Origin of the sequence: Curtobacterium sp. MCPF17_001 (genome assembly GCF_003234615.1) — a bacterium.
Taxonomy (GTDB): Bacteria; Actinomycetota; Actinomycetes; order Actinomycetales; family Microbacteriaceae; genus Curtobacterium.
Genome location: NZ_QKSL01000001.1, coordinates 110,657 through 165,486 on the forward strand (window position 1 = coordinate 110,657; position 54,830 = coordinate 165,486).

Here is a 54,830-nt window from a genome sequence, read left to right on the forward strand (position 1 = left end):
TGGCACCCAGGTGATCGCGACCGTCCCGGCGAACGCGGCCGCCGGGCGGACGTCGCGCTGCACGGCCCAGACCACCCCGGTGACGATGATCGTGACGCCGATCGCCGGGGCGGGGCTGATCACGTGGTAGACCGCGGTGGCGAACGCCCCGAGGGGTCCGGTGTGCAGGGTGTTCAGCGCGTGCGCGAGGCCGAAGTCGACGTCGCCGAGGACGAACCCGACGATCGTGATGACGATCACGGTGCCGAGGGCGATCGCGAGCGTCGCGAGCGGGTACGGCGTGCGCACGAGGATGCCGGTCGACGTGCGCTCCCGGCGGGCGGGCGTCAGGGTGGGCGCGTCGGTCATCCGCTCATCCTCCAGCCGGCGCACTGCTGCCGTGCCGAGAGTCCGGCCCCGGCAGATCAGAGAGCGCTCAGCCCCGCCTCGGCCGCCCCTCTGACGACGAGCCGCCGCACCTGCGCCGCCGCCCCCAGCGCCACGGCGTCCGGCCCGAGCGCCGACTGCTCGACCCGGATCGTCGCGCCGCTGACCGGGGGTTCCGCCGCGAGGGCCGCGGCGACGGCCGGCGCGAGCAGGTCCCACGACCGTGCGACACCGCCGCCGATGACGACCGTCGTCACGTCGAGGATCCCCGCCGTGAGCAGGACGGCGCGGGCGACGCCCCACCCCGCGGTCGTGAAGACGGCCTGCGCGTCCGGGTCCCCGGCACGTGCGGCCTCGGCGACCTGGTGTGTGCCGAGTCGTCGGCCGGTGCTGGCGGCGTAGCGGTCCGCCATCCCGCGGGCACCCGCGACGGTCTCGAGGTGTCCGCGCTGCCCGCAGGTGCAGGGGGTGTCGCCGAAGCCGGGCACGTGGCCGATCTCGCCCGCGGCACCGTGCGGTCCGCCGAACAGCGAGCCGCCCAGGACGAGGGCACCGCCCACGCCGGTCCCGAGCGTCATGCCGAGCACGTCCGACTCCCCCGCGACGGCGCCGGTGGCGACCTCGCCGAGCAGGAACGCGTTGACGTCGTTGTCGAGCGTGGCCGGCACCCCGAGCCGTGCGGTGACGGCGTCGGTGACGCCGTACCCGGCCCAGCCGGTGAACGAGTTCGCGGTGACGAGCACCGTGCCCGTGGTCGGGTCGACGACACCGGCAGCGCCCACCCCGACACCCGCCAGGGAGGCCCGGTGCCGGTCGAGCAGGGACCGCACCGCCGCCTCGGCCGCGTCGAGGATCGCGTCGCCGCCGTCGTGCGCGGGCGTCGGCAGGTCGATGCGGTCGAGGACCTCGAGGTCGGTGGTGGCGAGCAGGACCTTGGTGTTCGTCCCGCCGACGTCGATGCCGGCGACGACCTCCGCGGTCACGGGGTCACCGCGGCGAGGGAGGCCAGGCGCTCGGTCCGACGCTGTCGTTGCACCACCGGGTCCGGGACCGGCACGGCGGCGAGCAGCCGTCGGGTGTAGTCCGTGGTGGGGTGCAGGAGCGTCGAGCCGGTCGGGCCCTGCTCCTCGACCGCGCCGGCGCGCATCACGACGACCCGTTCGGCGAACTGCTGCACGACGGCGAGGTCGTGCGAGACGAACAGGCACGCGAAGCCCAGGTCGGCCTGCAGGTCGGTGAGGACCTCGAGCACGGCCTCCTGCACGCTGACGTCGAGCGCGCTGGTCGGTTCGTCGGCGACGAGCAGCCGCGGGTCGAGCACGAGCGCCCGGGCCAGGCTGACCCGCTGGCGTTGCCCGCCGGAGAGTTCCCGGGGAGCCCGTGTGGCCAGGGTGCGGGGCAGGCGGACGGCGTCCAGGACCTCGTCCACGCGGCGGCGACGGTCGGCGCCCGAGGTCCGCCGCCGGTGGATGGCGAGCGGTTCGGCGATGCACTCGCCGACGGACATCCGTGGGTCGAGGGACGCCACCGGGTCCTGCAGCACCACGCCGATGCCGGAACGGAGCGCCAGGCGGTCCCGTCCACGGGTACGGCGGAGGTCCGAGCCGAAGAGCCGGACGCTGCCGGCGGTGGGGCGGACCAGGCCGAGGGCGACCCGGGCGGCGGTGGACTTCCCCGAGCCGGACTCGCCGACCAGGCCGACGGTCTCCCCGGCGTGCACGGTGACGTCGATGCCGCGCAGGGCGTGCACCGCGCGGGCGCCGCGGCCGAAGGTGACCGAGACGTCGCGCAGGTCGACCACCGGGGGCGCGGCGGGCCTCCCGTCCGCATCGTCGGCGGACGCCGGCCGGTCCGCGATGGCCGGGCGTGCGTCGGCCGAGCCGTCGGCGACCGACGCGGCGGTCTGGAGGCGCGGCACCGCGGCCAGCAGCCGCTCGGTGTACTCGTGCTGGGGCCGGAGCAGGACGTCCTCGACGCCGCCGGTCTCCACGATGGAACCCTGCAGCATCACGGCGACCCGGTCGGCGAAGTCCGCGACGACGCCCATGTTGTGGGTGACGAGCAGTACCCCGGTGCCGGTGTCGACGGCGAGCGCCCGGAGCAGCTCGAGGATCTCGGCCTGCACGGTGACGTCGAGCGCCGTGGTCGGTTCGTCGGCGATGAGGAGCGCCGGCTCGTTGGCGATCGCCATCGCGATGACCACACGCTGCCGCTGACCGCCGGAGAGCTGGAACGGGAAGGCCTTCGCGCGCTCCTCCGGGGACGGGATGCCGACGCGGCGGAGGAGTTCGACGGCCTCGGTCGCGGCGGACGCGGCGGACACCTGCCGGTGGTTCCGGATGACCTCGGCGATCTGCGCCCCGACCCGGGTGAGCGGGTCGAGGGCGGTGGCGGGCTCCTGGAACACCATCGAGACCGTGCGGCCGCGGAGCCGCCGGAGTTCGGGTTCCGGCGCACCGACGACCTGGTGGCCGTCGACGACCGCGCTGCCGGTGACGGTCGCGTTGCCGGAGAGCAGCCCCATCGCGGCCAGCGCGACGGTCGACTTGCCGGAGCCGGACTCGCCGACGAGGGCGAGGGTCTCACCGGGGGCCACGGCCAGGGAGACGCCCTGGACGGCGTGCACGTCGCCGGACTCGGTGCTGAAGTGCACCCCCAGGTCGTCGACGGCGAGGATCGGTTCGGTGGCGGTCATCCGCGGCCCTTCACGTCGAATGCGTCCCGGAGTCCGTCGCCGACGGCGTTGAGCGCGCAGACGACGAGGATCACGGCGAGTCCCGGCGGCACGATCAGCCACCAGCGACCGGAGTAGGCGGCGGTGAGTCCCGCCGAGAGCATGCCGCCCCAGTCCGTGGCCGGCGGCTGCACGCCGAGGCCCAGGTAGGAGACGTAGGCGACCAGGAGGATCGCGTCGGCGACCTGGAACGTCGCGGCCACGACGATGGTCGACACCGAGTTCGGCAGCAGGTGTCGGCCGACGGCACGGGCGTGCGAGCCACCGATGGCGCGGAGGGTGAGCACGAAGTCGCGGTTCTTCAGTGTCAGGGTCTCGGCGCGGATGAGCCGGGAGGGCACGAGCCAGGACACGAAGCCGAGGATCACGATGAGGCCCCAGACGCCCGGGGTGGTGATCGCCGAGATGACGAGCAGGATGAACAGCGCCGGGATCGCGATGCCGGCGTCGACGACGCGCATCATCACGGCGTCGACCCAGCCGCCGACGTACCCGGCGACGGAGCCCCACAGTGTGCCGACGACGGTGGCCAGGATCCCGGCGGCGATGCCGACCATGAGCGAGACCTTGCCGCCGTACATCAGGCGGCCGAGGACGTCGTGGCCGACGGCGTCGGTGCCGAGCAGGTGGGCGCCGCTCGGGCGCTGGTTCGCCTGCTCGAGGAGGGTGTGGGTCTGGTCGGTCGGGTACAGGAAGGGTCCGACGAAGCAGAACAGCACGATGAGGACGAGCACGGCCAGGCCGATCACGGCGAGGGTGTTGTGCCGGAACCGGCGGGCGGCGAGCCGGAAGCCGGTCGCGGCGACCGTGACGGGGGCGCCGGGCGTCTCGGGGGCGAGTTGGACGGTGGTCATGCGCGGCCTGCCTTCACACGGGGGTCGATGAGGGACTGGGCGACGTCCGCGAGCAGCGTGCCGATGACGGTCGCGACGGAGATCACGAGCACGCAGCCGAGCAGCGTCGGGTAGTCCGACGTCTGCGCCGCGTTCCAGAACAGCAGCCCCATGCCGGGGTAGTTGAACAGCTGCTCCGTGACGAGCGCCCCGCCGAAGAGCACCGGCAGGTAGTAGCCGAGCATCGCCACGACCGGCGTCAGCGAGTTCCGGAAGACGTGTCGGCGCAGGATCGTCGCCGTCGACGAACCGCCGGCGCGGGCGGTGCGGACGTAGTCCTCCTGCAGGTTCTCCAACGTCGCCGCCCGCATGTAGCGGCTGAAGACGGCGATCATCGCGAGGGCGCCGGTGAGCACCGGCAGGACGAGGCCGGCCGGCTGCTGGAACACCTCGGCGAGGGTGGTGCCGCTCGGCGCCTGCGACGGCAGCCACGGCAGCTGCTGGCTGAACACGATGATGAGCACGAGGCCGAGGAAGAACGCGGGCGTCGCGTAGAAGACGAACGCCAATGCGGTGGCGGCGTAGTCGATCGCTCCGTTGCGTCGGGCTGCCTGCCACATGCCGACCGGGATCGCGATGACGATCCCGAGCACGGCGGAGAGTCCGGTGAGGACGAGGGTCTTCGGGATGCGCTCCTGGATCAGTTGCGAGACCGGTTCGTTGAGCGTGTACGAGGTGCCGAGGTCACCGGTGAGCAACCGTCCGAGGAACCGGAGGTACTGCACGGGCAGCGACTGGTCGAGGCCCTGCGTCTGGTTGAACGCGGCGATCTGGGCGGGCGTCGCGGAGACGCCGAGCACGCCGCGGGCGGGTCCGCCGGGCAGCGCGTGCAGCAGGCAGAACACCACGACGGTGACGATGAGGATCACCGCGAGCGCCTGCAGGACGCGGCGGGTGAGGTAGAGGGCAGTGGTCATGCTGCTTCCGTTGGTCGGATGCTGACGGGACTCCCGGGAGGCGCGGTGCGGGTCGGACCCGCACCGCGCCTCCGGAAGGGGCTCAGTGGGCTACTTGGTCCACTTCCACTGCGCGGGGTGGAAGTTGGCGAGCGAGTCCTGGTCGAACCCGGTCAGACCGCTCTTCTTGACGGAGATCTGGTAGTCCGGGCTCGGCAGCCAGATCACGGGCAGGTCCTTCGCGACCGCGGCGCTGTAGTCCTGCACGGCGCTCGCGTCGGTGGAGGTGGTCGTCGCGTCGATGAGGGAGTCGACCTGCTTGTTCGAGTAGCTGCCGAAGTTCGCCGAACCGCCGGTGGAGAACAGCGACTCACCGGTCGGGTAGGCCGGGAAGTACCAGCTGCCGGCGGTGCCGAAGAAGGACAGGTCCCAGTCGCAGCTGGGCTCGTCGGCGGTGCAGGTCGGGGTCTGCGACAGGACGCTCGACACCGGGGCCGTCTTGATCGAGAAGCCGATGCCGGTCTTCTCGAGGGACGACTGGATGGCGCTCATCATGTTGTCGGTGACGGTCGAGCCGGACTGCGAGAGCACCTTCATGGCGAACTTCGTGCCCTCGGCGACGCCCTTGCCGCACTGGCTGGACGAGGTGCCCGGGTCGGTGCAGACCATGGTGCCGCCCTGCTTCGTCCAGCCGTGACTCGTCAGCAGTGCCGCGGCCTTCTTCGTGCTGAACGGGTACGGGTTGTCCTTCTGCACGTCCGAGACGTAGTCGGACTCCTGCGCCTGCGGGATCGGCCCGTAGGTCGAGGTGGCGGTGCCGTTGAAGACGACCTTCGACAGGGACTTCTGGTCGATCGACATCTGCACGGCCTGCCGGGCGTACAGCTGCTTGAAGACGGCGCCCATGTCCGGGTTGTTGAAGTTGTACGGCATGTACGTGATCGCCCAGCCGGTCCACGGGTCGACCTCGTAGCCCTTCGACGTGAAGGAGTCCTTCTGGTCGAGGTCGGTGGCGTTGATGTAGCCGTAGTCGACCGCACCGGAGCGCAGCGCGTTCGTCTCGGCGTCCGCGGTGGTGAAGGGCAGCAGGTTGACGGTCTTGATCGATGCCTTCTCGCCCCCGTCGTACTTCGGGTTCGCGGTGAGCTGGACCTTGCCGGCGGTGGTGAACGACGACAGGCCGTAGGGGCCGGAGATCGTCTTCCACAGGTCGTCGGAGTCGTAGTCGGCGATCTTGCCCGCGGCGGTGTTGAGGAACTTCCAGACCTGCTTCGCCCCGGTCGCGGTGCGGTCGGCGTCGGTCACCTCGCCGGAGGCACTGGTCTTGTCCCAGGCGTGCTGGGGCAGCGGGATGATGTAGCTCAGCTGGTTGGCGAGCATCCAGTCCTTGTTGTACGCCTTGTCGAACGTGATCGTGAAGTGCGTGTCGTCGACGGTCGTGAAGGACGTCCAGTTGTCCGGCGCCTTGCCCTCGGAGTACGAGCCCCAGTCCTTCGCGTTCGCCTTGATCAGGTTGAACCAGAACTCCGCGTCGCGGCTCGTGATCGGCTCGCCGTCGGACCAGTGCCGGTCGCCGAGCGTGATCGTGACGCTCTTGCTGTCCGAGGCGAAGTCGGCGGCGGTGGCGACGGACCCGGGCTTGTCCCAGCCGATCTTGCCGGTGGAGCCGTCGTAGGCGATGAGGCGCTCGTACAGCGACTGCGCGATGGAGCCGTTGTTGGTGTTGAGGTGCGCGGCGGTGCCGATCGGCAGGATCCAGTTCGGCGTGAAGTTCGCCGGCAGCGCGTAGTCGATCTCGTCGGACTTCGTGCCGGTGGTGGCGGAACCGCCCCCGGAGCACCCGGCGAGCAGTGCGCTCACCGCGAGCGCGGCTCCGGTGAGGAGGGCCCAGCGACGGGGCTTGGTCATGCGTGTCTCCTTGCGCGAGGACGCCATCGTCGGCGTGGTGGAGGGACGGGAGTGCGACCAGGACCAGGCCCCGGTGGCACGTGCACAGTCAATGGCCGAAGTCGTTGGAAAAACAAACGTTCTCGTGTAAATAGTCTGTTTCTGCGGAACGGCGGAAAGCGCGGACCGACACTTCTGCCCCGTAGGCTCGGTGACGTCGGGCGGTCACCGCGCCCGGTTGACGCCGATTGGAGAAAGTCGTGCCGGACCTCAGCTCGCGCGTGCTCGAACTCATCGCCAGCGGACAGGCGTCGAGCCGCACCGAGATCGCCCAGGTGCTCGGTGCCGCCCCCTCGACCGTGTCCCACGTCGTCGGTCAGCTCCTCACGCACGGCATCCTCGCCGAGGAGGGCACCGACGTCTCCACCGGCGGCCGGCCCCGCAAGGTCCTCCGGATCGGCGGCACCGACGAGTACGCGGTCGCCGCCGACCTCGGTGGCGGTCACGTCCGGATCGGCATCGTCCTGCCGGGAGGCGCGCTCGAGTCCGTCTCGACCGTCCCGTTCGCGCTCGCCGACGGTCCGACCGCCGGCCTGGCGGCTCTCGCGGAGCTCCTCGACGCCCTGGTGACCGAACGCGGACGGGACGGACTGCGCGGAGTCGGGCTGAGCCTCCCGGGCCCGGTCGACGTCGAGGCGGGCGTCGTCGACCTGCCGAGCCGGATGCCCGGATGGAACGGCTTCCCGGTCGCCGCGTGGCTCACCGAGCACTTCGGGGTGCCGGCCGCGATCGACAATGACGCGAACTGCATGGCCGCGGGCGAGCAGACCGTGCAGCCGTCCACCCGACGCCAGGCGATCACGGTGAAGGCCGGGTCGGCGATCGGCGCCGGGATCATCATCGACGGCCACCTCTACCGCGGCTCGACCGGTGCCGCGGGCGACATCACGCACGTGCGCATCGACGCCGCCGGCGACACCCCGTGCTCGTGCGGCAACACCGGTTGCCTCGAGACGGTGGCGTCCGGCGCCGCACTCGTCCGGATCCTCCGTGAAGCCGGCGTGGACGTCAGCTCCACGCAGGACGTGGTCCGGCTGGCGTCGGAGGCGCACCCGGAGACGACCCGCGCGGTCCGCCTGGCCGGGCGGTACCTCGGCGAGGTGCTCGCCGCGAACGTGAACTTCTTCAACCCGGACGCCGTCTCCCTCGGCGGCATCCTCTCCACCCTCGATCCGTTCGTCGCCGCCGTGCGGAGCCAGCTCTACGAGAGCTGCCACCCGCTCGTGACGCAGCACCTCGTCATCGAGCGCGCATCGCTGGGCGCCGACGCCGGACTCGTCGGGGCCGGCCAGTTCGCCCTGCAGCGCGGGCTGGCGGCATCGCTCGAGGAACTGTCCACCCCCGTCCCGCTGCGCACCACCAGGAACAGGAGCACCCGTGTCTGACACCGGAACCACCGCCGACACCCGACGTCCGGTCATCGCGATCGCCGGCCTGGCCATCGAGACGTCGACGTTCACGCCGACCCGCACCCCGGCCGCCGCCTTCCACCCGGACCGTGGCGACGAGGTCGTCGCCCGGTACGACTTCCTCGCACCGCTGTCCGAGCGTGCCGAGTTCCGGGGCGCCCTGATCGGCCACGCGCTGCCCGGCGGGGTCGTGCTCCGCGAGTCCTTCGAGGAACTCAGCGCCGAGATCACCGACCGACTGTCCGCGATCGCCGCCGACACCACCATCGACGGGCTGTGGTTCGACATCCACGGCGCGATGGTGGTCGAGGGGCTCGACGACGCCGAGACCACGCTGCTCGAACGGATCCGCGCGGTGGTCGGCCCGGACGTCGTCGTGTCGGCGTCGATGGACCTGCACGGCAACGTCTCGCGCGGACTCGCCCACCAGTGCGACCTCATCACCTGCTACCGGATGGCCCCGCACGAGGACGCCCTCGAGACGAAGGAGCGCGCGGTCCGCAACCTGGTCGACGTGCTCACCACCCGGCCGGTCGGCGCACAACGGCCGCTGAAGGCCTGGATCCCGGTGCCGGTCCTGCTGCCCGGCGAGAAGACCTCGACCCGCATCGAACCCGCGGCGTCCGTCTACGCACAGGTCTCCGACGTCGAACGAGGCGAGGGCGTGCTCGACGCCGCGATCTGGGTCGGCTACGCCTGGGCCGACCAGCCCCGGAACCGTGCCGTCACCGTCGTCACCGGGTGGGACGAGGACGCCGTGAGCGCCGGGGCCGAACGGCTGGCGCGGGCGTTCTGGGACGCCCGCGAGGACTTCGCCTTCGTCGCACCGACCGGGTCGTTCGACGAGTGCCTGGCCGCCGCGCTCGCCCCCGGGGCCGCCCGCCCGTACTTCGTCTCCGACTCGGGCGACAACCCGACCGCCGGCGGCTCGGGCGACATGACCTGGGGCCTGACGCAGCTGCTCGCCCGCGACGAGTTCCGGAGTGCCGACGGCCCCGTCGTCCTCTACGCCAGCGTCCCCGGCCCCGCCGCGGTCGCCGCCTGCGTCGAGGCCGGCGTCGGGGCGATCGTCACCGTCACCGCCGGTGCCGAGGTCGACGACCTGCACGCCGGACCGCTCACCATGACCGGGCGGGTGCACGCGGTCAAGACCGGCGACCGGGACGCGCGGACCGAGGTCGTGCTGCAGGTCGGCAGCGTCTTCGCGATCCTCACCGAGCTGCGGAAGCCATACCACCACGAGCACGACTTCACCGACCTGGACCTCGACCCGCGGAGTGCCGACCTGGTCGTCGTGAAGATCGGGTACCTCGAGCCGGAGCTGTACGACATGGCCGCCGACTGGATGCTCGCGCTCACCCCCGGCGGTGTCGACCAGGACCTCGAACGCCTCGGCCACCACCGGATCGAACGGCCGGTCTTCCCCTTCGACCGGACCTTCCCCGAGCCGCCCGACCTGACCGCCCGGATCATCCCCGCGTCCGACCGACCGCTCGGAGCCCACGCATGACCGGACGCCCCGCCACCCGCTCGCTCGAGATCGCCGTCACCTCGGCGACCGGGGCCGCGACCGCACTGGCCGGGGGTGCCGACCGGGTGGAACTCTGCAGCGCCCTGGAACTCGGCGGGCTCACCCCGTCGCAGGGGCTCGTCGAGGCCGCCGTCGCCACCGGGATCCCGGTGCACGTCCTGGTCCGCTGCCGTCCGGGCGGCTTCGTGCACGACCCCGACGAGGTCGACCTGATGGAGCGCGAGCTCGTCGCCGTCCTGCGTTCCGGGGCCACCGGCGTCGTGGTCGGCGCGCTCCGCCCGGACCGCACGCTCGACGCCGACACCCTGACGCGCTTCGTGGCCGCCGCACGCACCGAACGCCCCGACGCCGAGGTCACGCTGCACCGGGCGATCGACCACGCCGCCGACCCGGTCGCCGCCGTAGCCGGACTCGCGGGCCTCGGGTTCACGCGGGTCCTCACCTCCGGTGGCGCCCCGACCGCCCTCGCCGGTGCCGACACCATCGCCCGGATGGTCGTGGCCGCGGGTCCCGTCCAGGTGATGACCGGCGCCGGGGTCACCCCGGCGGACGTCCCCGTGCTCCTCGCCACCGGCGCCGCCGCCGTGCACCTCTCGGCCAAACGTCTGGCGGACACCGCGCACGGGGGCGTCCCGATGGGCGCAGGGGACGCGGGGACCGGTCACTTCGAGACCGATGCCGAGGTGGTGCGGGCGGCACGGGCCGCAGTGGACGGACACCGCGGCTGACGCGGGCGATGGGTCGGGCGCGCCCAGGGCCTCCCGGCCGTGCCGTGCGTGCCGCGGCCTGCCGAGCGGTGAGCCGGTCAGTCCTCGGCGTGCACGCCGCCGCGGAGCGTCACGCTCGGCAGCTCCCCGAACCGTTCCCGGTACGCGCCGGAGAACCGGCCGAGGTGGGCGAAGCCCCAGTCCCGGGCGACCTCGGCGACCGCGGCGGTCGACGGGTCCGCTGACCGGAGCGCCTCGTGCACGGCGTCGAGCCGGACGTTCCGCAGGTGCGCGAGCGGGGAGACCCCGACCGAGCGGTTGAAGGACTGCTGGAGGCCGCGGGGGCTCATGCCGGCGGCAGCGGCGATGTCCGCGAGGGTGACGACGCCGTGCGCGTGCTCCTGGATGTACGTCAGGGCATCGCGGAGCCGTTCGCTGCTCGTGGTCGCGGGGACGTCCACCGGGAAGGTGGCGACGACGACGCGGGCGACGCGGAGGTTCAGCTCGGCACGCGCTCGACCCTCGACCTCCGGCGCGGTGATCGCCGTGCCGAGGGTCTGCAGCGCCGACCGGAGCGGCGCCAGGTCGGTGTCCGACTCGACCCGGCGGAACCGCAGCGGGCCGGCCACCTGCACGCCGTCGGCGGCGAGCGCCGAGCGGAGCAGCCGATCGGACAGGTGCAGCATCGACACGCGGCTGGTCGCGGCCTCGAACTCGTACCGGAGCGAGGCGGCGAGCAGGAACGGCTGGCCCGGACGCACCGCGGAGCGGACACCGTCCTCCCCGGTGATGACGGCGCTGCCGTCACCGATCCAGAACACGATGTGCGACGGTCGGGGTTCCATCGTCCCGGTGCGGGGGCCCTCCACGGCGGAACCGCTCAGGGACAGGTCGGCGTCGCCCGCGCCCGTGTAGCGGAACGCGGAGCGCTCGTCGCCGATGCCACCGCCGGTACCGTACTTGTCGTCGAGGACGGCAGGACGGGTCGCACTCGTCCCCGCCAACCGGACGGCGCGGAAGCCGTCGGGGGTCCCCGAGCTCGGGCGCACATGGGTCACGACCTGATGTTCCCATGCCCGTCCGCCGCACGCGAGCACCGCGCCGCCCGTCGTCCGCCGTCGGGGTACGCCGTCATGCGCCGCCTCGGGGTACGCCGATCGATGCCGAGCACAGTCGCCGACCGGTAGAAGGAGTCATGACCTCCTCCACGCGGAACCCGCTCGGCGTCACCCTCGTCGACGGCGGCGCCAACGTCGCCGTCTTCTCCAGCACTGCCGAGCGCATCGAGTTCTGCCGGTTCGACGACGACGGCACCGAGCACCGGACCGAGCTGACGAAGCGCACCGGCTACACCTTCCACGACGTCGTGCCGGACGTCACCGTCGGCACCCGCTACGGCTTCCGCGTCCACGGCGCCTGGGACCCGGCGAACGGCCTGCGCCACAACGCGGCGAAGCTCCTGCTCGACCCGTACGCCACCGCGATCGACGGTGACTACCGATGGGGCCAGGAGCTGTTCGGCCACGACATGAACGAGCCGGAGCAGATGGACGAGTCCGACTCGGCCGACGCCATGCCGCGCTCCGTCGTCGCCGACCGCTCGTTCGACTGGCAGGGCGACACCCGACTCGAGACCCCGCTCGCCGACACCGTCGTGTACGAGGTCCACGTGAAGGGCTTCACCAAGCAGCACCCCGACGTGCCCGAGGAGATCCGCGGCACCTACGCGGGCCTGGCACACCCGGCCGCGATCAAGCACCTCACCGACCTCGGCATCACCGCCGTCGAGCTGCTGCCGATCCACCAGTTCGTGCAGGACTCCACACTCGTGGACAAGGGCCTCCGCAACTACTGGGGCTACAACAGCATCGGCTTCTTCGCCCCCCACAACGAGTACTCCGCCTCGGGCACCGCCGGCCAGCAGGTCACGGAGTTCAAGGAGATGGTCAAGGCCCTGCACGCCGCAGGGCTCGAGGTCATCCTGGACGTCGTCTACAACCACACCGCCGAGGGCAACCACATGGGCCCGACGCTCTCCTTCAAGGGCCTCGACAACCAGTCGTACTACCGCCTGGTCGAGGGCGACGAGGCCAACTACTTCGACACCACCGGCACGGGCAACAGCCTGAATGTGTCGCACCCGAACGCGCTCGGGCTCATCACCGACTCGCTCCGCTACTGGGTCGAGGAGATGCACGTGGACGGCTTCCGCTTCGACCTCGCCACCACGCTGACCCGGCAGGACGGCGAGGCCGAGAAGCACTCCGCGTTCCTCGACATCATCCACCAGGACCCGGTACTCCGCGACGTCAAGATGATCGCCGAGCCGTGGGACACCGCGGGCTACCAGGTCGGCGGCTTCCCGGCCGACTGGTCGGAGTGGAACGGCAAGTACCGCGACGACCTCCGCTCGTTCTGGCGCGGCGACGAGGGCACGCTCGGCGACGCCGTGCAGCGCGTCCTCGGCTCCCCCGACGTCTACGAGGGCTCGCGCCGGTCGCCGCTCTGCTCGGTCGACTTCGTCACCGCGCACGACGGCTTCACGCTGGCCGACCTCACCATGTACGCCGAGAAGCACAACGAGGCGAACGGCGAGGACAACAACGACGGCGAGAGCAACAACACCTCGTTCAACGGCGGCATCGAGGGCCCGAGCGACGACGAGAGCGTCAACGACTACCGCAACCGTCAGCGGCGGAACTTCCTCGGCACGCTGCTGCTCTCGGCCGGTGTGCCGATGATCCTCGGTGGCGACGAGATCGCCCGCTCGCAGGGCGGCAACAACAACGCCTACTGCCAGGACGACGAGATCTCCTGGTTCGACTGGGCCCGCGCCGACCAGGACCTGCTCGCCTTCACGACCGCGGCCATCGCGTTCCGCAAGCAGCACGTCGCGCTCCGTCCGGAGTGGTACCGCACCGCGCCGGGCATCTCCCCCTCGACGGTGTCGGTGCTCCGTGCCGACGCGAACGACTTCGAGGACGGCGACTGGACCGACGGCGGCAACCGGGCCGTGATCCTGGTGCTCGGACAGGGCGACGACAGCATCGCGTTGCTGCTCAACGCCTCGGAGACGACCGTCGAGTTCACCCTGCCGGAGCGTCCGGGCGGCGGCTCGTGGTCCCTCGGCCTGTCGAGCGACCCCGACCAGGCCGTGGACGACGACGCGACGACCCTGCTCGTCCGCGACGCCTCCTTCACGGCCCTGCAGTAGCCCGAGAGGACAGTGAGTCCATGAGCCAGTACGAGAAGCAGGACCCGACCACCCTCTACCCGGTGCCACCGTTCCCGAAGCAGGAGCAGTCGCTGCCCGGGGCCGCGTGGAAGATGGACCCGAAGCCGGACCACGGCGAGGAGAGCTACGTCGGCAAGGGCCGGCTGGAGGGCTTCCGCGGCATCGTCACGGGTGCCGACTCCGGTATCGGCCGCGCCGCCGCGATCGGCCTGGCGCGGGAGGGCGCCGACCTGGTGCTCTCGTACCTGCCCGACGAACAGCAGGACGCGGAGGAGGTCCGCGACCTGCTGCAGGGCGAGGGCCGCACGATCGTGCTCTTCCCCGGGGACATCTCCGACGAGCAGTACTGCAGCGACCTGGTGCAGAAGGGCGTCGACGAGCTCGGCGGCCTGGACACGCTCGTCATGGTCGCCGGCCGGATGGACAGCAACGACGACATCCTGACCCTCGACACGTCGATGTTCGACTCGACCTTCAAGACGAACATCTACTCGCTGTTCTGGCTGACGAAGGCCGCGGTCCCGCACCTGGAGCCCGGCTCGACGATCGTCACGACGGGCTCGATCCAGGCGTCCACCCCGTCGCCGGACAAGATCGACTACGCCGTCTCGAAGGGTGCGATCAAGCTCTTCACCGAGGCGGTCGCCCAGCAGCTCGCGCCGAAGGGCATCCGCGTCAACTCGGTCGCCCCGGGTCCGGTGTGGACACCGCTGCAGCCGGGATCGGACGACGCCGAGACGGTGTCGACGTTCGGGCAGCAGGCGCCCTACGGGCGTCCGGGACAGCCCGCCGAGCTGGCCGCGGCGTACGTCCACCTGGTCAGTCCAGAATCGAGCTACCAGTCCGGTTCGACGATCACGGTCGCGGGCGGCACGCCCGCCTTCTGACCGACGTCCGAGTCCGGCCAGCACTGCGAAGGAGCACACGATGAGCAACGACACCACGTCGCACGACCCCGAGGGCACGCCGAAGCCGGACGGCCTCGGCGACGACGGGACCGTCCCCAACGAGCCCGAGGGCGTGGCCGCCGGGTTCGTCGGAGACGACTCGCACTTCAACCCGGAAGAGGACGCCACCGACGGTGACGCCGCTGCGGGCGACGCTGACGCCTGACCGGACGGCGAACACGCGCTGACCACATGACGGGAGGCCCGGTACCAGCTGGTACCGGGCCTCCCGTCATGTGTGTGCGCCGTGGTGCGCTCAGTGGTGCCCGTGCACCTTCGCGTGGCCGAGCCCGCGGCGCATCAGTGCCCGGTTGACGGGGGTCGTGACGACGAAGGCCAGGGCGAGGGACAGCGCCAGGGAGCCCCAGAACAGCCACTGGTCGAGCTGCGCGTCGAGGGCGCCCGGGATCGCGACGACGACCGTGTTGTCGATGACCTCCATCACCGCGATGGACAACGTGTCGGCGGCGAGCGCCACCCGGAGAGCCGCGCGCAACGACAGGCCGGAGCGGAGCACCCCACGCATGGTCAGGGCGTAGCCGAAGACGAACGCCAGCACGATCGACAGCACCACGGTGCCGGCGTTGTGCAGCCCCGTGGCGGTGCCGATGACCATGCCGAGGACCTCGCCGATCGCGCAGCCGGTCAGGCAGTGCAGCGTCGCCTGGGCCGCCGTCGACCACGTGGTCGTGTCGTGCGCGTGCCCGCTCACCGTGCGCTCCCGTCGACCGACCGGAAGCGGCGGAGGCGCAGGCTGTTCGTCAGCACGAAGACCGACGACAGTGCCATGGCGGCACCCGCGATGACGGGGTTCATCAGCCCGGCCATCGCGAGCGGGATCGCCGCGACGTTGTAGGCGAAGGCCCAGAACAGGTTCGTCCGGATGGTGTGGAGCGTGCGGCGCGACAGCCGGACGGCGTCGACGGCCGCCCGGAGGTCGGCGCGGACCAGGGTGATGTCCGCGGCCTCGACCGCGGCGTCCGTCCCGGTGCCCATCGCGATGCCCAGGTCCGCTGCGGCGAGCGCGGCCGCGTCGTTCACGCCGTCGCCCACCATGGCGACGGTGCGACCGGCGGCCTGCAGTTCGGTGACGACGCGGTACTTGTCCTCGGGTCGGACGCCGGCCGTCACCCGGCTGATGCCGACCTCGGCCGCGACACGGTGCGCGACCCCGGCGGCGTCACCGGTCAGGAGCATGGTGTCGAGGCCGAGCTCCTGCAGCCGGCGAACGGCCTCGGCCGCGCCGGGGGCGACGGTGTCGGCGACGACGACGAGCCCGCGGACCCGGCCGTCCCACGCCACCGCGACCGTGGTGCGCCCGGCCTGCTCGGCATCGGTGACGGCGACGGCCAGCGACCCGGGCATCGGGACGGACCACTCGTCGGTGAGCCAGGCCGGTCGACCGACGAGCACGAGGACACCGTCCACGACGGCCTGCACGCCGAGGCCGGCGCTCGACGCGAACGACTCCGGTCGTGCCGCATCCGGGACGGCAGCGACGAGTGCCCGGGCGATCGGGTGCTCGGAGCCGGACTCGGCGGCGGCCGCGGCGCGCAGGACGGCGTCGGCGTCCTCGCCCTCGGCGGGCAGGACGTCGGTGACGCGCATCGTGCCGGTGGTGACCGTGCCGGTCTTGTCCAGCAGGACGGTGTCGATCCGGCGGGTGGCCTCGAGGACCTGCGGGCCGCGGATGAGGATCCCGAGCTGGGACCCGCGGCCGGTGCCGACGAGGAGCGCCGTCGGTGTCGCGAGGCCGAGCGCGCAGGGACAGGCGATGACGAGCGTCGCGACTGCGGCGGTCAGGGCGGCCTCGACGTCCCCGGTGAGCACGAGCCACCCGACCAGGGTCAGTGCGGCGAGCCCGAGCACGACGGGGACGAACACCCCGGAGACCCGGTCGGCCAGGCGCTGGACGTCGGCCTTGCCGGTCTGGGCCTCGGTGACGAGCTTGCCGATCCGGGCGAGCTCGGTGTCCGCACCGACCCGGACGGCCTCGACGGTGAGCAGCCCGCCGACGTTGACGGTCGCACCGGTCACCGCGGTGCCGGGGCCGACCTCGACGGGGACGCTCTCCCCCGTCATGACGCTCGTGTCGACGGCGCTGGTCCCGTCGACGACGGTGCCGTCGGTGGCGATCCGCTCACCGGGTCGGACGACGAACCGGTCGCCGACACGGAGGGACGCGGCCGGGACCTCGACCTCCCGACCGTCGCGGAGCACCCGGGCGGTGCTGGCGCCGAGGGCGAGCAGCGCCCGCAGGGCGGCGCTGGACCGGGTCTTCGCCCGCCCCTCGGCGTACCGGCCGGCGAGCAGGAACACGGTCACGGCGGCGGCGACCTCGAGGTACGGCTCGGGGGCGGCACCACGGGGCGCGGTGAACGCGAACGTCATGTGCATGTCGGGCCCACCGGCGCCGCCGAACACGAGCGCCCACACCGACCAGAGTCCGGCGGCGACGATGCCCAGGCTGACGAGGGTGTCCATCGTCGCGGTGCCGTGCCGGGCGTTCAGTGCTGCGGCCCGGTGGAAGGGCCAGGCGCCCCAGGTCGCCACCGGGGCGGCGAGCACCAGCGCGACCCACTGCCACCAGGGGAACTGGAACGCGGGGACCATCGACAGCGCGACGACCGGGACCGCCAGGACGGTGGAGACGACCAGGCGTCGTCGGAGCGGGGCGAGGGCGTCCACGTCGGGCTGCTCGGGCTCGGGGCGGTGCGCTCCGTAGCCGGCCTGCTCGACGGTCGCGATGGCGTCGTCCACCGCGGTGCCGTCAGGCAGCGAGACCGTCGCGGTCTCGGTGGCGTAGTTCACGGTCGCCGACACCCCGGGCATCCTGTTGAGCTTGCGCTCGATGCGGTTCGCGCACGAGGCACACGTCATGCCCTCGATCGCGAGCTCGACCGCTGGAGCAGGTGCCGCCACCGGGGTCAGCGCTCCGCCAGGGTGTAGCCGGCGTCCTCGACCGCGGCGTCCACGGCCGTGCCGTCCAGGGGTGCCGCGCTCGTCACGGTCGCGGTGGAGCGGCCGCCGGCGACCAGGTCGACCTGCACGTCGGTCACGCCCGGCAACTCACGGAACGCCTCGTCGATGCTCATGACGCAGTGCTCACACGTCATGCCGTCGATGCCGTAGGTCACGGTCTGCTGCTCGGTCATCGGTCCTCCTCGTGTCGCCCGTCGGACGGGTACGATGTGCACATACCCATGGGGGGTACCCCTACCGTAACGCCGACGACGAGGATGTGTTCCCGATGAGCGACGAGACAGCACAGAGCGCGCACCACCACGGCTACATCTCCGCGAAGGACGACTACCGCAAGCGGCTGCGCCGCATCGAGGGCCAGGCGCGTGGGCTGCAGCGCATGGTGGAGGACGAGGAGTACTGCATCGACATCCTCACCCAGGTGTCCGCGATGACGAAGGCGTTGCAGGCGGTGTCGATGGGCCTGCTCGAGGACCACCTGCGTCACTGTGTCACCGACGCGGTGGCCCAGGGCGGCGACGAGGCCGAACAGAAGATCCAGGAAGCGACATTGGCCATCAAACGCCTCGTCCGGTCGTGACGGCTCCGCCTCGTGTACTGCTGGGTTCTCCCACCAAACCGACTGCTGGTCCACTCCGAATGTCCTGCGAGGCGCATGGCAACCGACCGCGTCGACTCCTGACGAAAGGTTCCTTCATGACCACCAACGCATCGACCCGCACCGACCACGGCTACGGCCGCACGCTCACGCAGAAGGGCGCGCTGGTCTTCGGCGTCGTCTTCCTCATCGTCGGCATCGCCGGCTTCATCCCCGGCCTGACCATGGACATGGGCAGCATGATGGCCGCCGGCAACGACTCGAACGCGCAGCTCCTGGGCCTGTTCCAGGTCTCCGTCCTGCACAACATCGTGCACCTGCTGTTCGGCATCGTCGGCCTGATCGCCGCTCGCTCGCACGGCTTCTCCCGCCAGTACCTGCTCGTCGGCGGCATCATCTACGCCGTGCTCTTCATCTACGGCCTGTTCACCGCCGGCATGGCCAGCGCCGCGAACTTCGTGCCGCTGAACAGCGCCGACAACGTGCTGCACCTGGTCCTCGCCGTCGCGATGATCATCCTCGGCATCGTCCTGCCGCGCGCCGGAGCCCGGACCGCCCGCTGAACACGGTGACGGTCCGCGCACCGCGCTGACGCATGACGGGAGGCCCGTGACCAGATGGTCACGGGCCTCCCGTCATGCGGTCCGGCCGTGCGACGTCGCACGGCCACTCCGTCGTCAGCCCTGCGGCGGCGAGTACAGCTGCAGGTCGTTGCCCTCGCTGTCCTTGAAGGGGATGATCTTGCCCCACGGGTGCTCGCTGATCTCGCCCTGGATGTCGGCACCGCGCTCCTTGAGCGAGGCGACCTCGTCCTCGATGCTGCCGTCCGGCTGGAACGAGACGACCGCGCCGCCGTCGCTCGACTGGCTGGCGGACTCGCGTCCGTTGAGACCGATCATCACACCGCCGGCGTCGATCTCGCTCCAGTCCTCGGACTGGTCCTTCACCGTGAGACCGAGCGTGTCGCGGTAGAACGCGACGGCGCGCTCCATGTCGCTGACCGGGACCCAGACTGCTGCGACTCCACTTGCCATGGTGTTTCCTCTCGTCGTGGTGTGCCCTGGACGCTAGGCCGCCGGGTGCCCGCGACGACCCAGCCCCGGGCGGGTTCGGGGTACATCCAGCACGGCGGCGGAGGCTCGGGGTGATCCCCCGCCGACGGTGCGGGACGTGACGGGAGGACGACCATGACCGAGATCCTGCACGTGGTGCTCGTGGACTGGGACGGCGAGGACGGGACCGCGCCGGAACGCGCGAGCGCCCTGGTCGCGGAACACCTGCCGACCATCGACGGGGTCGTGTCCGTGGCGTCCGGGCCGAGCGTCAGCCCCGAGGGGCTCGAGGGCGGCTTCGACTGGGCGCTCGTCGTCCGCTTCCGCGACGCCGCCGCCCGGGACGCCTACCTGCCGCACCCGGCGCACCAGCCGGTGGCGGACCACATCGGGGCGCGGAGCGCGCGGGTGGTCGTCTTCGACGTCACGGGCTGATCCGATCCCCAACCGGGACGGGGTCGCCGTCAGCGCACGCTGGCGTGCACGGAAGCGGTCCGTCAGCGGAGCGTTCCCGGGGCGAGGGCAGCGAAGGCGTCCTCGACGAGGTCGCCGAGGCGCTCAGCTCCGCCACTCTCGACCCATCCGTCGTACGCGACGATGACGCACCCGAGGGCAGCCATCACGAGTGTCTGCACCGCGATGCGTCGCAACTGGCTGCCGGCCGCACGTTCGACGAGCAGGGCAGCGAGTCCTGCTCGCCAGGTTGCCTGCTTCTCGTGGAGCCGAGCCCACAACGCGGGCGTCGACCAGACCAGGTCGAGTCGCGCCAGGCCTGTCGCTGGGTCGTCCTCGATCAGGGTCACGGCGGGCCGGACCGCATGACGAAGAGCAGTCCAGGTGTCCTCCGAGTCCGGACGCTCCCGGAGGGCGTGCGCCATCTGCTCGCCGAGGGGGTCGAAGACGTGGAGGACGACGTCCTCCTTGCTGCCGAAGTAGCGCAAGAAGGTGCTCCGCGAAACCCCCGCGCGGCCGGCCAGGTCCTCGAACGTGACGGCATCGAAGCCTGACTCCAGGAAGCAACGGAGTCCGATGCTGCCCAGCTCGTCCCGCACCGCCGCTCGTCCGATCGCTCGCGTGCTCATGGCGTTCATGCGTCGATCCTACGAGCAGGTGGACTCACTTGCAGTCGTGGTACGGAGTGCTTATGGTGATACTCAGTGTCAGACTCGACGCTCGGCGTCACCGCTGTACCTCCTGAGGAAGAAGCCCCATGACCTACGACCTGCCCGCTCTTCGTGTCACCGTCACCGACGGCGTCGCGAACGTCTCCATCGACAACCCGCCGCTGAACCTCTCCGACGGCACCCTGCTGCCGTCGCTCCGCCGGTTCGTCGCCCAGGTCCGTGATGACGAGGACGTGCGCGTCATCGTCTTCGACAGCGCCGACCCGGACATCTTCATCGCTCACGGCGACACCCGGTTCATCACCGAACCCGACGTCATGGCCACAGCGGTCGCCGCGGCGATGGAGGCGAACCCGGACGCGGAGTTCCCCGCCGACCTCAACCTCATGCAGGTCGTCCACGAGGAGGTCCGCTCGCTTCCGCAGGTCACGATCGGCAAGCTCACCGGCCTCGCCCGAGGTGGTGGCAACGAGTTCCTGATGGCCCTCGACATGCGCTTCGCCGCCATCGGCACGGCCGGGCAGGCGCAGCCGGAGGTGCTGATGGACATCATGGCCGGCGGTGGAGGCACCCAGTACCTCACCGCACTCGTGGGGCGGGCGCGTGCACTCGAGATCCTCCTCGGTGCGCAACTCGTCGATGCCGAACTCGCGGAGCGGTACGGCCTCGTCAACCGAGCGCTCCCCGCGGACGAGATCCACGCCTTCGTCGACGCGTTGGCCCGTCGGATCGCCGGCCTGCAGCCCGCGGTCGTGTCTGCGGTCAAGGAGGCGGTGAACGCCGCCCCGAGTGCGATCACCCGGACGGGCCTGGCCGCGGAGAACGCGCTCCTCGGCCCGTTGTTCACCCCGGCCGCAGCCGACCGCGCGCACGTCCTGCTCGCCGCTGGCATGCAGACCCGCGATGGCGAGCTCGACCTCGAATCAGTGATCAGCGGCCTCTGATCCGATCGCGGCGCTGAGCGCGGACCACCGGGCCGAGCACAGCGCACGACGGACGGGAGGCACGTGGCGGGGTCGCCACGGGCCTCCCGTCCGTCTCCGGTCAGGTCAGCCGGCGGTGCGGAACCGGTCGGGTCGGGCCTGGAACCAGCGGATCAGCTCGCGGAGCGCCGGTGAGGCGTTCGAGGGCACCGCGTCCGGTGCCGGGGTCTCCGTGGAGATCGACTCGACGTCGTCGAACGTGGCGCGGTAGCCCGGCACGTCCTCCAGGTCCGTGGCGGACGTCGGCGCGAACGCCATCGTCCACGCCGGGAACTGCCGCTCCTCGATGATGTCCTCGAGCAGCATCGTGACCTTCGTGTGTCGCGGATCGGTCTTGATCGTGGCCATCTTCGACCGCACCGCCGCGTCCGGGCCCTCCAGCACCTGCAGGAAGTAGCCGTTCCGGAACAGCAGCATCCCGGTGACGTCGTTCCGCTCGTTCGCGGTCCGGCTCTGCGAGAGCAGGGCGGCCAGCTCGGCGTCGTCGAAGGTGTCGGTCGCGACACTGGAGTAGATCAGCGACAGCATCAGGGCACCGCTTCCGGTTCAGCAGCCCGACACACCCGCGGAGGACGGGCGAGGAACCGGATGCCAGCGAACTCCGGCGTGGCTGGGAGCTGGGCGGCGCTGTCCGCTGGGGGGCGGTGACATCGGGGCGACTCGTCAGGGTCGGCCGTCCTCCGCGTCCACGACGCCCGGGGTCGGGGTGGTGCCGGAGAAGTCATCACGCATCGTGCCGACACCGCGCTGCGGGTGTGCGCGGTCGAGGTGCTTCGCGCGGGACGCCTTCCGCGGCTCAGGGTCCGTGTGCATGGCGGTGTTCCGGTCCTGCTGCAGGGCGGTCTGGACCTCGCCCTCGCGGTTGAACGACCACATCAGCATCGGGTCGCCGACCGGCAGCGGATCGGCCTCGTGCCCGCCCATCGGTGCGCTGTGCCAGGTGTGCCAGGTCTTGCCGTAGGAGTTGACCAGGTGGCCCATCAGCTCGGTCTCGACCGGGATCGGCAGGCCGGGGGCGACGAGCTCGCCGGAGAACACCTCGTGGTTGTGGGGGTGCCAGGACGGCTTCTCGTCCTCGGGCAGCGAGTCGAACAGCCGCTCGGACACGATGTACTCGATGCCGATGAGGTTGGCGTCCGCGGTGTTGCCGTCGAACAGCACGCACTGCAGCATCTCGGCGTTCACCACCTTGCAGTAGTGGTGCGCCTCCATCTGCACGTCGGGTTCGCCCTTCACGCAGTGGAAGCCGACGACGTACACGTCGAACCCCTTCAGGGGGTCCGTCGGCTGCAGCAGGTCGGCACCACGGTCGAGGAGCGCGAGGCGGAAGCCCCCGTCCTCACCGGGCGGCCGGACCCCCGTCGAACGGTCGTGGACGGTGGGGTTCCAGGGCACCGGTCAGCCCTCCTCGGGCTCCGCCGGCTCGCCGCCGGAGTCCACGTCACTGTCCTGCTGGGGGTCCTGGGTGGCGTTCCCCGAGGCGGAGCCGTCGGGCAGGTCCTCGGTGCGCTGGGCCTCCTGGTCGGTCACGCCATCCGGGCCGGTTCCGTTCGTTGCATCGCTCATGGGGCGGACGCTACGCGCGTCGTGGTGCGCGGGAGGTCAGTCGTCCCGCCCGCAGCGGGTCAGTCGTCCCGACGGCCGGTGCGCAGGCCCTCGAACTGGTCGTCGCGCCACTCGCCCTCGACGGGCGCGCCGCCCACCGCCGCCTGCTCCCGGGCGCGGAGTTCGACACGGCGGATCTTGCCGGACACGGTCTTCGGCAGCGCACCGAACTCGACCCGGCGCACCCGCTGCCAGGCCGGCATCGCGGTCCGGGCGTGCGCCAGGATGCTCCGCGCGGTCTCGGCGGTCGGCTCCCACCCGGCGGCGAGCGTGACGTACGCCTTCACGACGTTGAGCCGCGACTCGTGCGGGGCCGGGACGACGGCGGACTCGGCGACCGCGGGGTGCTGGAGCAGGGCGCTCTCGACCTCGAACGGCGACACCTTGTAGTCCGAGGACTTGAAGACGTCGTCGGTGCGCCCGACGAACGTCAGCGAACCGTCCTCGTGTCGGGTGGCGACGTCACCCGTGTGGAAGAACCCACCGCGCAGGGCGTCGTCGGTCCGCTCGGGGGCATCGAGGTACCCGGCCATCAGGTTGAGCGGCCGGGTGGTCAGGTCCAGGCAGACCTCGCCCTCGGTGACACCCGGTTCCCCGGTCACCGGGTCCAGGAGCTCGATCGCGACGCCGGGCAGGCCGTGGCCCATCGCCCCGGGGCGGACGGTGTCGCCGGGGGCGTTGCCGACGATCGCGGTGGTCTCGGTCTGGCCGTAGCCGTCACGGATCGTCCGACCCCAGGCCTCCTCGACCATGCGGATCACCTCGGGGTTGAGGGGCTCACCGGCGGAGACCACCTCGCGCAGTGCCCGCGGGCGCGCGCCGAGGTCGGCCTGGATGAGCAGGCGCCACACGGTCGGCGGAGCGCAGAACGAGGTGACCTCGGCCCGCTCGAGCTGGTGCAGCAGGGCGGCCGGGTCGAAGCGCTCCTGGTTGTGGACGAAGACCGTGGCCTCGGCGATCCACGGGGCGAAGAAGCAGCTCCACGCGTGCTTGCCCCAGCCGGGCGAACTGATCGCCAGGTGCACGTCGCCCGGCTGCAGCCCGATCCAGTACATGGTCGTGAGGTGTCCGACCGGGTACGAGGTCTGCGTGTGCACGACCATCTTCGGCTTGTCGGTCGTGCCCGAGGTGAAGTACACCAGGCACGGGTCGGAGGCCGCGGTCACGACCTCCGGGCGCCACTCGTCCGCGGGCGCGGGTTCGCCGAGGTCGGCCGGGTACGACGTCCACCCGTCTGCGCTCCCCCCGACGACGATGCGCGTGAAGTCACCCGTGACGTCGGCGTACTTCGGGGTCTCGCGGAACGTCGTGACCACGTGGGCGACCCGTCCGCGGTCGATCCGGTCCTGCAGGTCCGCGGCCCCGAGCATGGTCGAGGTCGGCAGGATCACGGCGCCGACCTTCATCACCGCGAGCATCGACTCCCAGAGCTCGAGCTGGTTGTCGAGCATGAGCAGGACGTGGTCGCCCTTGCCGACGCCGAGGTCGTGCAGCCGTGCCGCCAGTCGGTCCGAGCGCGCGGACATCTCGGCGTAGGTGGTGTGCGACTCGCGGCCGTCCTCCTCGACGATCACCAGTGCTTCCCGATCGTTGCCCTGCGCGATGACGTCGAACCAGTCGATCGCCCAGTTGAACGTCTCGCCGACGTCGGGCCAGCGGAAGTCCCGGCGTGCCGCGGCACTGTCGGAGCGGGCGTGCAGCAGGACGTCTCGGGCGGCGCGGAAGGCGGAGGCAGGTTCGGTGCGCATCCTCTGACCTTGCCCCATCCCGCTCGGGATGCCCAGCAGGACACAGTCGTTAGCGCATCCGGACATGGCGAGTCAACCCCTCGCGGACAGGACGCTGCCGTCCGTACGGTCTTCGATGGTGCGCTCTGTCTGCGCGCCCGGACGGGAAGGACGCGGATGACCACGATCGACGACACCGCGCCCGACCGCTCGACAGCCGGCGACCGCAGCACCGTCCGCATCGAGGCGATCGGCGGGTCGCCCGACACCGCCGTCGTGGACCTCAGCGGCTTCTACGCGGGACGGCACTGGTCGGCGCGGACCACGGACCGACCCTTCTCGTACCGCTACACGGCGGTGGGCGATGCCGACGTCACGCTCCGTCGCTCCCAGATCTCCGGATCGATCCGCGGCCTGATCGGCGCGTCCGACGACTACATCGTGCAGTGGCTCACCGCCGGCAACGGGATCCCCGACGTCGTCCACGACCGCGTCCCGATGGCCGGCGACGTCCCGATGCTCTTCCCGACCGCTCGCGAGTTCGTGTTCGAGTACGAGGACTACGACCAGCGTGTGGTCCACATGTCCCGCCGACTGGTGCACGAGGTCGCCGACGAGCTGTTCCACACCGGACAGGTCCCCGACCTCGGCATCGACCACCTGCGCACCCTCGACCCCGCCGCCGTGACCCAGTGGCGGAACAGCCTGGCCCTGCTGTCCCGCGAACTCCGTGTCGGCGGTGTGGACAGCCTCCTGTGGCACACGCTGACCCGCGGGACGGCCGCCGCGTTCCTCCGGATGTACCCGCCGACGGTCACCGCGCTGCCGCCCGCCGTGTTCCTGCCCCGTCGCGCACGCCTGCGTGCCGCGGTCGAGTTCGTGCACGAGCACGTCGCCGAGCCCCTCAACGTCTCGGACGTCGCCCGGGCCGCGGGGCTCAGCGTCCGCGCCACCCAGGAGGCCTTCCAGCGCCACGTCGGGATGACCCCGCTCCGCTACCTGCAGCACGTGCGACTCGAACGGGTGCGACGGGAGCTGCTGGAGACGGACGCGACGACGGGGTCGGTGCAGGCGATCGCCCGAGCGTGGGGGTTCGCGCACCTCGGCCGGTTCTCCGCCGCGTACCGGAACGCCTACGGCGAGTACCCGCGGAACACCCTGCGGCGCTGACGGGGCGGCGGGCCGCGCAGCAGCGCACCACAGTGTGCGCCGCGCGCCCGCGTGCTCCGCGTCTCAGTCGAAGCCGTCGAACCCCTCAGCGCGCAGGTCCGGGTCCTCGTGCACCGGCCGGACCGGCCCGGCCAGCACCGCCAGCCGACGCACCTGCTCGATGAAGTCCGCGTCGTCGACACCCGCGTCGTCGACCCCCGCGTCGTCGACGGAACCCTCCCGTGCGTCGTCCGCTGCGGGCCCCACGGTGATCTGGCTGGCGGGACCGAGCAGCAGCGTCTCGATGCTGGGTCGTCCGCGCTCGTCGACCGTCGGGACGTCGACGGTGTCGGTCTTCCGGTTCGCCCCGAGGACGGCGGCGTACCTGATGACGGCGTCGGCAGCACCGTTCGTGGTCCGGATCGCCCGGCCGGCGTAGTGGATGTCCTTCACCGTCCCAGTGAACGCAGCCCGGATGCACCCGGTCCCAGGCTCGGGCGACCGGTCGTGGAACACGCAGGGGCCCCTCGGTGTTGCACCCGGTACTGTCGCAGCCAGCGTCACGAACCACGGAGGTACCGATGCCCACCACCGAGACCGCGATCCTCGCCGGCGGATGTTTCTGGGGAGCACAGCAGCTGCTCCGCCGACGCCCGGGCGTCATCAGCACACGCGTCGGCTACTCCGGCGGCGACGTCCCCAACGCCACCTACCGCAACCACGGCACGCACGCCGAGGCCGTCGAGATCGTCTTCGACTCCTCGGTGATCTCGTACCGCGAGCTCCTCGAGTTCTTCTTCCAGATCCACGACCCGTCCACCAAGGACCGGCAGGGCAACGACGTGGGTGTCAGCTACCGTTCGGCGATCTTCTTCGCCTCGGACGAGCAGCGTGACGTCGCGCTCGACACCATCGCGGACGTCGACGCGTCGGGCATCTGGCCGGGCAAGGTCGTCACCGAGGTCGCTCCGGTCGGCCCGTTCTGGGAGGCCGAGGAGGAGCACCAGGACTACCTCGAGAAGGACCCCTACGGGTACACGTGCCACTTCGTGCGCCCGAACTGGGTGCTCCCGAAGCGCAGCGAGACGGCTGCCACGGCCTGACGCCCAGCGCGAGCAGAAACGGAACGGGAGGCCCGGTACCAGCTGGTACCGGGCCTCCCGTCCGTCGCACGGCGAGATCCGCCTACAAGAAGAGCCTTCGGTCACCGCCGCGGTGCCGCTCACGTCGTCCGGTCTGACATCGTGCCTCCCCGCAGCCGAGGACCTGAAGCGACTCAGTCCTTCGACATCCGCACGGTGGCTGTGGTACCCGCGATCGTCACGGGGAAGCTGATCTCCTCGTCGTCGTAGACGAAGTCCTTCGTGGGATCAGTGGAGGCCAGGAGGGCCGAAGCCGTCGCCGCCTCATCGCGCTTCGACGTCCACGTGTACTTTTCGGATCCGTCGGTCGGCGGCGTATACGTCCCGACCCAGAAGAGGGACCTGGTGTCACCGTTGTCCGTCACGAACTCCACCGTGATGGTGTCTGCCGTGATGGTTGCGCTGGTGTACCCGTCCGCACTCGCTGAGTTGTTCTGCTTCCAGGTACCGACGAGATCAGGCGCGGTGGGAGTGGGAGTGGGAGTCGTCGTCGAAGTGTCCGCCGCCGCGGTCGAGGACTGCTTCGACTCGGCACCGGAATTCGTTGAACCAGCGGCGCTGCACCCGCTCAGGACGAGAACTGCAGCGATCATGACCGGTCCGATCATGCGCTTCATGCGAAGTACCCGGAGACGCCCACGACGAAGCTGTCGCAGGGCGAGTCGTAGAGATCGTGGCTGAACGAGACCGTCCCGTCGGGTGCAACATCACCGGTTTCTGTTGCGAAGTCCATCGTGCCAGCGGACGAGAGTGCGCCGTCGGTGAAGCAGTAGACGTCCACCGCGTACGGCCCGGACAGCGGCTTGCCTGTGGAATTCACCGCTGAACCGATTATGGCGGAGCCGTTGTTGTCAGCCTGGGTGACCTTGAGGGGCGCAGTGTTGAACGACGAGTTGTCGGCAGGCATCGTCGAGGCCCGGAAGTCGTACTGCGCACCGGAGTCCGGGAGCGACTTGACGTCCTCCAAGTAAAGGTAGCTGAACCCCATTTCCCCGGGCTTGACGTGCGCGGGCACCGTGCCTTGGCTGGCTCCGGTCGCGACCACCTTGCCGTCCACGGTGGCGGTCCCGGTGAAGTCGATGTGCGAGATCGTCGCACCAGTGTTGTTGCGGAACGCGAAGGGCAACGTGCCTCCGCCGAGCACCGCGTCGTCGCGCTTCAGTGCCGCAGTGGACACAACCGAGACGGCACCAGCCTCACCAGCGTCCAACGTCGGCGTGACGTTCCCCGCGAGGTACCCGCTGGCGTTGAAGGGGAGCGCAGCGACCGTGCTCACAGCCGACTTCGTCGGCACTGGCACACTCGACGACTGGCCGCTGGATGAGCCCGACGACGCCGACTGGTCGGCGACGGAACCCGCCGGGACGTTGGATGCAGCGGTACTGCAGCCGCTTACGACCAGGACCACGGCCCACCCCAACGAGATCGAGACGAGCACCTTCTTGCTGAACATGACGATGACGATCCTTTATTGAGACTGTGTCAATGCTTCGGGCTCGCTCACGGTAGCTCCTGCTCGGTCCCTCTCAACGGGGCGGGCACCTGTTCTGGGGGAACATTGCGTGCTCCCGCAACGCTGCGCACCCGTTCTCCGGACAAAGAGCTCGCGTATGCGACGGACGGGAGGCCCGGTACCAGCTGGTACCGGGCCTCCCGTCCGTCGGTCGCGGCTACCGCGCGCGCGTCGCGCCGATCGCCCAAACCCGCGGCGGCTCCGCGCCGTTCACGGCGTGGTCCCCGACGATCCGCGCCTTGAACACCCACGGGTTGTGGCTGCCCGCGGTCCGGGCGTTCCGCCAGTGCCGGTCCAGGTTCTTCGTCGTGCTGACGCCGGACGCGGCGAGCGCGTCGAACAGGTGCGAGGTCGCCTGCGTCGCGAGCGACGTGAGTGCGACCTGCGCCTGCGCGGTCGCGAGTTCGGCACGGTCGTTCCGGCGCTCGTCCTCGGCCTCGTCCAGGGCTGCTCCCTCGTACGCGGCCTGCAGCGCCTCCGCTGCCCGGTCGACGATCGCGGCGGCGGCGAAGCCGGCGGACGAGACCTCGCCGACGACCTGCAGGATCTGCGGGTCGGCGGCGAAGGTGTCGGCGTTGCCGTGTGAGAAGACGCGGTTGCGGGTGCGGACGGCGAGGGCGACCTCCCGTTCGGCGGCCAGGACCGACCCGGCAAGGACCGCCAGCAGCACCCCCTGGTAGAAGGCGGTCTGGTACTTGAACCGGTCGTCGAACAGGGTGACCGCGTCCGGCTCGACGCGCGCGTCGACGAAGGTGCTCGTGCCGGAGCCGGTCGTCTGCTGGCCGAAGCCGTCCCAGTCGTCGCCGTGGGTGACGCCGTCCTGGTGGGCGTCGACGATCGCGATCACCCGCTCGCCCGTGTCGGTGCGCTCGGCGTAGGTGTCGATCCAGTCCGCGAAGACGCTGCCCGTGGAGTAGTACTTCTGCCCGCTGATCCGGAACGTGCCGCCGGGCTGCGGGGTGACCTTCGTGATGACGTCGCCGATCTGCACGGCGCCGACCTCGGTCCACGAGTTGCCGGCGATCTCGCCGCGGCCGAAGCGGTCGAGCCAGCCGACCCTCTCCCCCGAACGGCCGACCAGACGGTCCTCGACCAGGGCGAAGTGGCCGCGGAGGGCCTGCGGGATGTTGCTGTCGGCGGCGGCGAGCTCGGTCAGCAGCCGGAACAGCTGCGGCAGCGTGGCACCGGCGCCGCCGTGTTCGACGGGGACCCGCAGGGCACCGAAGCCGGCGGCGGCGAGTTCGCGGATCTCGGCGGTCGGGAGGGTGTGCGTGCGCTCGCGCTCGGAGGCCCCGGCGGCGATCCGGTCGAAGAGCGGTCGGAAGCGCGCGGCGAGGGTCTCGTAGTCGGGAACGGTGTCGGGCACGGTGCGCGGGGTGATGGTCGTCGTGGTCATGGTTCGTCCGATCTCGTGTGGCGGGCGGTCAGGAGGCTGCGGTCGCACTGGGCAGGGACGCACCGGCCGGCGTGGTGGCCGGGTCGGTCGCGGTGGTCCGGGTGGCCGGGTCGGTCGCGGCGGTCCGGGTGGCCGGGACGGTCGTGCTCCGTGCGCTGCGGCGGGCCAGGGCGGCTGCCCCGCCGAACACGACCAGCTCGCCGAGCACCGCGACGCCGGCGGCGGCCGATCCCGTCGGCCAGCGGTCGGTGAGGGCGAGCAGCGCCGGCACGAGTGCGGTCAGTGGGCTGGCCAGCACCAGCGCCCAGCCGGTGTACGCCGTGATCGACGCCCGGCCGAGCGCCAGGAGCACGAAGAACAGCGACCAGAGCAGCGCCCACCCGGCCCACAGCACCGCGAGCACCGGGTCGTCGACGACGTGGACCCCGGCGAACACCACCGCGGCCACGGCGACCAGGCCGCAGAACCAACCGAGCCCCGCCGATCCGAGGCCCGCGAGCGCGTCCACCCCGACGTACAGGTACGTCAGGCCGAACAGGAACGTCCCGGTGATCGCGAGCAGGGCCGGGAGCGACCCGTCGGCCGTGACAGCGACGGCGGTGCAGAGCAGCAGCTGCAGCCCGCCGATGAGGACGTTGGAGACCCCGCTGTCGCGTCCGGGGACGCGTCCGAGCAGGGTGAGGCCGTTGAGGAGCAGCGCGGCCGCGGACAGGATCAAGCAGATGGAGGCCATGCCGAGAAGGTGCCACGCGGTGTGCACGAGCGGGGGAAGATGACCGCCGCTTACGGAATGCTGCGGTTCGTGACGCTGGCCCGCAGCGCCGGATCGCGCACGCCCCTGTGGGAGGATCGTCCGGTGGATGCCCCTCGACGACCCGTGGCCGTGGTGATCGCCGCCATGAGCGAAGAGGTCTCGGCCTTCACGGACCTGATCGGCGGCGAGCCGGTCCTGCACGGGCCGACCGGCGGCCACGACGAGCACCACCTGCTCGACGTCGACGGTTCCGCGGTCGCCGTCCGCCGGAGTGGGATCGGCTTCACGAACGCCACCGCGGCCGTCGCCCACGCCTTCCACGACTTCGGCTCGGGCATCCCGGTCATCAGCGTCGGGACAGCGGGCGGTCTCGCGCGGGACGTCCAGCTCGGCGACGTCGTCATCGGCGACTGGTACGTGAACCTCAACGCCGACGCCACGGCCTTCGGGTACGCGCTCGGCCAGGTGCCGGGCATGCCCGCCGGGTTCACCGGGGACCCCGACCTCGTCCGCCGTGCGCAGGACGTCCAGACCTCCGACGTCGTCCGTCTGGCACCGATCGGGTCGAGCGAGGTCTTCGTGACCGAGGGGCGCGCCCGCGACCTCCGCCAGGCCTTCCCGACGGTCGCCGCGGTCGACATGGAGTCGGCGGCGATCGCCCAGTTCGCCCACGTGCACGCGATGCCGTTCGTGTCGGTCCGCGGCATCAGCGACCTGTGCGCGCCGGACGGTGACGAGTTCCGGCAGCACCTCGACGATGCAGCCGCCCGGGCTGCCCGGATCGTGCACGGGCTCGTCGTCGGGTTGGCGTCGGGGACGGGTCCGCTGCCTGCTGCGTGAGCGGTGTGTCGCCCGGCCGCCGTCAGCGTGAGCGGCTCCACACCGCGCGCGTCATCCTGTTCGAGTTCTTGACTGATCGGTCCAGCAAGCGTACGTTCGAGACCGATCAGTCCACTACACGAACGGAGCTTCAACATGAACGCAGCACTCACCGGCAAGACCGCACTGGTGACCGGCGGCACCTCGGGGATCGGCGAGGCGGTCGTCCGCCGCTTCGTCGACGAGGGCGCCCACGTCTTCGTCACCGGCCGTCGGCAGGCGCAGCTCGACGCCGTCCAGGCCGAGTTCGGTGACGCCGTCACCGCCGTCCGGGCGGACGCCTCCGACCCGGCCGACGTGCGCACGCTCTTCGAGGTGATCGCAGCGCGCGGCACCGGACTCGACGCGGTGCACGCCAATGCCGGACTGGGCGAGTTCAAGCCGCTCGCCGAGGTGACGGCCGAGGACATCGACAACGCCTTCGCAACGAACGTGCGCGGCACCACGCTGACGATCCAGGGCGCCCTGCCCCTGCTGAACGAGGGTGCCGCGATCGTCGTGACCGGCTCGACCGCGGCGTCCGGCACGGAGCGCCACTTCGGGCTCTACGGCGGTTCCAAGGCGGCAGTCGCGGCGATGACCCGCACGTGGGCGGCAGACCTGGCTCCTCGTGGGATCCGCATCAACACCATCGTCCCCGGCCCCACCGAGACGCCCGGCCTCAAGGGCCTCGCGCCGAGCGACCCGGACGCCCTCCTGGCGCAGATCGCCTCCGGGGTCGCGCTCGGTCGACTGCTCCGGCCCGAGGAGATCGCCGCCACCGTCCTGTTCCTGGTCTCGGACCAGAGCTCGGGCATGACCGGCAGCGAGGTCCTGGTCGACGGCGGAGCCTCGATCGTCTGACGGCGAGGCCGGCGCCGGACCGGGCTCGGGTGGTGCACCACCCGAGCCGAGGCCGTGCCCGCTGCGTCATGATGGTCACGACAGCCCCGCAGCAGACCAGGAGGACGACCGTGCCGAGACCTCGGACGTTCGACGAAGCCGACGTCGTCGCCCGCGCCCGGAAGGCGTTCGCCGAGACGGGCTATGCCGGCACGTCCCTCGACACCCTCCTCGAGGCCACCGGTCTCGCCCGACAGAGCCTCTACAACGCCTTCGGCGGCAAGAAGGAACTGTTCATGCGGGCGTTCCTCAGCGACGCCGCCGAGGCGGTCGACGCCGTCGAGTCGATCCGCCACGGCTCGGACAGCCCGATCGGGCGGATCCGGGCGCAGCTCGTGAAGGTCGCCGTCGAACACGGGGCATCGCAGGCTCCCCCGTCCCTCTTCACGAAGGCCGCCGTCGAGCTGGCGACGCAGGACGCCGAGGTCGCCGCCACCGTCGCTGCCTCGTTCGACGCCATGCGGGACCACTACGGCGCCTGCATCGCCGAGGCGCAGGACGCCGGGGAGATCGAAGGCACAGCCAACTCCGGCTCGTTGGGAGCGTACTTCTGCGCGGTCATCGAGGGGATGTCCACCCTCGGCGGATCCGGCGTCTCCCGCGCGACGCTGCTCGACATCGGGCTGACCAGCCTCGCCGCGGTCCCGATCACCGACCTGGGACGCGAGCACCTCGGCACGGCCGACGGCGACTGGTCCTGACCGACGACGGCGTCACGGCGACGACGACGCGTTCCCCGTGAACGGACGGGAGGCGCGGTGCCACCTGGCACCGCGCCTCCCGCCCGTCGGTCCGTCGGTCCGTCCGTCCGTCCGTCCGGCGACCCTCCCGCGTCGCGATCAGCGACCGGCGAGCTCGTCGTCGGTGACGTGTTCCTTCCAGGTCGTCGCGACGCTCGGGTCCTCTCCGAGTTCCAGGAACGCGATGTGCTCCATGAAGCCGTCCTCGGGGGCCGAGTGGAAGTGCTCCTCGCCCGGGGCCGTGTACAGGGTCTGCCCGGCGTGGACCTCGATGATCTCGCCGTCGCGCGTCCCGAACCGAGCGATGCCGGCGGTGACGTGCAGGTACTGGCCCTTCTCGTGGGAGTGCCACGCGGTGCGGGCGCCGGGCGCGAACCGGACGAGCGCCGCGGTGGCGTGCTGGCCCGCCTCGCGCGGCGTGACGATCATGTCCACCCAAACGTCACCCGCGAACTGCTCCGGCGGGTTCTTCCGGGTCGGGGTGCGGGGTTCGATGTTCATGCCTGTTCCTTTCCGTTGCCGGCGGGAGCGCCGTCGTTGATGGCTGCGAGGCCGTTGAGGGTGCGGGGGTAGCCGACGTACGGCACCAGGACGGTGAGCACGTCGAGCAGGTCCTGCCGGGTGTTGCCGACGTTGCGGTTCATCGCGACGTGTCCGGCGACCTGGGCATCGGCTCCGCCGAGGCCGACGAGGATCGCGAACGTCAGGAGCTCGCGGCGCTGCACGTCCAACCCTGTGCGGGTGTAGTAGTCACCGAAGCAGTTGCCGGACAGGAACTCCTGGACGTGGACAGCGTCGGCAGGAGCGGTCTCGTACATGCCGTCGACGACGCCCGCTCCGACGATCTCGCTCTGCGTCGCCCGTCCGACGGCGAGGCGGTCGGCGGGGGTGGTGGTCGACTGGCCCTCCAGCGGGAGCTGGACGCCGCGCTCCGCGAGGACCTCGTTCGTGATGCGGAGGAAGTCGATGGACCGCGCCGCGCCGACGTACGCGGTCGTCTGGTAGACGACCTCCTTCGCGACGACGGGGGTCACGCCGCCGTTCAGCGCCGCGCCGAGCATCGTGCGGTACTCGGTCTGGCCGCCGACGGCGATGATCGCGCCGAGCTGCATCGTCAACCGGTCCACGCGGGACAGCGAGGTGTGGCGGAGTACCTCGTCGAAGGCGAAGTCCTGGTGGAGCTCGATGAACTCCGGGTCCGTCGTGGCGAGGTCGGACGGGCTGCCGGGGAGGAGCGCCGCCACCTCCTGCCGTGCTGCGTCACTGATGGGCATGGTGCCGTTCCCTTCCTCGCCGGCCGCCACCTGCGCGGCCGTGTCCGACGGTAGGCCGCGGCGGTGCGCGGAGAGATGCTCCACCAGAGCACCCCTCGTCAGCCCGATGGGCGGGACGAGATGCCGTCCGGATGCACCGACGTTGTCCTCCACCGTCGTTCCGGGAACACGGCCGTGTGCACCTCGTCCGCGCGGCCGACGGATGGGCGGGCCTGCGTCCAGGTGGTCGGAACCAAGACTGGAGCGCGCACGGACCGCTACAAGGAGCACCAAGAACGCGCCGCAGCGAACGGGCGGAAGAAGAAAACCCCCGCCGAAGCGGGGGTTTCCTGTGGCCACCAGATCGGCTTGCGCATCTGTGATGAGACCTGATGCGTCGCTCGCTCCGATGGGATCTCCGCTCGCGTATGCGTACGGGTTGCGTTCCTGCCCCGAGGGGTCGAACTGTGTGAATCGCGCTTGTGCTGTGTCGTAGTACCTTGCGCCAAGTCGATACAGATTGACGGAAGAATCGAAGTAACTCGCAATATAGCGCAAGAAATTGCTGTTCGTAACCGAGCTATTTGAGGAAGAGCGGGTTTCGCCGTACGGTGCGTAGGAATACCCGCCAGAGAACGATCCGGCCTTGTCGAACAAACCAACGACGGATCCGAGGGAATCGAGAATGAAGTAGACATTTGCTGCATTCGGAGCTCGGCTGCCGACAATCTCACCGCTGTTGCTTCGAGTGTAAGCAGTGACTCCTGCAGAGGTGTTCTCGGTCATGAGGCCGAGCGACGAGTTCGTGTAGGCGGTCGACGACGCACTACGGGTGACGCCCCTGGCACCGCTTGGGCTAATTTTTAGCGGATACTCAGGTTCGGGAAGTACTCCCCAAACAGGGGTCACCCACGGCGAGAGCATGCACGTGCGAGTATCTGCGAGACGTTCAATGACAGAAGAGGAACCGTGACTCCCCCCAAAGCGCAACGACCAACCGTGCTCGCGCGTCCCGCAGCCTTCCTTGTCACTGGCCCTGCCGGCGCCTGGGTGTGGGAAACGGGCCATGGCTTCGTGAAAGTTGTCCGTCCTTTCGCGGCCCTCCTCGACGGGCTCCACTTTGAGCTCCAGCGGGACGGCCGGGCTCTGCGGTACCGCTCGAATGGCCTTCCCGGCACGCTGTCACAGCGCTGGGTCTTGAATTTGATGACAGGCGAGGAAACAGAGGAAACGCCGCTTCCGTTGCACGAGGAGGTGTTTTTGGGCCCGGGCGATCGTGCATGTTTCGTTGAGATGACCGATGTGGTAGCAACGCAGTTCACGAGAAGCACCTATCGAATATCACTCCCGAATCCCGAGGAATCGATCGCGCCGGATCCTGTACCGATAGTGCCCGAGGATGGACTCTATCGTCTGCCCACTACGTTTCTTCGGGGATCCAACTGGAGTGGTAGGCCAGTACAGTTCTCCCCATCAGGTACACAGTTGGCCATCAACTTTCAATGGTGGGGAAATCCAGTCCCAGCAGTCGATATAATCAACTTCGATGGGTCGTGGGGTCGACGCCGATACGGCTTTGAGATTACCAGTTCAGCGTCATGGAACGCGTCGGGGAGTCATCTGCTCGGCGTGCATGTCAATGTCGGGCAAGTGGTTGACTTCACCGTCACCGTCCTTGACGTTGAAAAAAATAAAATCGTTGCTTCCCTCAAGTATCCGGCCGACCTTGATTGGGTGCCACTCGGCTGGGCAGGAAATTCGGAAGTCTTGTGTTACAAGCTGGAGGGGAGGGCAATGCGGCTAGCCGCGACTGATGTTTTCTCGACTCATGAAGAAGAAGTGGCGACCATCAAACTGCCGTTTGCAGGACAGGACCTCGGGACAATCGAACTTGCTTCCGACGTAGCCTTGGAGGGCCTGGACTCTTTCAGGATATGAAAGCGCCCGTTGGGGTGGTGAATGAGAACAAGGGGCATGCTGCACCCTCACCGGCGAACTGGACGTTGGTCCACTCGCGGCTCCCGGTCATCAGGATCCGCGCCGTCATGCGGCCACCGTCGTGCGGGGGCGTTTCCATCGCGGCATCAGGTCGTCCGGGTCGAGGGCCTCGGAGAACTCGAGCTCGACGTCGGGCTGATCGACGGGGGAGCCGAAGGTGTGCCAGCCCTCAGGGGGTGCGACCCAACCCGCCACGCCGTCGGCGGGCTCGCCAGCTCCGATGGCCAGCCATCGAGGTGAGACACGCAGCGCCTTGGCGAAGCTCTGGAACTCATCGCGGGTGACGCGCCGCGTCGACCGGAGCAGCTCGAGGAACCGCTCGTGGGTGAGCCCCGCGCGGGCCATGATCGTGTTGCTCCGGTCGGCTCCGCCCGGCAGCGCCTGGATCGTCCCATGGACGCGGGCCTGATAGGCGACGTCGGCGCCGCGACGAACGACAGCCACGCTGTGCTGATGCTCCGGCCGAGCTCCCCTCGTGCGTATCCATGTGTCCATCCAGTCAGAGTCGATACCCCTGCACGAACCCCCATCTCGGGGCGCGAACGCGGGTGGCTCGGCTTGTCGTTATAACGGCACCCGACGCGGACGGGACACTGTGGTGAGGCCCCTGATCAGAAGAGGACACGATGGCCAGCACGGAGAGCACGGTCGGCACGTCCGAACGCAAGCGAATCTCGATCCCGAAGGTCGACACGTCCGTACTCTCGATTGGTGGGAGCGTCAGCACGACGCGGGTATGTCGATACGGGTCCTCATCCGCCGTGAAATCGAGCGGAGTGGCTACTCGGACGTGGTCCATAGCCGCGTCGAACAGCGGCTCCGCGACGGCGAAGCCTGAAACGCGCACACGCGCAGCCACTGGCAACCGCTCGAGCACGCCGGTTGAGGATGACCCCGGAACGTGACCGCCACCAAATGACCCCACGGTTCGGGGGTCAATCTCGACCGCGCGCCACCAAATGACCCCACGGTTCGGGGCTCCGTCTCAACCGCGCGCTACCAATTGACCCCACGGTTCGGGGCTCCGTCTCAACCGCGCGCCACCAATTGGCCCCAGGCCGACACTGCATGGCGGATCGACCCGCAGGACTACCCCGAGTTGCTGCCTCGATACGGCACGAGCGCCACCGAATGACCCCGGGATTCTCACCGGCCTGCGTTTTGATCCCGAAGCCAGGCGCACGCCCCGTCCAAGTGGTCGTCGTCGACGAGGAGCGCATCGCGCCGCAGCTGTATCTCAACGGTCTAAGCGGACTGCAACAGTGCACCGGAGGCCAGCGTGCCTCATCCAAGTCGGAACGCTCCCGATTGACGAGCGAGACGAATCATGTCATCAACTCGCTCAGTTCGGAGCGCCGCTGCGGGGGTGAGGCCGTCGAGGTCATCGCTTGGCGCGTTCAGGCAAACGGCATTGCCCCACGGGTCAACCCGTGCCGGATCGAGTTCCGAGAGTACCTCGCGCAGTCGAGGCAGGAGCTGGCCGCCCTCGTCGATCTGGAACGCGGGAAGGAGGCGGAAGCCGTCCGCAGTCACAACGGCGAGCAGCTCTCCGCTTCGAACCTGCGCGCCGACTGCTTCGCTGCTGATCTGAAACCAGTCGCGCAGACCGGCGGCGTCATAGAACCGCCCAATTCGTTCGGAGAGCGTGTGTGCGCGGAAGTCGGAGGGAGCATGGGCGGTGCCCGCGCTGCCCCGCGCCGCAGTGATGGAGTCCGCGTGGTCCCCGGCTTCTGACTGGGGATCCTCGGAAGAGCGAGCTGAGGGCTCGGGCTTTCGGACGTCGCCGCATTCGACCGCTCCCCGGCGGATCGACACCCGGTGGCGCAGTCGCAACCTGGTAGCCGCACAGCGGGAACCGAAGGCGGGGGTCGTCTATCGACATCCCTCGAGGATGCCTGTCCAGCTCGCCGCTGTGGAACCACGTGGCTGCTCCACCTCCGCGAAGCGCCCGCTTGGACATGCCGACACGCGATTTCTGCTTCGCTGCCGCACTCGAGGGACAGGCGAGGGTGCCTAGGGCACCGGGTCGGACGAACTAGGGCTGACCACGCTGCCGAGGAGGAGGAGGCGACGACGGCAACGAGTCATGCGCTCGAGATGTGCACCAAACGTGCACCAGAGCCGCTCTCGGAAAGAAGAAAACCCCCGCGTGAACGGGGGTTTTCTATGGCGGTACCGGTGGGATTTGAACCCACGGTGGAGTTGCCCCCACACATGTTTTCGAGACATGATCCTTCGGCCGCTCGGACACGGTACCGGGAAAGAGTTTACACGATCCGGGAGGCCCCCGGCGACACCCCAGCACGCCTCCCCTCCACAGGCGCGCACCTCCGGCGCCTCGTCCCCAGACCGTCACGACGGTGACCTCGACCCGAGGGTCCGCGCGTACCGTCTCCGGCATGAGAACGCGCACCCTCGTCGCCCTGCTGTCCTCCCTCGCCGGCGCCGCAGTCGTCAGCGGAGCAGCTGGCTTCGGCGCACGAGCGGGGATCCGGGGACAGCGGGCTGCGTCGCAGCGTGTGGTCGACATGCTCCCGGTGCACGCCGACTGGTGGCGCGAACGGCTCCACCACGAGGGCCAGTTGACGTACCTGGCGATCGGGGACTCGGCGGCACAGGGCGTCGGTGCGACGACTCCCGGCCGTGGGTACGTGGGGCTCCTCAGCCGTCGGATCCGGCATCGGTCACGGATGACCGTGCGCGTCGTGAACCTCAGTGTGTCGGGAGCCACGACGTGGGGTGCGAAGAAGGACCAGCTCCCGAAGCTCCGGCAGTTCAGCCCGGACGTCTGCACGGTCTCGATCGGCGCGAACGACGTCGCCGACTTTCACCCGGACAAGTTCGAGCGGAACATCCGCGCGATCTACGGCGCGGTCCCGTCCCACGCGATCGTCGCCGAACTGCCGTGCATGTTCGTGCCCGACCGCGAGCGCAAGGTGGCCGTCGCGAACGAGATCGTGCACCGGGTGGCCGACGAACTCGGTCTGACCGTGGCGCCGCTGCACGCGATCACCAAGCGGGTCGGGATCCGCCGGACGTTCTTCAACTCCTACGGCGATCTCTTCCACCCGAACGACCGTGGGTACGAGATCTGGGCGAGCGCGTTCGAGCCCGCCGTCGACGCCCGAGTCGACACCGTCGCGGCCATCCGGCGGTACCTGTCCGCGCGGGAAGCCGAGGACCTCGGTCGCCAGGCCGGTGACGTCGCCCACGCCCGCGCCGAGCAGGACACGGACGGCGCTGAAGCACTCGACACGGCGAACCGTCCGAGCTCGCTCGACCGCCTACGACAGCGCGTCACCGGGTCGCTCCCGCTGCCCGGCCGGACCGATGACGACGAGCCGACCGATGTCGGCGGAGCGGCCTAACCTCGTCCCATGGCCCGCCCCCAGTCGTCCTACCGCTGCACCGAGTGCGGCTGGACCAGCATCAAGTGGGTCGGCCGCTGCGGCGAGTGCCAGTCGTGGGGAACGGTGGAGGACGCCTCCGCCGCGACGGCGAGCACCCGCGGCACCGCGTCGATCGCCGTCACCGGCAACCGCATCGCCCGACCGATCACCGAAGCCCGCAGCGGCTCCTTCCAGCGCTGGCAGACCGGCATCGGTGAGTTCGACCGGGTCCTCGGCGGCGGCATCGTGCCGGGCGCGGCCGTCCTGCTGAGCGGTGAGCCCGGCGTCGGCAAGTCCACCCTGTTGCTCGAGGTCGCCTCCCGCGCGGCGGCGATGGGCAAGCGCGTCCTCTACGTCAGCGCTGAAGAGTCGGTCGACCAGGTCCGGCTCCGCGCCGAGCGCACCGGTGCCATGCACGACGACCTGTTCCTGGCGAGCGAGGTCGACCTCGGCGTCATCCTCGGGCAGATCGAGCAGGTGCAACCGGACCTCCTCATCGCCGACTCCGTGCAGACCATCTCGTCCGCCTCGGTCGACGGCATCGCGGGCGGCACGTCCCAGGTGCGCGAGGTCGCATCGACGCTCATCCGGGTCGCCAAGCAGGCAGCTCTCCCGGTCCTCATCGTCGGACACGTCACGAAGGACGGCACGATCGCCGGCCCCCGACTGCTCGAACACCTGGTCGACGTGGTCTGCCACTTCGAGGGCGATCGACAGACCGCGCTGCGCTTCGTCCGAGCGCTGAAGAACCGGTTCGGTCCCACCGACGAAGTGGGGTGCTTCGACATGGCCGGCGACGGCATCCACGAGGTCCCCGACCCCAGCGGCCTGTTCATGTCCCGCAACGGCGCCCCGGTGTCCGGCACGTGCATCACCGTGGCGATGGAAGGCCGACGTGCCCTCCCGGTCGAGATCCAGGCGCTCGTCGTCCCGAGTTCCGCGCCGCAGCCACGTCGGGTCGTGAACGGTGTCGACGCGTCCCGGGTGGCGATGCTCCTCGCGGTGTTAGAGCGCCGCGCCGGCATCAAGCTGTCGGACGCCGACGTCTACGTGTCGACGGTCGGTGGCATGAAGCTCACCGAGCCGGGCGCCGACCTGGCGATCGTGCTCGCCCTGGCGAGTGCTGCTCGGGACCGCCCGTACCCGCACACCCTCGCCGCGATCGGCGAGATCAGCCTGGCCGGCGAGATCCGCGCGGCGACCGGCGCGAAGCAGCGGGCGAACGAGGCCGGACGTCTGGGCTTCACGACCGTCCTCGGGGCTGACGCCGAGCACCTGCGCGAAGCCCTGCGGGTCGCGTTCTCGATGACGCGGTCTCCGCGAGAGCGCGAGCTCGACGCCGCGTTCTGAGATCCGCAGCCGGTCTCGATGGCGAGACACAGCCTCCAGACCGGTCAGGCGCGCAGCGCGGCCAACAGGTCTGCTGGTTCCGACTGCATGGTGTGCGGCCCGGCGATGTCGAAGAACACACCCTCGAGCGAGTCGAGGTGTGCCGCCAGGAACTCCTCGAGCCGAGCGGCGTCGTAGACCATCACCTGCCGGAGCTTCTCGCCCGGCACCATCGCCGTGTACGCGTCCGCCGACGAGAACAGCAACAGGATGCGCTTGTCCGAGTCCTCACGACCGAACACGCGGACCTGCATGTCCTTCTTCCCGGTGACGAGCCGCGGGACGATCACGATGTCGTTGCGCAGCGCGTACGCCACCGCAGCGACGTCCTGCTTCGCGAGGGCCTCCTCGAGCTGTTCACTCCGGAAGCGCTGTTCCTTCTCTGCCATCGCCCCTAGTCAAGCAGCATGCGAGTGCGCACGGGTCCGGTCAGACCGTCAGACAGCGGAGGACGGCACCGCTTCAGTGCACCCGACCGGCCTGCACCGCGTGCGTCCGGATGCGCAGGTCGGCGGCGAACTGGGTGGTCTCCGGCCCGAGTTCGTCGTCGGGTGCGGACTGCACCAGGACGCCGATCGCCGGGGCGAGGATGAAGCTCGACGTGGCCGCCATGCCGTAGTCGTCCACCGACGGGACATCGACACGATCAGCGAGTCCGGACTGGGCCAGGGCTGTGGCGTAGTCGAGCACGGCGTAGGCCGCCTCGTCGCTCGTCATGACCGAGGCGACCCCGTAGATGAGGTACTTCATTGCCCAGCCTTCCGTCGATGTCCGTGACGCTACGCCGCGGCCGCCGTGACGAAGTCGCCCGTCGTCCTGTAGACGCACTCAGCAGGCGCGCTTCGCGGTGATAACTCAGACAACGTCACTACTTTCGCCTCAATCGCAGTCGCGGGAACTCTCGTTGCACGGCCGAAGGGCTGTTCCTGATGGGGAAGCAGCTCTCATGCCGGCACCATCGCCCACCCTCTACCGCTCGACCGCTCCCCGGACCCCCGGAGCGCCGACACCGACCTCGACGTACAAGGACCTGCTCGAGCGGGTCCGGACCGAAGGTCTCCTCGAACGCCGGACCGGCTTCTACTGGGCGGTCTTCGCGTCCCTCGTCGTCGCCACCGCCGCGACCCTCGGCGTGTCCGCTCTACTCGGCGCGTCGTGGTTCCAGTTGATCCCCGCCGGGGTCCTGGGTGTCCTCTTCACGCAGTTCGCGTTCCTCTCGCACGAGGCGGCACACCGCCAGATCTTCGCCTCGCGCAAGTGGAACGACCACGCCGGTCGCTGGATCGGCGTCTTCGTCGTCGGTCTGTCGTACTCGTGGTGGATGAACAAGCACAACCGCCACCACGGCAACCCGAACACGATCGGCAAGGACCCCGACATCGCCCCGGACGGCGTGGTCTTCATCGAGGAGGACGCCCAGCAGCGGCGCGGGTTCCTCCGGAAGCTCGCGATGGTCCAGGGGTGGGCGTTCTTCCCGCTCCTGACGCTCGAGGGCGCCAACCTGCACTGGCTGTCGGTCCGCGCCGTCGTCACCGGCAAGGCCGCGAAGGGCACGGCGCAGGAGCGCCGCCTGGAGGCCGTGCTGCTCGTCGCACGCTTCGGTCTGCTCGCCTGGTTCGTCTTCGCGGTGATGCCGCTGGGCATCGGTTTCGCGTTCCTCGCGGTCCAGATGGCGGTCTTCGGTGTCATGATGGGTGGGTCGTTCGCGCCCAACCACAAGGGCATGCCGGTCATCGCCGAGGGGGCCAAGATAGATTTCTTCTCGCGTCAGGTCCGAACTTCCCGTAACATCACTGGTGGCGTGTGGGTGGACCACCTGCTGGGTGGCCTCAACCACCAGGCAGAACACCACCTGTTCCCGAGCATGGCGCGGCCCAACCTGCGTCGTGCGAAGGCCCTCGTGCGTGAGCACTGCGAACAGCACGAGGTCCCGTACACGGAGACTTCACTCTTCCGCTCCTACGGGATCGTCGTCCGGTACCTCAACCGGGTCGGTCTCGCAGCGCGCGACCCGTTCACCTGCCCGATGGTCAGTGCCTACAGATTGCACTGAACCTCTGATCTCCGTCACCCCGCACGATGCCGGGTGCCGCACACAACTCGATGGCAACGTCGTCGAAACCCGCGGTGGTGGAATTCTCTCGCCGCGCACGTAAGAAAGTAAGGAACGCCGAAATGGCAACTGGAACTGTCAAGTGGTTCAACAACGAAAAGGGCTTCGGCTTCATTGCGCCGGACGACGGCAGCGCTGACGTCTTCGCCCACTTCTCTGCGATCGGTGGCAACGGCTACAAGTCGCTCGAGGAGAACCAGAAGGTCGAATTCGAGATCACCGAGGGCCGCAAGGGCCCGCAGGCGGAGAACATCACCGTCATCGGCTAGTACCGGTCTTCGTGAGCGCCGGGCCTGAGGAGCGATCCTCGGGCCCGGCGCTTCGTCGTTCCCCCGGCGATGTCCTCAGTTCAGGACGAACTGCACCGACTCGGCTGACGCGATCTCCCCCACCGCGACCTGCAGGTGGTAGCTGGCTCCCCCGCCCGTCACCGAGGCGCGTGCGGCGTCGCAGGTGGTCGCAGAGGACCGGGTGCGGTCCCAGGCGATGGCGGGCGTGGTGAGCTCCTGGCCGGCCTTCAGGGTGACGTCCTGGTCGGTGCCTCCGGTCTGGCAGTCCTTCGACGACCAGTACTGCTCCGACCCCGAGGTGATGGTGAGCACCTGCTGCGCGGATCCGAGATCCATGTGGCAGGAGTTCGTCCCGGTGTTCTTGATCGACATCGCGACCTGGGGGTCCTCGCCGGCTGCGTAGACGCGCTTGTCGAGCACCGGGGTGAGTTCGATCTGCTCGGTGTCACAGGCCGCGCCGTCCTTCAGGGCGGCTGCTGACGGGGTCGGTGAGGGCTTCGGCGCGCCCGAGGCAGCATCCGACGCGCCCGAACCGCCAGCCCCGCCAGAGCCGGAGGAACCGGCTGCCGCCGAGGAAGCCCCGGCACCCGGCGTCGGACCGGCCGCGGGGGCTCCGTTGCCACGACCGACGACGATGAGCACGACGACGACCACGACGAGCAGGACCACCCCGAGCACCAGGGCTCGGCGGCGCCAGTAGGTGCCGGGACGCTCGGGGCCGACGGGATGGCGGAACGACGACATGCGCACAGGGTAGACACCCGTGCGAGCCCGGAGGAGGTCCCTCGCCGGGCGGCCGGTCAACCCGTCAGAGGATCTTCAGCATGCGGGTGTTGCCGAGCGTGTTCGGCTTCACCCGGGCGAGGTCCAGGAACTCCGCGACGCCTTCGTCGGACGACCGCACGAGTTCGGCGTACACCTCGGGTGGGACGACGGTCTCGCCGATCTCGAGGTAGCCGTGCTTCGCGAAGAACTCGACCTCGAACGTCAGGCAGAAGATCCGGGCGACACCGAGCTCGCGGGCGTCGTGTTCGAGCGCCTCGAGCATGCGGTGACCGACGCGCTTGTGGATCCAGTCCTGGTCCAGCGCCAGCGTGCGGACCTCGGCGATGTCGTCCCAGAACACGGCGAGGGCGCCACAGCCGATCGGGACACCGTCGGGCCCTTCGGCGATCCGGAACTGCTGGATCGACCCGTAGAGGACCACGTTCTCCTTGCCGAGCAGGATCCGCCGGTCGACGTACGGCGCGATGAGCCGCTGGATGTGCGGGACGTCGGACGCGAGCGCCGGGCGCACCAGGATCCCGTGGTCGTCCCGTTCGGAGAACGCATGCCGTCCGTGCTCAGTCATCCGGCCCAGCCTACGTCTCCGCCGACGGCCCTGGCCGCGCCGCACCCGGCCCGGGCGGCCCCGTCCGATCCGCCACGTCACACGCCGTCATCGGGGGACATGCGTCAGGGCCCTGCACAGGCGCACCGGCCTACCGTCCGAGACACACCAGTACGACGAGCAGGAGGAGCACCACATGCCCCAGATCATCGAGACCGTCGACGTCAACGTCCCCGTCCGTGCCGCCTACGACCAGTGGACCCGCTTCGAGGAGTTCCCCACGTTCCTCGACGAGGTCGAGAAGATCGTCCAGGTCGACGACACCACGACCGACTGGACCGTCAAGGTCGCCGGCCAGGAGCGTTCGTTCCGCGCCCTCATCACCGAGCAGCACCCGGACGAGCGTGTCGCCTGGACCGTCAAGGACGGCGAGACCGAGCACGCCGGTGTGGTCACGTTCCACAAGCTGGCGGACGCTGAGACCCGCGTTACCGTGCAGATCGACTGGGAGCCGTCCGGCATCCTCGAGAAGCTCGGCTCCGCGGTCGGCGTCGGCGGCCATGCCGTGAAGAAGGACCTGCAGAACTACAAGGAGCGCGTCGAGGCCGCCCCGACCAGCGACGGCTGGCGCGGCGACGTCCAGGCCTGACCACCAGGACCACGCGGACAACCGCGACCGGAGCCCCCGTGCTGAGAACAGCACGGGGGCTCCGGCGTCCCGTCCGGCGCATGGACAAGGACACCAACCCAGACCGTGACGCGGAGCAGCGCAGCTCCCTCGCGGACCTCGACGACGAGTCGGTCGGCCACGTCTTCGACCAGACCAACGGCCTTGCCGACGGCCTGACCGGCGACTCCGACGGCACCGCCGGCAGTGACGACGCCAGCGACGCTGAGCGGGGCGACGACCGCATCTGATCGGCGCCGCGCGCACACGACAGACGGGAGGCCCGGTACCAGCTGGTACCGGGCCTCCCGTCTGTCGTGTGGCTGGGCTGACTAGCCCTCGATCTCCGGTGCGGGCGCCTCGGGCGCCTTCTCGAGCGAGGGAGCGCCGGCGAGGACCTCTTCGCGGCCCGGCTGACGCCCGGTCTCGAAGGTGAACGCACCGTCCACGAAGTCGACCTTCACGTGGTCGCCAGCGGTCAGTTCACCCTGCAGGATGTGCTCGGAGAGCTGGTCCTCGACCTCGTGCTGCATCGCGCGACGCAGCGGTCGGGCACCGAGGGACGGGTCGAACCCGACCTTGATGAGCTGCTCCTTGGCCGGCAGCGACAGCTCGACGGTCATGTCGCGGTCGAGCAGACGGTCGGACAGGCGCTTCACGAACAGGTCCACGATCTGCAGCAGCTCGGGCTGCGACAGCTGCGGGAACACGATCGTGTCGTCGACGCGGTTCAGGAACTCGGGCTTGAAGTGCTTCTTCAGCTCCTCGTTCACCTTGCCGCGCATCCGGTCGTAGCCGACGGCCGAGTTGCCCTCGACCTGGAAGCCCACCGGGCCACCCGCGATGCCCTGCGAACCGAGGTTCGTGGTCATGATGATGACGGTGTTCTTGAAGTCGACCACGCGGCCCTGACCATCGGTCAGACGACCCTCTTCGAGGACCTGCAGCAGCGAGTTGAAGATGTCCGGGTGGGCCTTCTCGATCTCGTCGAACAGGACCACGGAGAACGGCTTGCGGCGCACCTTCTCGGTGAGCTGGCCGCCCTCTTCGAACCCGACGAACCCGGGAGGGGCACCGAACAGGCGCGAGACGGTGTGCTTCTCGCCGAACTCCGACATGTCGAGGGAGATCAGTGCGCCCTCGTCGTCGAACAGGAACTCCGCGAGCGCCTTGGCGAGCTCGGTCTTGCCGACGCCCGTGGGGCCGGCGAAGATGAACGAGCCCGAGGGGCGGTTCGGGTCCTTGAGGCCGGCACGGGTGCGGCGGATGGTCTTGGAGAGTGCCGAGATGGCCTCCTCCTGACCGATGACGCGCTGGTGCAGTGCCTTCTCCATGAAGACGAGACGCGAGGTCTCCTCTTCGGTGAGCTTGAACACCGGGATGCCCGTGGCCTGCGCCAGGACCTCGGCGATGATGCCCTCGTCGACGGTGCCGGACGCGGCGACGTCACCCGCACGCCACTGCTTCTCGAGGCGGAGACGCTCGCCGAGGAGCTTCTTCTCCTCGTCGCGCAGGCTCGCGGCCTTCTCGAAGTCCTGCTCCTCGATGGCGGCTTCCTTCTGGCCGCGGACCGTCGAGATCTTCTCGTCGAACTCGCGGAGCTCCGGCGGCGCCGACAGGATCGACAGACGCAGGCGAGCGCCGGCCTCGTCGATCAGGTCGATGGCCTTGTCCGGCAGGAAGCGGTCCTGCACGTAGCGGTCCGCCAGGTTCGCCGCGGAGACGATCGCCCCGTCGGTGATGGACACCTTGTGGAACGCCTCGTACTTGTCGCGGAGACCCTTGAGGATGTTGATGGTGTGCGGCAGCGACGGCTCGTTGACCTGCACCGACTGGAAGCGGCGCTCGAGAGCGGCGTCCTTCTCGAAGTGCTTGCGGTACTCGTCGAGCGTGGTGGCACCGATGGTCTGGAGCTCACCGCGGGCCAGGAGCGGCTTGAGGATCGAGGCCGCGTCGATCGCGCCCTCGGCAGCACCGGCACCGACGAGCGTGTGGATCTCGTCGATGAAGACGATGATGTCGCCGCGGGTGCGGATCTCCTTCGTGACCTTCTTCAGGCGCTCCTCGAAGTCACCGCGGTAGCGGGACCCGGCGATGAGCGACCCGAGGTCGAGCGAGTAGAGCTGCTTGTCCTTCAGCGTCTCGGGCACGTCGCCCTTGACGATCGCCTGGGCGAGGCCCTCGACGACGGCGGTCTTGCCGACGCCGGGCTCGCCGATCAGGACGGGGTTGTTCTTGGAGCGGCGGGAGAGGATCTGCATGACCCGCTCCATCTCCTTCTCGCGCCCGATGACGGGGTCGAGCTTGCCGTCGCGCGCGGCCTGGGTGAGGTTCCGACCGAACTGGTCGAGGACCTGCGAACCCTGCTGCTGGCCGTTCTGCTGCTGCTCGCCGCCGACGGCGACCGCTTCCTTGCCCTGGTAGCCGGACAGGAGCTGGATGACCTGCTGGCGGACCCGGTTGAGGTCGGCGCCGAGCTTCACCAGGACCTGGGCTGCGACACCCTCGCCCTCGCGGATCAGACCGAGCAGGATGTGCTCGGTCCCGATGTAGTTGTGGCCGAGCTGCAGCGCTTCGCGCAGTGACAGCTCGAGGACCTTCTTGGCACGCGGCGTGAACGGGATGTGCCCGGTCGGCTGCTGCTGGCCCTGCCCGATGATGTCCTGCACCTGCTCGCGGACGGCATCGAGGGAGATACCGAGCGACTCCAGCGCCTTGGCGGCGACGCCCTCGCCCTCGTGGATGAGGCCGAGGAGGATGTGCTCCGTACCGATGTAGTTGTGGTTGAGCATCTTCGCTTCTTCTTGAGCGAGGACGACAACACGACGGGCCCGGTCGGTGAATCTCTCGAACATGTGCTCTCCCTTGGCCCCGAACGAACCGGGGCCGACAGCCGGACTCGTGTGAGTCCGGTCACGTACATCGAGACTAACCAGCGCTCCCCGTCAGGGCTGCCCCTGTTCGCCGTGGGCGTGAACCCCGTGCGTGTGCTGCGCGCAGCGGCCTGGAGGCCCGTCCCGGGTCCCCGGGACGCCTCCCGTCCGGCGGCACTCGCGCCCGGCTCCGAGGGCTCGCCGGTACGATCCGGGACATGGAGCAGCCCGTCGTCGGCCTCGTCGTCCACCCCTCGAAGAACGTGCAGGAGTCCGTCGACGTCCTGGACCGCTGGAACGCGTCCGGAGCCGGGCGTCTGGTCGCCCGGCGGATCGACGCCGCTCGCCTGGGCAGCGCGATCGACGCGGTGGACGACGACGAGTTCACGGACACGGTCGACCTGGTCGTGGCACTCGGCGGTGACGGCACGATGCTCGGTGCGATGCGCCTCGTCGCACGGCGCCCGGTCCCGGTGCTCGGGGTGAACTACGGCAACGTCGGGTTCCTGGTCGAGATCGAACCACCCGAGCTCGAGTCCGCGCTGGAACGGCTCTCCGCCGGCGACTACCAGCTCGAACCCCACCACGCCCTCGAAGCGCGACTGTCGTGGGGCGGTTCCCGCACCGACTACCTCGCGTTCAACGACATCACCATCGTCCGACGCCCCGGCGCCGGGCAGGTCTCCGCCGACCTCAGCGTCGGCGGACTCGGCTACGGCTACTACCGCGCGGACGCCATCGTCGCGTCGACGCCGGCCGGATCGACCGCCTACAACTACGCCGCCGGTGGCCCGGTGCTCTCCCCGGCACTCTCCGGCTCCGTGGTGACCCCGGTGGCACCGATGGCGGGGATCGACCGCTCCGTGGTGCTCGCCGCCCGGGAGCGCTACCGCTTCGACATCGCCGATGGCACCCGCAGCGCGGCCCTCGAGGTCGACGGGCTCGTCGTCGGCGAGGTCGCCACCGGCGCACAGCTGGAGGTCCGGCTCCGCAAGGACGCCGGCAGCGTGGTCCGGCTGGACGCCGAGCGGCACGGTCGGACCGGGCGCCTCAAGCTCGGCCTGCTGGACCTGCCGCTCCGACCGGACCAGCTCATCGAGCTGATCCCGCACGACCTGCGGCAGAAGCTGCACCGGGAGACCGAGGACTGACGCGATCCGCGCCTCCCGACCGACGACCACAGGGCAGGCCCGCGGGGACGACGGAAGGCCCGCCCGGTTCGCACCGGACGGGCCTTCGCTCCCATCACCCCACAGGCCGTCGTCCCACGGACGGCCCGGATCCCCGCACCGGACCCTGACGGGTCCAGCCGAAGTCTGCTGACCTACTCGGTCAGGTACAGCTGCATGTCCTGCGAGACGGCCTTCGCGAACAGGCGCAGCTTCGCACGCGACTCGACACGGCTGACCGCCTGTCGGGTGGTGTGCACGATCTTCGAGATCTCGTCGAGCGTCATCGGCTTGTCGTCGTCCAGGCCGTAGCGCATGCGGATCACGTTGGCTTCGTCGCTCGGCAGCTCGGCGACGATGGAGCGGATGTCGCGGTGCAGCAGCGTCGTCTCGGTGAGCTCGTTCGGGCTCGCGGCGTCCTCGTCCTCGATGAAGTCACCGAGTTCGCTGTCGTCCGAGTCACCGACGACCGTGTGGATCGAGACCGGCTCGTGCGAGCGGCCCTTGAGGTCGACGAGTTCCTCGACGCTCATGCTCAGCTCGGCGGCCACTTCCTCCGGCATCGGCGCGCGGCCGAGGTCGACGGTCAGGTCACGCTCGGTGCGCGAGATCTTGTTGATCAGTTCGACGGTGTGCACCGGGATGCGGATGGTGCGCGCCTTGTCGGCGAGACCACGCGAGATCGCCTGGCGGATCCACCAGGTGGCGTAGGTCGAGAACTTGTAGCCCTGCGTGAAGTCGAACTTCTCGACCGCACGGACCAGGCCGAGGTTGCCCTCCTGGATGACGTCCATGAACGGCAGGCCGCGCTGCGAGTAGCGCTTGGCGATGCTGACGACCAGGCGGAGGTTCGAGGTGATCATGCGCTCCTTGGCGCGCTCACCGTCGCGGACGAGCCAGCGGAGTTCGCGCTCGAGCGACTTCTCGAGGCCGGACTCGGTGTGGAGCTTCTCCTCGGCGAACAGGCCGACCTCGATGCGGCGGGCGATGTCCGCCTCTTCCTCGGCGGTGAGGAGGGCGAGTCGGCCGATGTGACGGAGGTAGTCGCCGACCTGGTCGACGGAGGCACCGCGGACGCCGGCCAGCTGCTCGTCGGCTTCGACATCGGCGACGGCGTCGAGCGTGGTGGCCTCGGCGGAGGTGGTCTTGGTCGCTGCCTTCTTGGTGCGGCGCGAGGTGGTGCTGGGTGCGGCCGTTGCGATCGCCATGGTGACTCTCCCTGCCTCTTGCGGTGTTGGTCCCTTGCGGGTTGAGACCGAGTTTGGCGGGCCGGAGGTGTACCCCACAAACCATGCCGATCGATTCTCAGGCTTCTCCGTGCTTCGTCATCGGGGGACACCGGGGCGGGGTACACCTCACTCGGACTCCCGTCGCGGCCGATCCGCGCTGTGCTGCCGATCGGGGCGGAATGACAACGGTGTGACTCCGGCGCAGGACCGAGGGGGACACGTGTACCCCGGGGTGCAACGCCTTCCGGACAGCGAAAAAGGGGTACGTCGCGCCGGATCCGGAGATCCAGCTGACGTACCCCGAAGGAATGCCCGCGAACGATGACGGGCGCGGTGTCACCAGGAGGGTTCGAGCCACCCGTCGCGGTTCTTCGAGACCTCGAGGTCCGGGTCGCGGTCGAACTCGTCGTACTCGCTCTCGATGTCACCGACGAGACTGCGGGACGCGGTGGGATGCAGGATGGACATGCCGACGATGCTCGCACCGCCGGACGTCGGCGGGGTGAACGCGGGCTGTCGGCTCGGCGTCGGCAGGGCGGCGACGGGGCCTCAGGCCGGCGGGTGCAGCACCGCGAACGACGGAGTGCGGTCACGCTCGATGTGCGAGTAGGCCAGCGCCTCGGCCATCCGCTCGTCACCTCGGGCGATCGCGGCGGCGAGCTCGACGTGGTCGTGGAAGGCGTCGTGGACATCGAGCGCGCTGGTCAGGTAGAACAGCCACTGCACCCGGCCGGAGACGGAGCGCATCGAGGCCTGCAGCAGGCTGTTGCCGGTCATCGCGACGATCGCCTCGTGGAACCGGGTACTCGCCTCGGCGATGCGGTACGGGTCGCCGTCCTCGACGACGCGCTGCGACCAGGCGAGTGCCGCCTCCAGCTCGTCCGTCGCGACACCACGGACGACCGCCCGGGCGGCGTGCCCGGCGGCGCCGACCTCGAGCACCTCGCGCAGGTCGAAGAGCTCGTGGATGAGCCGGGAGGTCCAGGTCGACACCACGGCTCCGCGTCGTGGTGTGCTCGTCACGAAGCCCTCGACCTCGAGCATCGGGACGGCTTCCCGCAGGGGGACGCGGGAGACCGCGAGCTCCTCGGCGATCCGGGTCTCCGCGAGCTTGTGCCCCTGGGGGTACTCGCCGCGGATGATCGCTTCGCGGAGGCGCGCGTGGATCTGCCGCGGGAGCGACAGTGCGGGCTCCGTGGTGGTCATCGGGTCAACCTTCGCAGACTCGGGCGGCGGTCCACCGGGCTTTCCGGGGACCGGACGGGGCACCGGGGTCGTCCCCGGTGCCCCGCTCGTCACTTCTTCAGTCCGAGCTTGCTGAAGTCGAGCTCGTTGGCACCGATGTTGTGCGCCGCGGCCACACCCGTCAGCCACTTCTGCGAGACGACCCAGTCCTTGTTGTACGACAGGTTGTAGTAGCACCCTGTCTCGGCGTACTGCTGCGCGGCCTGGCCGTAGAGCGCCTCGTCACCGGTCTGCAGCGCCTTGTCCAGCGTCTTGTCGACCGCGGGGACGTCGCATCCGAAGTAGTTGATGCCGCCGGACTTGTCCCAGAACACGTGGCCCCACATGTACGGGGAGCCGCCGTCCGGGCCGTTGTTGCCGTCGAAGAAGGCGTCCGGTCCGCTGGTCGGGTCGTTGATCCACCCGAAGACCTGCGAGGTCGGGTACGACTTCGCGGTGGCCTTGATCCCGAGACCCTGCAGTGCCGCCGCCTGGATGTTCGCCATCTGCTGCGCGTTGGTGTTCCCGCTGGCGTAGCCGATCGTCATCGTGGTGCCGGCGGGCAGCCCCTTGGCGTAGGTCTTCATCGCCTCGGGCTCGTACGTGGTCTCCTGCTTGTCCGAGCCGTCGGAGAGCATGCCCTTGGCGTACAGGGTGGTCGCCGGCTCGGAGCGACTGCCGAGGACCTGATCGACCATCTTCTCCTGGTCGATGCTCTGCAGGAAGGCGATCCGGGCCTCCTTCGTGGCGAAGAACGACTTGGTCGGGTTCACCGTGACGAGCGCGGACTGGAGCGTCGGCAGCATCGCGCTCGAGAACTGCTTGCTGTCCTCGTACTTCGACAGGCTCGACGACGGCAGCGCCGCGACGATGGTCGACACGTCACCGCGGTCGAACGCGAGCTGCAGCGCGGACACGTCCGAGTAGATCGGCAGCTTCACCGTGGTGAACGGCGACTTGGTGCCCCAGTAGCCGGCGTAGCGCTTCATGGTCCACGAGCTGCCCGGGTCGGCGGCGCTGATCTCGTAGGGGCCGGTGCCGACGTCGTGGGTCTGCAGGTAGGTCTGCGCGTCGTCGGAGCCGGCGTGTTCACGGAGCGCGGTCGGCGACTCCATCTTCGGTCCGAACGGTGACGCCAGGTAGTCCAGGAAGGCGGAGTTCGGGCTCTTCAGGGTGACGACCGCGGTCTGCGCGTCCGGGGTCGCGACGCTCTCGACCCCCTCGACCATGTAGGCCGCGCCGCCCTTGACGGCGATCCGGCGGTCGAACGCCGTCTGCACCGCCGCCGAGGTGAACGGGGTGCCGTCGTGGAACGTGACGCCCTTCCGCAGGTGGAACGTGTACTCGGTGTTGTCGTCGCTGACCTGCCACGAGGTCGCGAGCCGCGGCGCGATCTGCACCTCGTCCGTGTCGTTCGCGTACTGCACGAGCCCCTCGTACGCGTTGAGCACGATGGCCAGGCCGTTGTTCGCGTAGTAGATGTCGGGGTCCGGCGGCTGACCGATGTCGCCGAGCAGGCCGACCGTCAGGGTGCCGTCGGTCGGGGCGGCGTGCGGCGCCGCGGCACCGGCTCCGGAGCAGGCGGTGAGGACGAGCAACGGCACGGCGGCCGCGGCGACCAGGGCGGCGCGGGTGCGTCGCCGGAGGGTGGTGAGCTGCACGGGGGATCTCCTTCAGGGCGGTGGAGCACAGGTGGAGCGGATGAGGGGTGCGGGGTGGTGGAGGGTCAGGTGAGACGGGGGTCAGCGGCGGTCTGCAGGAGGTCCGCGACGGTGTTCACCACGACGTAGACGGCTCCGAGCACGAGCGTCACCGCGGCGATCGCCGGGTAGTCCGACGTCGGGATGCTGTTCGCCAGGTAGCTGCCCATGCCGGGCCAGCTGAAGACCTGCTCGACGACGACGTCGCCGGCGAACATGAACCCGAGCTGCAGGCCGGACATCGCCAGGGCCGGGCCGACGGCGTTCCGGACGACGTGCCGAGCCAGGATCGTCTCCTCGCCGAGGCCCTTCGACCGGGCGGTCCGGACGTGGTCGGCCACGAGCGTGGTCTCGAGCCCGGAGCGCAGGATCCGGCCGATGGCCAGCGCCGGGGCGATCGCGAGCACGGTGGCCGGCAGGACGAGGTGGGACAGCTCGGATCCGACTCCGCCGTCACCCTGCCCGGAGGCCGGCAGCCACCCGAGCTGTGCGTAGAACAGGATGATCCCGCCCAGCGCGAGCAGGAACGGCGGCGCCGTCGCCCCGACGAGCAGCACGCCGCGGTAGACGCCGGAGAACGGCCAACGCAGGGCACCGGACGCGGCGAACAGCCCGGCGAGGACGAGGGCGATCGCGAACGCCGCGAGCACGAGCTGCACGGTGGCGGGCACGGCGGACGCCAGGTCGGTGGCGACCGGGCGGTGCGTCCGGAACGAGGTCCCGAAGTCCCCGTGCAGGGCGCCCCCGACGAAGCGCAGGAACTGCACGGGCAGCGGGTCGTCGAGCCCGAGCCGCTGGCGTTCGGCGTCGACGGCGGACCGGGACGCGTTGGCGCCGAGCGCGGCCCGGGCCGGGTCACCGGGTGAGACCTGCTGGAGCAGGAACACCACGACGCTGAGGACGAGCAGCACGACGACGAGCGAGCCGATGCGGCGGAGGACGGAGGAGACCACGGCGCTACCTCCGGGCGATCAGGGTGCGGACGCCGTCGCCGGCGAGGTTGGACACGAGGCTC

60 protein-coding genes, 1 tRNA gene and 1 pseudogene (2 of these 62 running past the window's edge) are annotated in these 54,830 nt (G+C 70.0%); 25 read left to right on the forward strand and 37 right to left on the reverse strand.

From position 1 onward, the window contains the following. The 6 genes from DEJ24_RS00575 to DEJ24_RS00600 all read right to left on the reverse strand — a co-directional run. A protein-coding gene (locus tag DEJ24_RS00575) for a phosphatase PAP2 family protein (protein WP_111076835.1) crosses the window boundary here: on the reverse strand, positions 1-348 show its 5' portion. 369 nt of this gene lie to the left of the window's left edge; only the first 348 of its 717 coding nucleotides appear in the window; its start codon is at positions 346-348; its stop codon lies beyond the left edge, outside the window. A 56-nt stretch (positions 349-404) separates the two neighbouring features. Next, positions 405-1,349 (reverse strand): ROK family protein, encoded by a 945-nt coding sequence (locus DEJ24_RS00580; RefSeq protein WP_111076836.1) that lies wholly within the window; start codon positions 1,347-1,349, stop codon positions 405-407. After that, complete coding sequence (locus DEJ24_RS00585) at positions 1,346-3,061, reverse strand: ABC transporter ATP-binding protein (RefSeq protein ID WP_111076837.1); 1,716 nt, start codon at positions 3,059-3,061, stop codon at positions 1,346-1,348. The genes DEJ24_RS00580 and DEJ24_RS00585 overlap by 4 nt, the downstream gene beginning before the upstream one ends. Continuing rightward, the gene (locus DEJ24_RS00590; RefSeq protein ID WP_110903875.1) at positions 3,058-3,954 is read right to left on the reverse strand and encodes an ABC transporter permease; all 897 of its coding nucleotides are present in this window, start codon (positions 3,952-3,954) and stop codon (positions 3,058-3,060) included. Before DEJ24_RS00590 ends, DEJ24_RS00585 begins: the two co-directional genes overlap by 4 nt. Continuing rightward, entirely contained in the window at positions 3,951-4,910 is a 960-nt protein-coding gene (locus DEJ24_RS00595; protein ID WP_111076838.1) for an ABC transporter permease, read from the reverse strand. Before DEJ24_RS00595 ends, DEJ24_RS00590 begins: the two co-directional genes overlap by 4 nt. 90 nt (positions 4,911-5,000) lie before the next feature. Beyond that, positions 5,001-6,797, reverse strand: a complete 1,797-nt coding sequence (locus DEJ24_RS00600) for a peptide ABC transporter substrate-binding protein (protein WP_111076839.1) — start codon at positions 6,795-6,797, stop codon at positions 5,001-5,003. A gap of 239 nt (positions 6,798-7,036) precedes the next feature. Between DEJ24_RS00600 and DEJ24_RS00605 the strand changes: the two genes are divergently transcribed. From DEJ24_RS00605 to DEJ24_RS00615, 3 genes are read left to right on the forward strand one after another with little or no spacing between them, the layout of a single operon-like run. Further along, positions 7,037-8,221: an ROK family protein gene (locus DEJ24_RS00605; protein ID WP_111044470.1), complete on the forward strand. Its 1,185-nt coding sequence runs from the start codon at positions 7,037-7,039 to the stop codon at positions 8,219-8,221. Beyond that, on the forward strand, positions 8,214-9,755 hold the full coding sequence (locus DEJ24_RS00610) for a M81 family metallopeptidase (RefSeq protein ID WP_111076840.1): 1,542 nt from the start codon (positions 8,214-8,216) through the stop codon (positions 9,753-9,755). Before DEJ24_RS00605 ends, DEJ24_RS00610 begins: the two co-directional genes overlap by 8 nt. Then, positions 9,752-10,504 (forward strand): copper homeostasis protein CutC, encoded by a 753-nt coding sequence (locus DEJ24_RS00615; protein ID WP_111076841.1) that lies wholly within the window; start codon positions 9,752-9,754, stop codon positions 10,502-10,504. Before DEJ24_RS00610 ends, DEJ24_RS00615 begins: the two co-directional genes overlap by 4 nt. Before the next feature lie 77 nt (positions 10,505-10,581). On the opposite strand, the gene DEJ24_RS17090 is transcribed toward DEJ24_RS00615, so the two are convergent. Beyond that, positions 10,582-11,541: an AraC family transcriptional regulator gene (locus DEJ24_RS17090; RefSeq protein WP_220034473.1), complete on the reverse strand. Its 960-nt coding sequence runs from the start codon at positions 11,539-11,541 to the stop codon at positions 10,582-10,584. A 137-nt stretch (positions 11,542-11,678) separates the two neighbouring features. On the opposite strand from DEJ24_RS17090, the gene glgX reads away from it, so the two are divergent. From glgX to DEJ24_RS00635, 3 genes are read left to right on the forward strand one after another with little or no spacing between them, the layout of a single operon-like run. Further along, the gene (gene glgX / locus DEJ24_RS00625) at positions 11,679-13,697 is read left to right on the forward strand and encodes a glycogen debranching protein GlgX (RefSeq protein WP_111076842.1); all 2,019 of its coding nucleotides are present in this window, start codon (positions 11,679-11,681) and stop codon (positions 13,695-13,697) included. 20 nt (positions 13,698-13,717) lie between these two features. Continuing rightward, entirely contained in the window at positions 13,718-14,605 is an 888-nt protein-coding gene (locus DEJ24_RS00630) for an SDR family oxidoreductase (protein WP_111076843.1), read from the forward strand. Between the two features lie 40 nt (positions 14,606-14,645). Next, entirely contained in the window at positions 14,646-14,831 is a 186-nt protein-coding gene (locus DEJ24_RS00635; protein WP_111076844.1) for a hypothetical protein, read from the forward strand. A 90-nt stretch (positions 14,832-14,921) separates the two neighbouring features. Here DEJ24_RS00635 and DEJ24_RS00640 read toward each other — a convergent pair whose 3' ends face one another. Genes DEJ24_RS00640 through DEJ24_RS00650 form a run of 3 tightly spaced genes read right to left on the reverse strand, consistent with a single transcriptional unit; the run spans position 14,922 to position 17,820 of the window. After that, positions 14,922-15,377 (reverse strand): DUF4396 domain-containing protein, encoded by a 456-nt coding sequence (locus DEJ24_RS00640; protein ID WP_111076845.1) that lies wholly within the window; start codon positions 15,375-15,377, stop codon positions 14,922-14,924. Continuing rightward, a complete protein-coding gene (locus tag DEJ24_RS00645) occupies positions 15,374-17,587 on the reverse strand; it encodes a cation-translocating P-type ATPase (protein ID WP_258374579.1) in 2,214 nt (737 codons plus the stop codon). The genes DEJ24_RS00640 and DEJ24_RS00645 overlap by 4 nt, the downstream gene beginning before the upstream one ends. A gap of 5 nt (positions 17,588-17,592) precedes the next feature. After that, positions 17,593-17,820 (reverse strand): heavy-metal-associated domain-containing protein, encoded by a 228-nt coding sequence (locus DEJ24_RS00650; protein ID WP_111076846.1) that lies wholly within the window; start codon positions 17,818-17,820, stop codon positions 17,593-17,595. Between the two features lie 95 nt (positions 17,821-17,915). Between DEJ24_RS00650 and DEJ24_RS00655 the strand changes: the two genes are divergently transcribed. Beyond that, positions 17,916-18,227 (forward strand): metal-sensitive transcriptional regulator, encoded by a 312-nt coding sequence (locus DEJ24_RS00655; RefSeq protein ID WP_111077080.1) that lies wholly within the window; start codon positions 17,916-17,918, stop codon positions 18,225-18,227. Between the two features lie 116 nt (positions 18,228-18,343). Then, positions 18,344-18,808: a DUF4383 domain-containing protein gene (locus DEJ24_RS00660; RefSeq protein ID WP_111076847.1), complete on the forward strand. Its 465-nt coding sequence runs from the start codon at positions 18,344-18,346 to the stop codon at positions 18,806-18,808. A gap of 114 nt (positions 18,809-18,922) precedes the next feature. On the opposite strand, the gene DEJ24_RS00665 is transcribed toward DEJ24_RS00660, so the two are convergent. After that, positions 18,923-19,279, reverse strand: coding sequence for a VOC family protein (locus tag DEJ24_RS00665; RefSeq protein ID WP_111076848.1), 357 nt, complete (start codon positions 19,277-19,279; stop codon positions 18,923-18,925). Positions 19,280-19,432: 153 nt separating this feature from the next. On the opposite strand from DEJ24_RS00665, the gene DEJ24_RS00670 reads away from it, so the two are divergent. Next, positions 19,433-19,732 (forward strand): Dabb family protein, encoded by a 300-nt coding sequence (locus tag DEJ24_RS00670; protein ID WP_111076849.1) that lies wholly within the window; start codon positions 19,433-19,435, stop codon positions 19,730-19,732. Positions 19,733-19,794: 62 nt separating this feature from the next. Here DEJ24_RS00670 and DEJ24_RS00675 read toward each other — a convergent pair whose 3' ends face one another. Then, the gene (locus DEJ24_RS00675) at positions 19,795-20,388 is read right to left on the reverse strand and encodes a TetR family transcriptional regulator (protein WP_111076850.1); all 594 of its coding nucleotides are present in this window, start codon (positions 20,386-20,388) and stop codon (positions 19,795-19,797) included. Positions 20,389-20,507: 119 nt separating this feature from the next. On the opposite strand from DEJ24_RS00675, the gene DEJ24_RS00680 reads away from it, so the two are divergent. After that, on the forward strand, positions 20,508-21,365 hold the full coding sequence (locus DEJ24_RS00680; protein WP_111076851.1) for an enoyl-CoA hydratase/isomerase family protein: 858 nt from the start codon (positions 20,508-20,510) through the stop codon (positions 21,363-21,365). A gap of 105 nt (positions 21,366-21,470) precedes the next feature. Here the strand turns inward: DEJ24_RS00680 and DEJ24_RS00685 are convergent, their stop codons facing one another. The 4 genes from DEJ24_RS00685 to DEJ24_RS00695 form a co-directional block, all read right to left on the reverse strand. Then, entirely contained in the window at positions 21,471-21,932 is a 462-nt protein-coding gene (locus tag DEJ24_RS00685) for a BLUF domain-containing protein (protein ID WP_111076852.1), read from the reverse strand. 135 nt (positions 21,933-22,067) lie between these two features. After that, a complete protein-coding gene (locus DEJ24_RS00690) occupies positions 22,068-22,799 on the reverse strand; it encodes an OBAP family protein (RefSeq protein WP_111076853.1) in 732 nt (243 codons plus the stop codon). Positions 22,800-22,802: 3 nt separating this feature from the next. Further along, positions 22,803-22,970, reverse strand: a complete 168-nt coding sequence (locus DEJ24_RS16700; RefSeq protein WP_181432843.1) for a hypothetical protein — start codon at positions 22,968-22,970, stop codon at positions 22,803-22,805. A gap of 59 nt (positions 22,971-23,029) precedes the next feature. Then, positions 23,030-24,757 (reverse strand): AMP-binding protein, encoded by a 1,728-nt coding sequence (locus DEJ24_RS00695; RefSeq protein ID WP_111076854.1) that lies wholly within the window; start codon positions 24,755-24,757, stop codon positions 23,030-23,032. 156 nt (positions 24,758-24,913) lie between these two features. Between DEJ24_RS00695 and DEJ24_RS00700 the strand changes: the two genes are divergently transcribed. Continuing rightward, a complete protein-coding gene (locus DEJ24_RS00700) occupies positions 24,914-25,906 on the forward strand; it encodes a helix-turn-helix transcriptional regulator (protein ID WP_111076855.1) in 993 nt (330 codons plus the stop codon). 63 nt (positions 25,907-25,969) lie between these two features. Here the strand turns inward: DEJ24_RS00700 and DEJ24_RS00705 are convergent, their stop codons facing one another. Next, positions 25,970-26,338 carry a hypothetical protein gene (locus tag DEJ24_RS00705; protein WP_146242588.1) on the reverse strand — a complete coding sequence of 123 codons (369 nt, stop codon included), beginning with the start codon at positions 26,336-26,338 and terminating at the stop codon, positions 25,970-25,972. Between the two features lie 128 nt (positions 26,339-26,466). Between DEJ24_RS00705 and msrA the strand changes: the two genes are divergently transcribed. Next, positions 26,467-26,988, forward strand: coding sequence for a peptide-methionine (S)-S-oxide reductase MsrA (gene msrA, locus DEJ24_RS00710; protein ID WP_111076857.1), 522 nt, complete (start codon positions 26,467-26,469; stop codon positions 26,986-26,988). A gap of 173 nt (positions 26,989-27,161) precedes the next feature. On the opposite strand, the gene DEJ24_RS00715 is transcribed toward msrA, so the two are convergent. Next, positions 27,162-27,620 (reverse strand): hypothetical protein, encoded by a 459-nt coding sequence (locus tag DEJ24_RS00715; RefSeq protein ID WP_258374581.1) that lies wholly within the window; start codon positions 27,618-27,620, stop codon positions 27,162-27,164. Between the two features lie 20 nt (positions 27,621-27,640). Further along, positions 27,641-28,204 (reverse strand): hypothetical protein, encoded by a 564-nt coding sequence (locus DEJ24_RS00720; protein WP_111076859.1) that lies wholly within the window; start codon positions 28,202-28,204, stop codon positions 27,641-27,643. On the opposite strand from DEJ24_RS00720, the gene DEJ24_RS00725 reads away from it, so the two are divergent. Continuing rightward, positions 28,197-28,502 (forward strand): hypothetical protein, encoded by a 306-nt coding sequence (locus tag DEJ24_RS00725; protein ID WP_146242589.1) that lies wholly within the window; start codon positions 28,197-28,199, stop codon positions 28,500-28,502. The genes DEJ24_RS00720 and DEJ24_RS00725 overlap by 8 nt on opposite strands. A gap of 195 nt (positions 28,503-28,697) precedes the next feature. On the opposite strand, the gene DEJ24_RS00730 is transcribed toward DEJ24_RS00725, so the two are convergent. Beyond that, the gene (locus DEJ24_RS00730; protein WP_111076861.1) at positions 28,698-29,936 is read right to left on the reverse strand and encodes an acyl-CoA dehydrogenase family protein; all 1,239 of its coding nucleotides are present in this window, start codon (positions 29,934-29,936) and stop codon (positions 28,698-28,700) included. Positions 29,937-29,964: 28 nt separating this feature from the next. Next, a complete protein-coding gene (locus DEJ24_RS00735; protein WP_111076862.1) occupies positions 29,965-30,669 on the reverse strand; it encodes an AmiS/UreI family transporter in 705 nt (234 codons plus the stop codon). 123 nt (positions 30,670-30,792) lie between these two features. Here DEJ24_RS00735 and mtnN point away from each other — a divergent pair, with 123 nt between their 5' ends. The 3 genes from mtnN to DEJ24_RS00750 all read left to right on the forward strand — a co-directional run bounded on the left by mtnN (position 30,793) and on the right by DEJ24_RS00750 (position 33,152). Next, positions 30,793-31,530, forward strand: coding sequence for a 5'-methylthioadenosine/S-adenosylhomocysteine nucleosidase (gene mtnN, locus DEJ24_RS00740; protein ID WP_181432844.1), 738 nt, complete (start codon positions 30,793-30,795; stop codon positions 31,528-31,530). Between the two features lie 135 nt (positions 31,531-31,665). After that, complete coding sequence (locus tag DEJ24_RS00745; protein ID WP_111076864.1) at positions 31,666-32,412, forward strand: SDR family NAD(P)-dependent oxidoreductase; 747 nt, start codon at positions 31,666-31,668, stop codon at positions 32,410-32,412. A gap of 110 nt (positions 32,413-32,522) precedes the next feature. Continuing rightward, positions 32,523-33,152, forward strand: a complete 630-nt coding sequence (locus tag DEJ24_RS00750) for a TetR/AcrR family transcriptional regulator (protein WP_111077081.1) — start codon at positions 32,523-32,525, stop codon at positions 33,150-33,152. Between the two features lie 138 nt (positions 33,153-33,290). On the opposite strand, the gene DEJ24_RS00755 is transcribed toward DEJ24_RS00750, so the two are convergent. From DEJ24_RS00755 to DEJ24_RS17340, 3 genes and pseudogenes are all read right to left on the reverse strand, one after another. Then, positions 33,291-33,692, reverse strand: coding sequence for a cupin domain-containing protein (locus tag DEJ24_RS00755; protein WP_111076865.1), 402 nt, complete (start codon positions 33,690-33,692; stop codon positions 33,291-33,293). Next, positions 33,689-34,465 carry a carboxymuconolactone decarboxylase family protein gene (locus tag DEJ24_RS17140; RefSeq protein WP_258374555.1) on the reverse strand — a complete coding sequence of 259 codons (777 nt, stop codon included), beginning with the start codon at positions 34,463-34,465 and terminating at the stop codon, positions 33,689-33,691. The genes DEJ24_RS00755 and DEJ24_RS17140 overlap by 4 nt, the downstream gene beginning before the upstream one ends. 375 nt (positions 34,466-34,840) lie before the next feature. Beyond that, positions 34,841-35,512 (reverse strand): annotated as a pseudogene (locus tag DEJ24_RS17340) (RHS repeat-associated core domain-containing protein); the annotation flags it as partial. On the opposite strand from DEJ24_RS17340, the gene DEJ24_RS16705 reads away from it, so the two are divergent. Next, positions 35,444-36,382 carry a hypothetical protein gene (locus DEJ24_RS16705; RefSeq protein ID WP_181436488.1) on the forward strand — a complete coding sequence of 313 codons (939 nt, stop codon included), beginning with the start codon at positions 35,444-35,446 and terminating at the stop codon, positions 36,380-36,382. The pseudogene DEJ24_RS17340 and the gene DEJ24_RS16705 sit on opposite strands and share 69 nt — an antisense overlap. Positions 36,383-36,487: 105 nt before the next feature. Here the strand turns inward: DEJ24_RS16705 and DEJ24_RS00765 are convergent, their stop codons facing one another. Beyond that, on the reverse strand, positions 36,488-36,886 hold the full coding sequence (locus tag DEJ24_RS00765; protein ID WP_111076867.1) for a hypothetical protein: 399 nt from the start codon (positions 36,884-36,886) through the stop codon (positions 36,488-36,490). A 750-nt stretch (positions 36,887-37,636) separates the two neighbouring features. On the opposite strand from DEJ24_RS00765, the gene DEJ24_RS00775 reads away from it, so the two are divergent. Continuing rightward, positions 37,637-38,176, forward strand: coding sequence for a hypothetical protein (locus DEJ24_RS00775; RefSeq protein ID WP_111076869.1), 540 nt, complete (start codon positions 37,637-37,639; stop codon positions 38,174-38,176). A gap of 433 nt (positions 38,177-38,609) precedes the next feature. Here the strand turns inward: DEJ24_RS00775 and DEJ24_RS00780 are convergent. Next, a tRNA-Ser gene (locus DEJ24_RS00780) sits at positions 38,610-38,699 on the reverse strand. Positions 38,700-38,841: 142 nt separating this feature from the next. Between DEJ24_RS00780 and DEJ24_RS00785 the strand changes: the two genes are divergently transcribed. Both DEJ24_RS00785 and radA read left to right on the forward strand, forming a co-directional pair. After that, a complete protein-coding gene (locus DEJ24_RS00785; protein ID WP_111076870.1) occupies positions 38,842-39,810 on the forward strand; it encodes an SGNH/GDSL hydrolase family protein in 969 nt (322 codons plus the stop codon). Positions 39,811-39,819: 9 nt separating this feature from the next. Beyond that, on the forward strand, positions 39,820-41,181 hold the full coding sequence (gene radA, locus DEJ24_RS00790; protein WP_111045023.1) for a DNA repair protein RadA: 1,362 nt from the start codon (positions 39,820-39,822) through the stop codon (positions 41,179-41,181). A gap of 44 nt (positions 41,182-41,225) precedes the next feature. On the opposite strand, the gene DEJ24_RS00795 is transcribed toward radA, so the two are convergent. Both DEJ24_RS00795 and DEJ24_RS00800 read right to left on the reverse strand, forming a co-directional pair. Next, the gene (locus DEJ24_RS00795) at positions 41,226-41,609 is read right to left on the reverse strand and encodes an SseB family protein (protein ID WP_110904437.1); all 384 of its coding nucleotides are present in this window, start codon (positions 41,607-41,609) and stop codon (positions 41,226-41,228) included. A gap of 73 nt (positions 41,610-41,682) precedes the next feature. Next, a complete protein-coding gene (locus tag DEJ24_RS00800; RefSeq protein WP_111045024.1) occupies positions 41,683-41,970 on the reverse strand; it encodes a hypothetical protein in 288 nt (95 codons plus the stop codon). A 196-nt stretch (positions 41,971-42,166) separates the two neighbouring features. Here DEJ24_RS00800 and DEJ24_RS00805 point away from each other — a divergent pair, with 196 nt between their 5' ends. Both DEJ24_RS00805 and DEJ24_RS00810 read left to right on the forward strand, forming a co-directional pair. Beyond that, complete coding sequence (locus tag DEJ24_RS00805) at positions 42,167-43,273, forward strand: acyl-CoA desaturase (RefSeq protein ID WP_111076871.1); 1,107 nt, start codon at positions 42,167-42,169, stop codon at positions 43,271-43,273. A gap of 122 nt (positions 43,274-43,395) precedes the next feature. Then, a complete protein-coding gene (locus DEJ24_RS00810; protein WP_065963953.1) occupies positions 43,396-43,602 on the forward strand; it encodes a cold-shock protein in 207 nt (68 codons plus the stop codon). 75 nt (positions 43,603-43,677) lie between these two features. Here DEJ24_RS00810 and DEJ24_RS00815 read toward each other — a convergent pair whose 3' ends face one another. After that, positions 43,678-44,367, reverse strand: a complete 690-nt coding sequence (locus tag DEJ24_RS00815; protein ID WP_111077082.1) for a hypothetical protein — start codon at positions 44,365-44,367, stop codon at positions 43,678-43,680. Positions 44,368-44,431: 64 nt separating this feature from the next. After that, positions 44,432-44,974 carry an amino-acid N-acetyltransferase gene (locus tag DEJ24_RS00820; protein ID WP_181436489.1) on the reverse strand — a complete coding sequence of 181 codons (543 nt, stop codon included), beginning with the start codon at positions 44,972-44,974 and terminating at the stop codon, positions 44,432-44,434. A gap of 175 nt (positions 44,975-45,149) precedes the next feature. Between DEJ24_RS00820 and DEJ24_RS00825 the strand changes: the two genes are divergently transcribed. Then, complete coding sequence (locus DEJ24_RS00825; protein ID WP_111076872.1) at positions 45,150-45,602, forward strand: SRPBCC family protein; 453 nt, start codon at positions 45,150-45,152, stop codon at positions 45,600-45,602. Between the two features lie 80 nt (positions 45,603-45,682). Next, positions 45,683-45,871: a hypothetical protein gene (locus DEJ24_RS17145; RefSeq protein WP_258374590.1), complete on the forward strand. Its 189-nt coding sequence runs from the start codon at positions 45,683-45,685 to the stop codon at positions 45,869-45,871. Between the two features lie 81 nt (positions 45,872-45,952). On the opposite strand, the gene DEJ24_RS00835 is transcribed toward DEJ24_RS17145, so the two are convergent. Beyond that, positions 45,953-48,475, reverse strand: a complete 2,523-nt coding sequence (locus DEJ24_RS00835; RefSeq protein WP_111076873.1) for an ATP-dependent Clp protease ATP-binding subunit — start codon at positions 48,473-48,475, stop codon at positions 45,953-45,955. 236 nt (positions 48,476-48,711) lie between these two features. Here DEJ24_RS00835 and DEJ24_RS00840 point away from each other — a divergent pair, with 236 nt between their 5' ends. Beyond that, entirely contained in the window at positions 48,712-49,644 is a 933-nt protein-coding gene (locus DEJ24_RS00840; RefSeq protein WP_111076874.1) for an NAD(+)/NADH kinase, read from the forward strand. Between the two features lie 173 nt (positions 49,645-49,817). On the opposite strand, the gene DEJ24_RS00845 is transcribed toward DEJ24_RS00840, so the two are convergent. From DEJ24_RS00845 to DEJ24_RS00865, 6 genes are all read right to left on the reverse strand, one after another. Next, complete coding sequence (locus tag DEJ24_RS00845) at positions 49,818-50,870, reverse strand: sigma-70 family RNA polymerase sigma factor (protein WP_111076875.1); 1,053 nt, start codon at positions 50,868-50,870, stop codon at positions 49,818-49,820. 357 nt (positions 50,871-51,227) lie between these two features. Beyond that, entirely contained in the window at positions 51,228-51,359 is a 132-nt protein-coding gene (locus DEJ24_RS17150; RefSeq protein WP_258366217.1) for a hypothetical protein, read from the reverse strand. Between the two features lie 81 nt (positions 51,360-51,440). After that, on the reverse strand, positions 51,441-52,097 hold the full coding sequence (locus tag DEJ24_RS00850) for a GntR family transcriptional regulator (RefSeq protein WP_111076876.1): 657 nt from the start codon (positions 52,095-52,097) through the stop codon (positions 51,441-51,443). Positions 52,098-52,186: 89 nt separating this feature from the next. Then, positions 52,187-53,776: an ABC transporter substrate-binding protein gene (locus tag DEJ24_RS00855; protein ID WP_111076877.1), complete on the reverse strand. Its 1,590-nt coding sequence runs from the start codon at positions 53,774-53,776 to the stop codon at positions 52,187-52,189. Between the two features lie 65 nt (positions 53,777-53,841). After that, a complete protein-coding gene (locus DEJ24_RS00860) occupies positions 53,842-54,768 on the reverse strand; it encodes an ABC transporter permease (protein ID WP_111076878.1) in 927 nt (308 codons plus the stop codon). Positions 54,769-54,772: 4 nt separating this feature from the next. Further along, on the reverse strand, positions 54,773-54,830 hold the 3' end of the coding sequence (locus DEJ24_RS00865; protein ID WP_111076879.1) for an ABC transporter permease. Its footprint extends 797 nt past the window's final position; 58 of the gene's 855 nt are visible here — the last part of the coding sequence; its start codon lies off the right edge, out of view; its stop codon occupies positions 54,773-54,775.

Bases quoted from the DNA above. Each gene is read 5' to 3' on its own strand.
- DEJ24_RS00585 (WP_111076837.1), bottom strand. From the start codon at position 3,061: ATGACCGCCACCGAACCGATCCTCGCCGTCGACGACCTGGGGGTGCAC.
- DEJ24_RS00590 (WP_110903875.1), bottom strand. From the start codon at position 3,954: ATGACCACCGTCCAACTCGCCCCCGAGACGCCCGGCGCCCCCGTCACG.
- DEJ24_RS00595 (WP_111076838.1), bottom strand. From the start codon at position 4,910: ATGACCACTGCCCTCTACCTCACCCGCCGCGTCCTGCAGGCGCTCGCG.
- DEJ24_RS00600 (WP_111076839.1), bottom strand. From the start codon at position 6,797: ATGACCAAGCCCCGTCGCTGGGCCCTCCTCACCGGAGCCGCGCTCGCG.
- DEJ24_RS00615 (WP_111076841.1), top strand. From the start codon at position 9,752: ATGACCGGACGCCCCGCCACCCGCTCGCTCGAGATCGCCGTCACCTCG.
- glgX (WP_111076842.1), top strand. From the start codon at position 11,679: ATGACCTCCTCCACGCGGAACCCGCTCGGCGTCACCCTCGTCGACGGC.
- DEJ24_RS00630 (WP_111076843.1), top strand. From the start codon at position 13,718: ATGAGCCAGTACGAGAAGCAGGACCCGACCACCCTCTACCCGGTGCCA.
- DEJ24_RS00635 (WP_111076844.1), top strand. From the start codon at position 14,646: ATGAGCAACGACACCACGTCGCACGACCCCGAGGGCACGCCGAAGCCG.
- DEJ24_RS00650 (WP_111076846.1), bottom strand. From the start codon at position 17,820: ATGACCGAGCAGCAGACCGTGACCTACGGCATCGACGGCATGACGTGT.
- DEJ24_RS00655 (WP_111077080.1), top strand. From the start codon at position 17,916: ATGAGCGACGAGACAGCACAGAGCGCGCACCACCACGGCTACATCTCC.
- DEJ24_RS00660 (WP_111076847.1), top strand. From the start codon at position 18,344: ATGACCACCAACGCATCGACCCGCACCGACCACGGCTACGGCCGCACG.
- DEJ24_RS00665 (WP_111076848.1), bottom strand. From the start codon at position 19,279: ATGGCAAGTGGAGTCGCAGCAGTCTGGGTCCCGGTCAGCGACATGGAG.
- DEJ24_RS00670 (WP_111076849.1), top strand. From the start codon at position 19,433: ATGACCGAGATCCTGCACGTGGTGCTCGTGGACTGGGACGGCGAGGAC.
- DEJ24_RS00675 (WP_111076850.1), bottom strand. From the start codon at position 20,388: ATGAACGCCATGAGCACGCGAGCGATCGGACGAGCGGCGGTGCGGGAC.
- DEJ24_RS00680 (WP_111076851.1), top strand. From the start codon at position 20,508: ATGACCTACGACCTGCCCGCTCTTCGTGTCACCGTCACCGACGGCGTC.
- DEJ24_RS00685 (WP_111076852.1), bottom strand. From the start codon at position 21,932: ATGCTGTCGCTGATCTACTCCAGTGTCGCGACCGACACCTTCGACGAC.
- DEJ24_RS16700 (WP_181432843.1), bottom strand. From the start codon at position 22,970: ATGAGCGATGCAACGAACGGAACCGGCCCGGATGGCGTGACCGACCAG.
- DEJ24_RS00695 (WP_111076854.1), bottom strand. From the start codon at position 24,757: ATGCGCACCGAACCTGCCTCCGCCTTCCGCGCCGCCCGAGACGTCCTG.
- DEJ24_RS00700 (WP_111076855.1), top strand. From the start codon at position 24,914: ATGACCACGATCGACGACACCGCGCCCGACCGCTCGACAGCCGGCGAC.
- msrA (WP_111076857.1), top strand. From the start codon at position 26,467: ATGCCCACCACCGAGACCGCGATCCTCGCCGGCGGATGTTTCTGGGGA.
- DEJ24_RS00715 (WP_258374581.1), bottom strand. From the start codon at position 27,620: ATGATCGCTGCAGTTCTCGTCCTGAGCGGGTGCAGCGCCGCTGGTTCA.
- DEJ24_RS00730 (WP_111076861.1), bottom strand. From the start codon at position 29,936: ATGACCACGACGACCATCACCCCGCGCACCGTGCCCGACACCGTTCCC.
- DEJ24_RS00735 (WP_111076862.1), bottom strand. From the start codon at position 30,669: ATGGCCTCCATCTGCTTGATCCTGTCCGCGGCCGCGCTGCTCCTCAAC.
- DEJ24_RS00745 (WP_111076864.1), top strand. From the start codon at position 31,666: ATGAACGCAGCACTCACCGGCAAGACCGCACTGGTGACCGGCGGCACC.
- DEJ24_RS00755 (WP_111076865.1), bottom strand. From the start codon at position 33,692: ATGAACATCGAACCCCGCACCCCGACCCGGAAGAACCCGCCGGAGCAG.
- DEJ24_RS17140 (WP_258374555.1), bottom strand. From the start codon at position 34,465: ATGCCCATCAGTGACGCAGCACGGCAGGAGGTGGCGGCGCTCCTCCCC.
- DEJ24_RS00785 (WP_111076870.1), top strand. From the start codon at position 38,842: ATGAGAACGCGCACCCTCGTCGCCCTGCTGTCCTCCCTCGCCGGCGCC.
- radA (WP_111045023.1), top strand. From the start codon at position 39,820: ATGGCCCGCCCCCAGTCGTCCTACCGCTGCACCGAGTGCGGCTGGACC.
- DEJ24_RS00795 (WP_110904437.1), bottom strand. From the start codon at position 41,609: ATGGCAGAGAAGGAACAGCGCTTCCGGAGTGAACAGCTCGAGGAGGCC.
- DEJ24_RS00800 (WP_111045024.1), bottom strand. From the start codon at position 41,970: ATGAAGTACCTCATCTACGGGGTCGCCTCGGTCATGACGAGCGACGAG.
- DEJ24_RS00805 (WP_111076871.1), top strand. From the start codon at position 42,167: ATGCCGGCACCATCGCCCACCCTCTACCGCTCGACCGCTCCCCGGACC.
- DEJ24_RS00810 (WP_065963953.1), top strand. From the start codon at position 43,396: ATGGCAACTGGAACTGTCAAGTGGTTCAACAACGAAAAGGGCTTCGGC.
- DEJ24_RS00815 (WP_111077082.1), bottom strand. From the start codon at position 44,367: ATGTCGTCGTTCCGCCATCCCGTCGGCCCCGAGCGTCCCGGCACCTAC.
- DEJ24_RS00820 (WP_181436489.1), bottom strand. From the start codon at position 44,974: ATGACTGAGCACGGACGGCATGCGTTCTCCGAACGGGACGACCACGGG.
- DEJ24_RS00825 (WP_111076872.1), top strand. From the start codon at position 45,150: ATGCCCCAGATCATCGAGACCGTCGACGTCAACGTCCCCGTCCGTGCC.
- DEJ24_RS17145 (WP_258374590.1), top strand. From the start codon at position 45,683: ATGGACAAGGACACCAACCCAGACCGTGACGCGGAGCAGCGCAGCTCC.
- DEJ24_RS00835 (WP_111076873.1), bottom strand. From the start codon at position 48,475: ATGTTCGAGAGATTCACCGACCGGGCCCGTCGTGTTGTCGTCCTCGCT.
- DEJ24_RS00840 (WP_111076874.1), top strand. From the start codon at position 48,712: ATGGAGCAGCCCGTCGTCGGCCTCGTCGTCCACCCCTCGAAGAACGTG.
- DEJ24_RS00845 (WP_111076875.1), bottom strand. From the start codon at position 50,870: ATGGCGATCGCAACGGCCGCACCCAGCACCACCTCGCGCCGCACCAAG.
- DEJ24_RS17150 (WP_258366217.1), bottom strand. From the start codon at position 51,359: ATGTCCATCCTGCATCCCACCGCGTCCCGCAGTCTCGTCGGTGACATC.
- DEJ24_RS00850 (WP_111076876.1), bottom strand. From the start codon at position 52,097: ATGACCACCACGGAGCCCGCACTGTCGCTCCCGCGGCAGATCCACGCG.